Genomic DNA, 57,671 nt, shown 5'->3' with positions numbered 1-57,671 from the left:
GCGGGCCGTCCGCAGATCGCCCGCCAGCCGGGCCCTGCTGCGGCCCACGGCGCCGGCCATCCAGCGCACCGCGTCCTGCGCGGCGCGATGCGCCTCGTCGGAGCCGCGCGCGCCGCTGGCCATCGCGATCAGCAGCAGCCCGTCGTCGCCGCTTCCGAAACGCGCGGTGAGCAGCGCGTCCCTGCGCGGCTGGCCGCGATAGCGGGCGGAGTCCCCGCGGAGCGCCACGGTGCGCACGGTCAGCCGTCCGTACTGGGCGCCGTCCAGCACGGTGTCGGCCACCAGGCCGTCCAGCGCGTCCGGGTCGGCCTCGGGCCACGCGGTCGGCTCGGCCGAGTACGTGGGCGGCCCGCCCCCCACGACCTCCGGCTCCCCCACCTCGGCCTCGACCGGCCCGGCCGGCTCGCTCTCGTCGGCGGCGACCCAGCCCGGCGGCAACTCCGGCGCCCACCGCACCTCGCCCTCGACGAACTCCGTCGACCGCGGCTTTCCTGACGGTACGTCAGTTTCCGACGCGGCATCGCCCTCGCGAACGACCGGCTGCTCGACCCCGGCCGCAGGCACGTCCGCCAGGCGGTCTCCGGACGACGAACCGCCGACGTCGCCAGGGTCCCCCCGCCACCACCAGTCGGCCGCCGCCCCGCCCTCCGGTTCGCGCCCGGCCCAGAAGGCGGGCGCCGCCGGCTCCTGGGCTGCTTCGGCAGGTCCGGCCCCTGGGCCCGGCTCCACCACGGCTTCGGTGGAGCGCGGCGCGGGCGACGGATCCGCCCTGTGCGAGGTCCCGCCGTACGGCGACTCCGGCGCGGACTCCCACACGGCCTCGATGATGAGCCCTTCGGGCTCGGCGGATCCGGCAGACGCGGGCGCCGCGTCCGAATCCCGCGCTACCTCGCCGGACGAGGACTCGGGCACAGCCTCCCGCCGAGGCCCGAAGACCGCCTCGTCAGGCTCCGACCACGTGCTGGGCGCGGGCGCCGCATCCGAGACCTGGGCAGGCCCGGCATATGGCGAATCCGGCGCAGGCTCCCACTCGCCCTCAACAACCGGCAGTTCCGGCGCAACCAGCTCCCCAGACGCGGGCGCCGAATCGGGAGTGTGCGCACCCTCGGCGTAGGGCGCCTCGGATGCGGGCCCCCACTCCGCCCCAGCAACAGGAAGTTCAGGCTCAGCGAACTCCCAAGAGGCGGGCGGCCGGTCCGAACCCGGGGCTGACTCGCCCCGCAGTGCCTCAGGCGCAGCCTCCCGCGCTGGCTCGGCCACATCCTCCTCAGGCTCCGACCACGTGCCGGGTGCGGGCGACGGGTTCGCGTTGCGCGCCGCGTCAGCGGGTGGCGGCTCCGGCGCGCTCTCGCGCACCGGCCCGAAGAAGGGTGCCGCGGGTTCGACCGGCTCCTCGGGGGCGGACTCGGAGTCCGGAACCTGCCCGGCCTCGCCGACCGGCGCCGCACGCTGGTCCGACTCGGGCTCGGTCCGGCGCTCGGGCTCCGTCAGCCGTTCCGCGTATGTCTCGGCCGCCGGGACGTCCGGCGTGGCCCGGCTCTGCTCCTGCCGGTCGGACCAGCTCTCCGCCTGCCGTTCCGCGTACGCCTCAGGAGCGACGGCGTCCTGCGGGGCGGACCAGCTCTCGGCCGCGGTGGGGGCCGTGGGGGCGGAGGGCGTCGGCGGTGGAGCCGAGCGGGGGGTGACCCAGGCGGACCAGGGCTGGGCCGGGGGCGGTTCATGGGTGGCGGCCGGGGCCGGCGGGGCCTCGCGCTCGGGAGCGGGAGGCGGTTCCGGGAAGGTGGGCGGCGCCGACCAGACGTCCCACGGGAGGGAGTCGGCGGACGGCTCCGGAGGCGGGCCGAAGGTGGGCGGCGCGGACCACGGGTCCCAGTGCGCCTGCTCCTCGTTCCGTTCCGCGGCGCCGCTTTCCTGCTCGCGCACCCCGGCCTGACCGGGCTCGGGCATCCCGCCGGCCTCCTCGCTCCACCCGGCCTCGCCGGACTCGGGCGGCCCGCCGACCTCGTCGGCCTCGTCGGACCCTCCGGAACCCCGGAGCCGCCCTGGCCCGTTGGCTTCACCGACTCCTCCGGAACCCCGGAGCCGACCCGGCCCGCCGGCTTCACCGATGTCGTCGGCCTCGTCGGCCTCGCCGAACCCCCCGGACCTCCCCGGTCCGTTCGGCCCGGCGAAACCGTACGCCGCGCCCTGCTCGCGCCGCGACATCGGCTCGTCCGGCGCAAGGGGTTCCGGGCGCGCGGCCGGTGGGCGCGGCGGCTCCGCCCGCAGGCCGTCCCGGTCCCGGCCGGCTGGGGGCGGACCGGAGTCCGCGAGCCCGTCCGGGTCGGCCGGGCCACCGGGGCCGTACGGAGACGCGGGAGATGGCGGCGCGTCGGGCTCCCCGTACCGCTCCCCCGCTTGCGGGGGCACCCCCGTCGGAGGCGGGGCCGCGCCCGACGTGGCCTCGGGATCCCGCGGCGCGGGCGGCGCGTTGCGGGTGGGCCGCGGCCAGGAGGGAGGCGGAGGCGGCGGTGTGGGCCGGCGCAGCCGCATCGTCTCGGTCCGCGGCGGAGGCGGCGGCGACACCGCGTCGACCGCGGAGTCGAAATGCTCGTCGATCGACCGGCCGTTCCCGCCTCGTGCGGCTCCCGGCGCGGGCGAGGCGGCGTCCTCGTCGTACAACTGCCGCCACCAGTCGTCTTCTTGACTGCGGTGCGGGTCGCCCTGCTGGCTCATGCCCTTATTGTCCACCGGACGGCGCGTCAGGAAACGCGAAACGCCGGGGCCGGCCCCCGCCCCCACAGCCAGGGGCCGCCCGGTGCCGGCTCCGCGTGCTGAGCGCCACGTGCAGGCCGTGCCGTGCGGAGCCGGTGCCGTTCACACTGGCACGGCGGACTGCCGGGAGGAGAAGATGACCACGGCGGGAACCCGCCGTGGCTCTTTCCCGCCACCCGGCGTACATATGATCACGCCGCCACGAGTGAACACGCAGGCGAACGTATCTGAGGGGGGACGATCGGTGCTCAGTGCCATCGGTCTGGACGACGCGCAGGAGGGTGCGTACCGCGCGCTGGTCGGCGTGGGCGCGGCGGACGCCGGTGACCTGGCCAACCGGCTCGGCCTCACCGAGGACGACACCGCGCGGCTGCTGCGCCGGCTGGAGGTGCACGGCCTGGTCGCGCAGTCGTCGGCCCGGCCGGGCCGGTGGGTGGCCGCGCCGCCCTCCGTCGCGCTGTCCGCGCTGCTCACCCGCCAGCGGCACGCCCTGGAGCAGGCGGAGCTGGCCGCGGCGGTGCTGGCCGAGGAGTTCCGGGCGGAGGCCACCGAACCCGCGGTGCACGACCTGCTGGAGGTGGTGACCGGGGCCAAGGCGGTCGCGCAGCGCTTCCTGCAGCTCCAGTTCGGCGCGGAGTCCGAGGTGTGCGCGCTGGTGACCGACAAGCCGATGGCGGTCAGCGGGATGGAGAACGAGGCCGAGGAGGACGCCGCCGGGCGCGGGGTGACGTTCCGGGTGGTCCTGGAGCGCGACGTGATCACCCATCCGAACAGCATCGCCGAGCTGTCCGCCGCGCTCGGCCGCGACGAGCAGGTGCGGGTGGTCGACCGGGTGCCGACCAAGCTCGTGGTCGCCGACCGCTCGGTGGCGATGGTGCCGCTGACCCGGCGCGCCGCCCAGCCGGCCGCGCTGGTGGTGCACGCCAGCGGCCTGCTGGAGTCGCTGATGGGCCTGTTCGAGGGGGTGTGGCGGCAGGCGATGCCGCTGCGGCTGGGCGCGCCCGGTGTCTTCACCGAGGAGCCGCCCGAGGCGCCCGACGACACCGACCTGCAGATCCTCTCCCTGCTGCTGGCGGGGCTGACCGACGCCTCGGCGGCCAAGCAGCTCGACCTGGGCCTGCGGACCGTGCAGCGCCGCGTCAAGCGGCTGATGGAGATCGCCGACGTGACGACCCGGCTGCAGCTGGGCTGGCAGGCGTACGAGCGCGGCTGGGTGGCCCGGGACCACCCGTGACAGCGCGGGGCCACGAGGCCCGGGGCACGGCTGGGGACGGGCGCGAGGCCCGGGGGCACGGCTTGGAACGGCCGCAAGCCGTGCGGCACGGGTCTGGACGGCTCCGGACGGCCGGGGATCCGCCGTGACCGGGACGCCGGGAGGCCCGGGATCTCCCGTGATGCGGCGAGTGCCCCGTGCGTGCCCCGGGCTCGTATAACGCCCCGGTCGCGAACACCTCCGCCGGGCGGCGGAGCGGACCGGATTCGGGCAGGGTGGCCTTCATGGGGACCGCACAGGAGTGCCTGATCGGCGCGGTGATGCTGCTCGGCCTCGTGGGCGTGTCGGCCCCCGGCGTACCGGGCACGTTGCTGGTCTGGGCGGCGCTGCTGTGGTGGGCGACGCTCCGCCACACCGGTCTGACCTGGGGCGTCCTGGCCGCCGCGACGGGGGTGCTGGCGCTGGGGCAGGTGGTGGTGTGGCTGATGCCGGCCCGCCGGATCCGTGACTCCGGGGTGAGCTGGCGGAACGTGATCACCGCGGGTGCCTGGGGCATCGCCGGGTTCTTCGTGGTGCCGGTGATCGGCGGGGTGCTGGGCTTCGTCGGCTCGCTGTACGCGCGCGAGCGGGTGCGGCTGGGCGGCGGCCACCGCACGGCGTGGGCCGCGACCCGCCGGGCCATGCGGGCGGTCGGCGGGTCGGTCCTGGTCGAGCTGATGGCGTGTCTGCTGGTGACGGGCGCGTGGCTGGGCGCGGTGATCGCCGGCTGAAGGGCCGGGCTGAAGGGCCGGACCGTGGCTCGCGGACCGGCCGAGCAGCACTCCCGGGCGAGCCGAGCCCACCGAACAACCCGAACAACCCGAACAACCCGAGCACTCCGAGCCCACCGACCGTCCGGACCACCCGAACCACCGCCCGGCCCGGGCTACTCGTCGATGCCCCACCCGAAGATCTTGTACGGCCGGATCCTGATCAGCTGCTCGCTCAGGTAGGACCCGTACTCGTGCGGCCCCTCCACCTGCTCGGCGACGCCGCGGATCTCCACGCCGCGCACCTTCCACGGGTCGACCGAGGCCACGTCGTCCACGACCAGCGACACGTACGGGTTGCCTCCGATGTTCCGCCATTTGCGCGAGGCGCCCATCTGCCAGCCGCCGATGTCCACGCCGCCGTCGTCACGGAGGAAGAAGCCCACCGGATTGGCCTGCGGGCGCCCGTGCCGGTCGACCGTGGCCAGCCGGCCGAGGCGCTGCCCGCGCAGGTAGGCCAGTTCGCCCTCGGTCAGCACGGTGCGCCCCCCGCCCGCCGCCCGGTTCCGTTCGCCGCCTGGAGTGCCGTCTGTCGTCGTCATGTCCTCAGCCTCACACCCGGCGCGGGCCGCGGCATCGGGCGCCGGAACCAGACGGCGGGACGGACGGGACCGGGCCGCTGGTCGTAGGACCCGTCGGGACGGAGGGGGCGGGAGGGGTGGCAGGGGCGCGAGAACTGCGAAATCAGGTCAGAGAGCGCTCTCACCAACGGCCCCGTGACCGGATACGCTGTGCGTGTCGAGAAATTGGCGGCTGAATTTCTGTTATCCGCGCGCGAAGGAGCCCTCCGTTGTCCGACCCGAGCCTCGCGCCCCGTCCCACTCTGGAGGCCGTCGCCGCGCGGGCCGGCGTCTCGCGGGCGACCGCGTCCCGGGTGGTCAACGGCAGCGAGGGCGTGCGCGCGCCGCTGGCGGAACGGGTGCGGCGCGCGGTCGACGAGCTGGGCTACGTGCCGAACCAGGCTGCCCGCACCCTGGTGACCCGGCGCAACGACGCCATCGCCGTGGTCGTCGCCGAGCCGGAGACCCGCTTCTTCTCGGACCCGTTCCTGACCCAGCAGGTGCGCGGCATCAGCAAGGAACTGACCACGCACGACAACCAGTTGGTGCTGCTGCTCACCGAGGGCGCGGCGGACTACGAGCGGGTGGGCCGCTATCTGGCCGGCGGCCACGTGGACGGCGCACTGCTCTTCTCGCTGCACGACGACGACACCCTGCCGGTGCTCGCCCGCCGGGCCGGGGTGCCGACGGTGATCGGCGGGCGGCCCGGCTGGTCCGACGCGGACACCCTCTACGTGGACTGCGACAACCGGGGCGGCGCGCGGGAGGCGGTGCGGCATCTGCTGGGCCTCGGGCGGCGCCGGATCGCGCACATCGCCGGCCCGCTGGACCAGACCGCCTCGGTCGACCGGCGCGACGGCTTCCGCGACGCGCTGCCGGACGCGGACCCGTCGATGATCGCCGAGGGCGACTTCACGCCGGAGGGCGGCGCGCGGGCGATGACGGAGCTGCTGGAGCGCTGCCCGGACCTGGACGGGGTGTTCGCGGCGTCGGACGTGATGGCGTCGGGCGCGCTGCGGGTGCTGCGGACGCACGGGCGGCGGGTACCGGAGGACGTCGCCGTGGTGGGCTTCGACGACATCGTCTCGGTCGCGGAGTGGACCGACCCGCCGCTGACCACGATCCGCCAGGACATCGAGGAGATGGGCCGGATGATGGCCCGTCTGCTGCTGCGCCGGGTCGCGCCCGGGGCGGAACGGCAGGACGGTGCCCCGCTGTCCTCGATCATCACGCCGACCCGGCTGGTGGTGCGGGCCTCCGCCTAGGCCGGCTCCGGCACGGCCCGGGCACGATCCGCGGTGACGGACCCTCACATGTGGCCCGCATACCGGCATCTCACCGTCGCATGATCCGACATCCGCACCCCCGCGCCAGGTTGGAAACGGCAGGCAACGGGAAGGTCACGGTCAGGAAGCGAACGTGAGGGTGCGGTGAAGGCCGCCCGGATGCGAGGAGGTTTCGACATGGCCTACAGCGTGATTCTCGGAATCGTGATCGTCGCGCTCGTGGTTGCCTGCGTCGTGGGGTCGTTCTGGAGTGCCGGCAGCCCGATCGGGGTCCGGCGCCGCCAGGATCGGCGGGGCGGCGCCGGGTGATCCGGACGAGCGGGACGAGCGGGACGAGCAGGAAGGGCCGCCGGACGGCGGCAGTTGGGGCCGCCGGGCCGCCGGGCCCGGCGGCCGGCCGTCAGTAGACGCGGCGGTGGCCGCCACCTCCGCCGCGCTTGCGCTCGTACATCTCCCGTCCCGCGGCGGAGCGCTGCTTCCACTCGCGCCGCATTTCCGCGCGCAGCCGCTGGTCGGTGCGGGAGGCGATCCAGGCGTTCTCCCGCAGCAACTTGCGGTAGCTGTCCAGCCGCCGGTGCGGCAGGGTGCCGTCCTCCAGCGCGGCCAGCACCGCGCAGCCCGGCTCCGACTGGTGGGAGCAGTCCTGGAACCGGCAGTCGGCGGCGAGTTCCTCGATCTCCGAGAAGACCTGGGCGACCCCGGACTCGGCGTCCCACAGCCCGACGCCGCGCAGGCCGGGCGTGTCGATGAGGACGCCTCCGTCCGGCAGCGGCAGCATGTCGCGGGTCGTGGTGGTGTGCCGGCCCTTGCCGTCGGCGTCCCGGATGGCCTGCACCTCCTGCGCCTCCCGGCCCGTCAGGGCGTTGGTCAGCGTGGACTTGCCGGCGCCGGACTGGCCGAGGAGCACCGAGGTGCCGCCGCCGAGGACGTCCGCGAGCACGTCGAGCCCTTCGCCGGTGGCCGCGGAGGCCACCACCACCTGCACACCGGGCGCCGCCGTCTCCGCGTCGGCCAGCAGGTAGGTGACGTCGGGCACCAGGTCGGCCTTGGTCAGCACGACCAGCGGTTCGGCGCCGCTCTCCCAGGCCAGCGACAGGAAACGCTCCAGCCGGCCCAGATCCAGCTCGGCCGCCAGCGAGACGCAGACGACCGCGTGGTCGACGTTGGCCGCCAGGACCTGGCCCTCGGACCTCTTGGAGGAGGTCGAGCGGATGAACTGGCTGCGGCGCGGCAGCAGGGACCGGACGAACCGGGGGTCCGCGCCTGCCGGGTCGACGGCCGCCCAGTCCCCGGTGCACACGACGCGCATCGGGTCATGCGGCATCACGAACGCGGTGTCCGCACGCACCGGCCCGTCCGGGGTGAACAGGTCGCACGCGTTGCGGTCCACCCGCACCACCCGCCCGGGCACCAGTCCCTGCGCGGCGAACGGGGCGAACTCCGCCTCCCACACGTCGTCCCAGCCGAACGGGACGAGCGCGTGCGAGGAGGCATCACGAAAAGAGAAAGACAAGGGGAGACCCTTCACAAGGGTGGCCCCGGCATCCGCGCGAACGGCGCGGCACGAAGGTGAGAGTGAGGTCAGCCGGAGACCACGGGGGTGAACGACACGAGCTTCTGGTTGCGGGCATTACCCATCGCAAAGACAGCCATCGGGTCACACCTCCCTGGTCAGTCGACAGCCGACGCACGCAGCCGTGCGGCTGCGAACACGGGAACCATAACGCGCGGGTCCGGCACCCGCCACCTGTTTTTCGCCGCCCGCGCGCGAGCTGCCCGCGCCGGCCGCACGGCCCTCGCGTGCGGCGCCGGGGGCCGTGCGGCCGGCCCGGAAAATCCCGGCATCCCCGCCGGCTGCCGCGGTACGGTCCGCCGGTGACCGATGAAGACGGGTACTTCGGAGAACGGGTGGCACGCCACTACGACCAGTCGGCGGGTTCCGAGTTCCAGCCGGACACCATCGAGCGGACCGTGGACCTCCTGGCGGAACTGGCCGACGGCGGAAGGGCGCTCGAACTGGGCATCGGCACCGGGCGCGTCGCGTTGCCGCTCGCGCGGCGGGGCGTCCCGGTCCACGGCATCGACCTGTCCCGGGCCATGACGGCCCGCCTGCGGGCCAAGCCCGGCGGCGAGGAGATCGGCGTCTCCATCGGCGACTTCGCCACCACCAAGGTGGACACGACCGCCGGCGGGCGGTTCTCCCTCGCCTACCTGGTCTTCAACACCATCATGAACCTGACGACCCAGGACGCCCAGGTCGCCTGCTTCCGCAACGCGGCCGAACACCTCGCCCCCGGGGGCTGCTTCGTGATCGAGGTGATGGTCCCCGAACTGCGCAGGATCCCGGCCGGACAGAACATCGTGCCGTTCAGCACCGGTCCGACCGAGTGGGCGTACACCACGTACGACACCGTCACCCAGGACGCGACCTGCCACTACGTCACGGTCACACCGGACGGCCGCGGCGAGGTGCACTCGACGCCGTTCCGCTACGTCTGGCCCGCGGAGCTGGACCTCATGGCCCGACTCGCCGGCCTGCGGCTGCGCGACCGCTGGGACGGCTGGACGCGCCGGCCCTTCACCGAGGACAGCGCCCGGCACGTGTCGGTCTGGGAGAAGCCGGTCACGGCGCCCTGACGGGTCGCGGGAGCGGACACGCCGCGCGGCCGGGCAGGGCGGGGCGGCAGGGCGGGGCGGTCGGGCAGGGCGGGCGGCCGCCTGGCGGCCCTGGTGGCGGCGGTGGCGCCCGGTCGTTCACCGCGAGCAGGTCTGGCCGGCCGCACCCGGGTCCAACGCGTCGCGCGCCGCGGACGCGACGGTCCGTGCGATGCCCATCTCGTTGACGAGGCGGCTGATGATGAGGCCGCCCCCGTGCACCCGGACCTTCGTCCCGGAGCCCTCCGGGCTCAGGCGGACGGTGGCGTACGACATCACGCCGTGCCGGACCGTCGCGCCCTCCTTGTCCTCGCGCTGGAGCGGCTCGACCGTGTACCCGCTGCCCAGCTGGCGGCTGAGCGCCGCCACGGCCTCCTGCTCGTGGATCTCCCGGGGAATCGTCACGGTTGGCATACCGACCTCCTCAAGGCCGCGTACTCCGGCCGGCACGCCCGTCCGGCCCGGTACCCGTGCCTGCTGGGCGCCGGAGCCACCGGCCCTTCACCCTCCCAGCCTCCCACCTGGGCGCCGCCCGGTGAGGCAGCGGCGCGGCCGCGGCACGGGCGCCGGCCCCGGTCCCGGAGCGGCCAGGGCGGCGCGCCCCACGGTTCACTTCCACACCACGAAGACATCCGATCCATTTTTCTTGACACCGATGTCATCCGTTCTGACGCCGGAGCCGTTCTACCCGTTGACGTGGCCACAGGCGACTGTCAGGCTTCGGCAGTCATCGGATGTCTCGGTCTCCCTGCGGGTGAGCCCGCGGGAGCAACGTTCCCGGAGCACACATGAAATGGATGGCGTCAGCATGCAGAATCCTCGGCCCAGTGGTGGCCCTCGGCCTGGCGGGGGCGGGCGCGCTGGGCATCACGGCAGGCCCGGCACAGGCCGCGGGCGACGGCTCGCCGGGCGCGGTGCTGTGGGCGGCGCCTGACGGCAAGGGCGGCGCCTGCGCCACGAACAACCCCTGCTCCCTTGCCACCGCGCAGGCGGCGGTGCGCACGCTGCAGCAGGGGAGCAAGCCCGCCGGAGCCACGGTCGAACTCCTCGACGGCACCTACCGGTTGGGCAGTACCTGGACGTTCGGTGCGCAGGACTCGGGCACGCCCGGCCATCCCGTCGTGTGGGAGGCAGCACCCGGCGCGCACCCGGTGATCTCCGGTGCGACCCGGGTGCAGGGCTGGCAGGAAGTGGGGCACACGGGCGTGTGGTCGGCCCACATCCCGCACGGCAGCGCCAGCCGGCAGCTCTACGTCGACGGCAAGGAAGCCCCCGTCGCGCAGGCCACCCCGCAGTCACTGCACTTCTCCGGCAAGTGGTCCGGCTCTGCCACCGGCTACGACCTGGGCGACGACCCCGCCGCGAAAGCCTGGTTCGCGAGCCTGACGCCCGCCGAACTGTCCCGCGTCGAGTTCGACTACCCGGCCGGCAACGGCGCGTGGACGGACTCCAAGTGCGGCGTCGCCTCGCTGTCGGGCAGCACCCTGGTGATGGACCAGCCGTGCTGGCGCAACGTCACCGACATCGCGCCCTTCAGCCAGGGCACCGGCGGCCTGCCGTCGATGTCCACCTCGCAGCTGCCCGCCACGATCCAGAACGCGCCGGGCCTGCTGGCTCCCGGCCAGTGGTACCTCGACCCCGCCTCCTCCACCCTGCGGTACGCCCCGGCGGCCGGGCGGAAGATGACCGGCATCGACGTCGAACTCCCGCGTCTGGAGAAGCTGGTGGAGGGCGCGGGGAGCCTCGCCCGGCCGCTGCACGACATCACCCTCACCGGGCTGCAGTTCTCCTACGCCACCTGGAACGGCCCCTCGCTGCCCACGGGCTTCGCCGACGTGCAGAGCAACCTGCGCCGCACCGGCGCGACCAACCAGGGCCTGTGCACCTTCTCCGACCCGGCCGGCAGCTGCCCGTGGGGAGCGCTCACCCAGCCGCTCGCCAACGTCGCCTTCAGCGGGGCGAGCCGGGTGTCGATCACCGGCAACCGCTTCGTGAACCTCGGCGGTGCCGGCCTGAGCTTCATGTACGGCGGCACCCACAACACCGTCGACGGCAACGAGTTCACCGCCATCGCGTCCACCGCGCTGTCCCTGGGCTGCACCTACGACCCGACGCCGGCCGAGACGCCGGCCTCGGTGATCCAGGCGAACTGCACCCCCGACCCGGCCCTGGTCCGCGGTGACACGGGCGGCGACAACGAGATCCTGGACCACACCACGGTCACCGACAACGTGATCCACGACGTGGGCACCGACTACCGCTCGGCCTGCGGCATCACGCTGCTGTTCACCCGGCACACCACGATCAGCCACAACGAGCTGTACGACCTGCCCTACACCGGCATCACCGCCGGCGTGATCCAGGGCCACGTCGACGACGCGTCCCACCCGCAGAACTCCACCAACATCAACGCCGACAACACGATCAGCGACAACCTGATCTTCGACGTCATGCAGGTCCTGGACGACGGCGGCGCGATCTACATGGAGGGCCACCAGGCCCAGTACGTGTACGCCGCGGACGGCACGCTCGACCCCGTCGCGACGCTCGCCAACGGCCTGCACGTGACTGGCAACGTTGTCTACAACGACGGCTCGCGCTACAACGCCTTCTACGACGACGCCGGTTCGGAGTGGATCAGCTTCAGCGGCAACGTCGAGTTCCACGCGCTGGCCTCGATCGGCGCGCAGGGCGGCTGCTCGTCCACCGGGCACTTCCGGGTCACCGGCAACTGGTTCTCCGACTCCGCGGGTTACTACATCTGCAACGGGCCGGTGGACTCGCAGATCAGCGGCAACACCACCATCCCCGCCTCCCCCGGCCCCGGCGACATCCCCACCGGCGTCCTGGCGAACGCGGGCGTCACCGGCGCCCACCACGCTCTGGCCGGCGCCGTCCCGCTGCGCACGAGCTACGTCTCCGCGCCCGCGCCGGAGTCCGCCGGCTCCGCCACCGACCAGGTGCTGATCGCGGGCGCCGGGTTCACGCCGGCCACCCCGGTGTACTTCGGCGGGCAGCAGGCGCACGCGGTCCGGTTCGTCTCGCCCGGCTTCCTGATCGCCACCGTCCCCGCCGGGGCGGACGGCACGGACGTCACCGTGGGCCCCTACGTGCCGCGCCCCGCGATCACGTCGCCGGCGAACGGCACCACCGGACTGGCGGCGTCGTTCGCCGTGCGCGGCACGGCGGTTGCCGGCAACACGGTGAAGGTGACCGAGAGCACCGATGACGCGTCGTGCACCGCCCAGGCCGGCTCCGACGGCGCCTGGACGTGCACGCTGACCGCCACCGGGCCCGGGCAGCGCAGCGTGACCGCCGTCCAGTCCGATGCCGCCGGTGTCGCCTCCAAGGCGTCGTCCGTGCTGGTCTACGTCGGCACCCCGCCGGCCGCGGCCCGCATCAACGACACCGACGCCTCGATCGCCTACTCCGGCTGGGACTACCTGGACAACCGGGGCTTCGGCGACCTCGACGACGACGTCCACTACACCACGACGGACGGCAACTCCCTGACCTCGACCTTCATCGGCACCGGGGTCACCGTGTTCGGCGAGATGTACACCGACCAGGGCGACATCGGCGTCTCGATCGACGGCCACCCGGCCGTCGTGGTCAGCACGGTGCCGGCCGACGGCGAGCGCCACGCCGACGCGGCCGTGTACAGCAGCGGCCCGCTCCCGGCGGGAGTCCACACGATCACCGTCACCAAACTCTCCGGCTCCTACGCCACGTTCGACGGCCTGGAGATCGCCAACACGCCCGCCCCGTGAGCGGCCCGGCCGCACACTGACCCCTCCTCCCGTGCCGCGCCCCCGCGCGGGGACCTGGGCAGGGCGCCGACACAGTTCGGCGCCCTGCCGCCCGCGCGCACCCGGCCGGTGCGGGCGGAAGAGGGGCCGGCGCAGGGTGCATTGACGGTGGGGGCGGGGGCGGTTACGGTTCCATCCCGCTAGACATCTGATGTCAGATCACTAGAAGGGAGCCGTATGGCACCCGCACAGGATCAGGGACTGTTCAGCAGGCGACGCGCCCTCGCGGGGCTCGGGGCGGTCGGAGCGGTCGGGGCGACGGCGGCAGCGGGCGTGCTGGCCGTGGAGCGGCCGGCCGGGGCCGTCACCGCGGCGGGCGGGCTGCCGGTCCTTCAGGTCGGCGAGGACTGGGCCGCCGCACTGGCCGCGCACCCCCGGGTGCAGCTGGTTCCGGGGGCGACGTACACGCTCGACGGCCCCGTGGAACTGCCCGACGGCTGCCTGATCGCCGGCAACGGCGCCACCGTGACCGTCGCCGACGCCACGGGCGGCGCACTGCGCGTGACCGGCCGCAGCGGCGTCACCCTGTCGAACCTCGTCCTCCTCGGGCAGCCGGCGAGTCCGCTCGGCACCGCGCAGGTCGCCTCGCACGTCGGCCTGGCCGTCAGCCGCAGCACCGACGTCCGGGTGGACAACTGCGATTTCACCTACTGGCGGGGCGCGGGCGTCACCGTGAACGGCTCGCCGGCCGACGACTACTTCGCCTACCGGGTGAAGCTCCAGGGAAACGCCTTCCACGCCTGCTACTTCGGCGTCTCCATGGCGGACCGCAGCGAGTACTCGATGTTCACCGGCAACAGCCTCTCGTACTGCCGGCTGGCGATCTGGAACTCCTCCGGCAACTGGACCGTCAACGACAACAGCGTCGTCGGCTGCTACGGCGCCTACTACTCCTTCGCCGCGACGAGCCCCTACGGCAGTCTCACCGCCGACAACTGGTCGCACGGTTCGCTGGTGGGCAACACCTTCAACCACTCCGGCGGCGGCGCCCGGCAACTGTGGAGCGCCGGCGCGGCGTTCGCGATCGGCGGGACGCCGCAGGACCCGGGCAGCGGCGTGGTCGTCGACGGCGTGCTGCCGCCGACGTTCACCGGCAACACGCTCTGGTACTCCGATGTGCACGGGACGGACCTGCTGGGCACCCGGTGGCTGCTGTCCGGCTGCACGCTGTCCAACCTGACCGTGACCGGCACCGGCGGCGTCCCGGTGGAGCTGGTCGGGACGCAGTCCAACGGCACGGCGAACGCGCCGGTGCTGAAGGGGAACGCCAGGGACCTGCTCGCCGCCCTGTACTGAGCGTCCGCCGGGCCGGCGGAAATCTCCGCCGGCCCGGCGGTCCGCGCCCGCTCAGCCCCGGTCCGCCGCCGGGTCAGGCACCGGGCACCCCGGGCGCGGGTGCCTGCAGCAGGGTGAGTTCGGCGGCGCTGGTGAACGGCTGCCCGTTCGCGGCGGAGGTGGCGGAGAAGCGCACGTACCGTGCCGACACCGCCGTGAACTCCACCCGCTTCGCGGTCTGGTCGTCGGCGAACGTGCCGGCGGCCGCGGTGGTCCACGCCGTGCCGTCGTCGCTGACCTCGATCCGGTAGTCCGCCACACGGCCGTTGACACCGCCGTCCTGCCGGGGCAGGTAGTCCAGCCCGGCCAGCCGGTACGCGCCGTGCAGGTCGAGGGTGACCTGGTGGGGCAGGGGCGCGACGCCGCCGCTGTAGGCGGTGTGCCAGATGGTGTACGGGTCGTCGTCGAGGACGTTCGCCGCGGCCGCGTACTCGGCGGCGGTCTCCTGGCTGTCGACCGAGGCGATGCCGATGCCGGCCTTCGGCACCGCGGTCAGCGCGCCGCCGGGCGAGCCGGGCGGTCCGCCCACGGCGTCGGCGCGGGCGAGGAACTCCCAGACGGTGGGCGACAGGGGCCCGCCCCAGGTGCGTTCGGCCAGCACCTGCAGCGGCCGCTCGGCGAAGAAGTCGAACCAGGCCGGCGCCTGGTCCTCCGCGCCGTCCGACCAGCGGGCGACCTCGTAGCCCGCCAGGTTGGGCGCGGCGGCGAACGCGTAGTGCTCGTAGGCGTGTTCGATGTCCACGTAGCCGTAACTGCCGAGCTTGCGGCCGAATCCCGGGCTCACGTACAGCACGGGTTCGGGCGCGGAGACGACGGTGTAGCCCTGCGCGGCGAGCGCGGTGGCGTCGGAGTCGACGTAGTCCTCCAGCACGATGTCCCGGTTCGGGGCGATGCTGGACCGCTGCCCGTACTGGTTCCACCACTCCCACGCCTCGGTGGTCCTGCCGAGCGCGCGCAACTGGTCGTCGACGGCGTTCAGTTCGTCGACGAACACGTCCTCGGTGTACGGGAACCCGCGCGCCTTGGCGTAGTCGACGAGTTCGGGACAGGCGTTCTTGGCCGGGTCGAGGCCGACCTCGTCGCCGCCGACGTGGATCACCTTGCTGTCGAACATCGGCACGACGGCGGCGAGCAGGTCGTGGATGAACTGCCGGGTGTGCGGCTTGGTGACGTCGAGCGTCCAGCCGCCCTTCTCGCCGCCGGCCCAGGCCGCCTGGTCCATGGACGGGCAGGCGAAGCGCAGTGACGGGTCGTAGGCGGTGATGGCGTTGGCGTGCCCGGGGAGGTCGATCTCCGGGACGACGGTGACGTGGTACCGCGCGGCGTAGTCCTGCAGTGCGCGCAGGTCGGCCGGCGAGTAGGACTGCGCCGAGGCGAGGCCGGGGAACTGCGGCACCTGGATGCGGAAGCCCTCCCAGTCGGAGAAGTGCAGGTGGAAGGTGTTGAGCTTCTGCCAGGCCATCCGGCGGATCTGCTGCTCCAGGTAGGCGAGCGGGAAGAACTTCCGTCCCACGTCGAGCATCTGCGACCGCTCGCCGGTGGCCGGCCAGTCCTGCGCGGTGCCGCGCGGCAGGGAGGCGCGGTGCGGGTCGGCCTTGAGGAGCTGCTCGACGGTCTGGGTGCCGTAGAAGACGCCGGCGGTGGCGGGCGCGGCGATGCGGACGGTGGATCCGATGTCGAGACGGTAGCCCTCGGTGCCCAGCTGCGGGTCGTCGGCGGCCGTGGTGAGCGCGATGTCCCCGGCGCGCGCCTGGCCGACGGCGACCGGGATCGTCCGTCCGGTCTCGGTCCTCAGGTCGGCCGCGAACGTCGCGGCGGTCGCCGCGAGGGTCTGCGCGTCCTGCGGGTCGATCACGATCCGGGTGCCGGCGTCCGCCGTCCAGTCGCCCTGGCCCGCGCTCCACCGGCGCAGGCTCGGCACGGTCTGCGGGCCGCCGGGTGCGGGCGCGGCCGCGGTGTCCAGCCGCTCGCCGGAGCCGCTCGCCGTGGTGGCGCTGCCGTCGGGCGCGGTGGCGCGGACGGTCAGCCGCGGGGTGAAGGAGCCGGCGGCCACGTCGTCGACGGTGACGGTGCGGGTGCTGGAGCGGCAGACGTAGGACTGCCCGGCGGCGAGGCTGCTGTAGTGGCAGGCCGGCAGGCCGTCCATGGTGCCGGTCACGGTGACGTCGGAGAGCGGGGTGTTGCCGGTGTTGCGCACCCGGGTCCAGTAGGTGGCCACGTCGTCGAGCACCCCGGGGCGGCCGGCCGCGGTGAGGTGGTCGAGGGTGCTCTGCACGCTCAGGCCGGGCGCGGCGGGCGCGTCCTGGGCGGCCGTCACGGAAACCGTCGCCTGCGTGCTGGAGTGGCGTGCCTCGACGGTGTACTCGGCGGTCAGCGCCACCTGGCCGCCCGCGGTCCCGGCGGGCGTGACCGGCACGTCCACCTGCGTCCGGGCGCCGCGCGGCAGCGCGGGGACGCGGACCGTGCCGGCGGTCCAGCCGGCGGGGACGTCCAGCGTGAGGGTGCCGGCGGCCAGCGGGGTGGCCGCCTGGTTGGTCACCGTCACCTGCACCAGGCCGGTGGCGCCGGCGGTCAGCGGCTGGGTGCCGACCGCCAGCGGGGCGCACACCCCGCCCAGCCAGTCCAGGCCGAACGACGCGTACGTCATGTGCTGGTAGCCGGCGCGCTCGTAGAACAGGCCGACCCGCCCGTCGGGCAGGGTGGCGAGCGTCGAGTAGGCGGAGCTCTCCGGCTCGACGACGCGGGAGACCGGCCACGTCCTGCCGTCGTCGCAGGACATCCGGACGGTCAGGTCGCGCCGGACGGAGGGGTCGTCGGTGTGCGACAGCAGCAGCCAGTGGGCCCGCGGGTCGCTCGCCGGGGCGTCGGGCGCGTAGCGGATGATCGAGCCGTTGTCGCCGGGGTCGGTCTGCGCGGGGTCCGGTTGCGGCGCGGTGTAGGTGACGCCGCCGTCGTGCGACAGGGCCACGAGGCGGTGCGGCGCGGCGCGGACGTTGAGCATCACCGAACCGTCCGCCAGCTGCACGGTCTTGTTCTCGTCCATGCCCGGGCCGACGGGAGTGCCCATGTGCCAGGTGTCGCCGTCGTCGTCGCTGTAGGCGCTCACGGCGTAGTTGCCGCCGCCGGCGCCGACGACGTACTGCTGGATCAGGCGGCCCGCGTACGGTCCCGTGGTGAGCTGGATGCCCTGGCCTGAGGCGGCGAACATGCCCTTCCACGCGGGGTCCTTGATCTGCGCGGTGATCCGCCGCGCGTGCCAGGTGACGCCGTCGTCGTCGGAGTAGCTGTAGTCGGCCTGCAGCACGTTCGGGTCGTCGGGGTCGTTGCCGGTGTGCGAGCCGGCGAAGCCCTGGTTGACGGAGGCCGCGTAGAACAGCAGGATCCGGCCGGTGCGGCGGTCGACGAGCAGGCTGGGGTCGCCGAAGCCCTGCGGCACCGGGCCGGTGCGCACGACCTGCTGCGCGGTCCAGGTGCGGCCGCCGTCGGTGCTGCGCCGGACCAGGTCGGTGATGGCGCTGGGCAGGTCGGCCATGCCGGGCCTGCCGTCGTACGCCGCCAGGAGCGTGCCCCGGCCGGTGACCGCCAGCGCCGGGATGCGGTACTGGGGGTAGCCGTTCGTGCCGCGGGTGGCGAGGTCGGTCCGGGTGAGCGCCGGCGTGCCGGCGGCCGGGACGGCGGCGGGAGTGGCTGCCGCGGGGGCGGGAGTGCCTGCCGTGGGTGCGGCGCGGGCCGGCGCCGGCAGCAGGGCGACGGCGAGGGTGAGCAGGGCTGCTGTACCGAGCCGGCGGATGCGCATGCGGTCTCCTCGGGCCTGGAATCAGACGGGACATCACATGTCCGATGTCAGGCGACGCTAGGGCGGCATGTGACGCCCGGTCAAGAATCGCGCTGCGCCAACCTGAAGAGACGAAGCCCGTTCGCGTCAGAAATGAGCAACACATAGCGTCAATGACGCACGCGCAGGGTTGACAGCCGACCCCAGTAGTGGTCTAGTCCACCTGCTCTCGCACGTCAGGCTCCACTCCGCTCGCTCGCTCCGCAGCCTTGCCAGGAGGACAGCCCATGCATCAGACGTACGACTCCGGCCCCGCCCGGACCAGGCACCGGACCTTCGCCGCCGGCCTCACCCTCGCGCTCGGCGCCGCGCTGCTCGGTGGTTCCGCCGCGCTGGCCAGCGCCAGCGCCGGCAGCACGGACGCCCCCACCGCACCGCAGATCCTCCCGACTCCCCAGTCGCTCACCGTGCGTTCCGACCGGGTGGTCGTCACCCCGCAGGTGACCCTCGTGGCCGGTGCGTCCGCCGACGCCTCGGCTCTGGAGGTCACACGGAGTGCGCTGCAGGCCGCCGGGGCGCACACCATCGTCCGGGCCGACGCTCCCGCCCATCCCGGCGAGCTGACCGTGTACGTCGGCGGCGCCGACCAGAACGCGCGGCTCGCCGACCTCGGCCTGCCCGGGACCGACGGCCTGCCCGCCGAGGGCTACGAACTGGGCGCCGGCCGGCAGCGCATCGTCCTGGCCGGCGCCGACGCCACGGGCACCTTCTACGCGGCGCAGACGCTCCGCCAGGTGCTGGAGCCGACCGGCGCCGCGCCCCGCCACACCGTCACCGGGTTCGCCGTGCGGGACTGGCCGGCGTCCCCGCTGCGCGGGGTGATCGAGGGCTTCTACGGCACACCGTGGTCGGACCAGGCCCGGCTGGACCAGTTCGACTTCTACGCCCGGCACAAGATGAACACCTACGTGTACTCCCCCAAGGACGACCCGTATCTGCGCGCGCAGTGGCGGGACCCGTACCCCGCGGACAAGCTCGCCGCCATCCAGCAGCTGGTGAACCGTGCCACAGCCGACCATGTCGACTTCACCTACGCCGTCTCGCCCGGCCTTTCCGTCTGCTACAGCTCGCAGGCCGACGCCCAGGCGCTGATCGCGAAGTTCCAGTCGCTGTGGGACATCGGGGTGCGCACCTTCGCGGTTCCGCTGGACGACATCAGCTACACCACCTGGAACTGCGCCGCCGACAAGGCGAAGTGGGGCACCGGCGGCGGCGCCGCGGGCGCCGCGCAGGCGTACCTGCTCAACGAGGTGCAGCAGGGGTTCATCGCCACGCACCCCGGAGCTCGGCCACTGGAGATGGTGCCCACCGAGTACAGCAACACCAGCGCCAGCCCCTACAAGGCGGCCATCGCCGGGCAGTTGGACCCGAGCGTCCTGGTGGAGTGGACCGGCGTGGGCGTGGTCGTGCCGACCATCACCACCGCGCAGGCGCAGAGCGCGCAGCAGGTCTACGGCCACAAGATCCTGGTCTGGGACAACTACCCGGTCAACGACTACGTCACCCAGCGCCTGCTGCTGGCTCCCTACACCGGCCGCGACGCGGACCTGACCGGGCAGATCGCCGGTCTGACGGCCAATCCGATGATCGAGCCGTACGCGTCGAAGATCGCCCTGTCCACGGTGGCGGACTACCTCTGGAACTCCGCCGCGTACGACCCCGGGCAGTCGTGGACGGCCGCGCTGAGCGAGCAGGCCGGCGGCGACGCGCGCACCACCGCCGCGCTGCGCGCCTTCGCCGACCTCAACCGCGCCTCCCGGCTCGACAGCACGCAGGCGCCGGAACTCGCCGCCGCCCTCAAGGAGTTCTGGACGCGGTGGAGCAGCGACCCGCAGCGGGCCGTCCGCGACCTGCGCCCCCGGCTGACCGCGGTGGCCGACGCTCCCGCCGTACTGCGCGCCCGACTGCCCCAGCAGGACGGGTTCCTGGCCGACGCCGGGCCGTGGCTGGACGCGGCCCAGGACTGGGGACGCGCCATGGTCACCGCCCTGGACATGCTCGGCCAGCAGAACGCCGGTCACGCCGCCGCCGCGTGGGCCGACCGCCAGCAACTGGCCGCGCTGGTCACGTCGGCCTCGTCGCACAACGTCGTGGTGGGCGACGGGGTCATGGACACGTTCGTCAGCACGGCGATGAACCGGTACGCGGCCACCCTCGGCGTGACCACTGTGCGTCCCACCGCCGTGACCTCGCTCGGCACCTACCAGACGAACGTCCCCGCGAACTACGTCGACGCCTCCCCCGACACGTTCTTCTGGTCGGACGGCACCCCGGCGGTCGGCGACACCGTGGGGGTGGACCTCGGCGCGGTACGCCCGATCAGCACCGTGGACGTCCTGATGTCCAAGGCCGACCGGCCCGACGACTACCTCCACCACGCCACGCTGGAGTACTCCGCCGACGGGACGGCCTGGCACTCGCTCGGTGACTTCACCGACACCCCGGAGATCCAGGCCACCGCACCGGCCGGGGCCACCGCCCGCTACGTGCGGCTGCGTGCCACCGCGACCCAGGGGAACTGGGTCGTCGTCCGGGACTTCGCCGTCGGGCCCACCTCCGGGCCGGCCGCCTCGGGCGGACCCGCGCCGGCGTCCGGCTCGTCGCTGGCCGCCGCGGCCGACGGCGACCTCGACACCGCCTACCGCGCGGCGGCCGTGCCCGCGTCCGGCGAGGCGCTCACCGTCACGCTGCCGTCGGGCAAGCCGCTGGACTCCCTGGTGATCCTGCAGCCGGGCGCCGGAACCGCGGACGCTACCGTCCAGATCGAGGTCGGCGGCGCGTGGCGCACCATCGGCGGGCTGGGCGGTCCGGTCACCGACCTGACCGCCCACGGCTGGGCGGCCACGGCGGTCCGGCTGCTGTGGACGTCGGGCAGCCCGGCGCCCGCGATCTCCGAGATCGTCCCCCGGTATCCCGCCTCCTGAGCTGAAGGGCCCTGCCCCTTCGTGAAGAAGCCCGCCCGGGTGCCGACCCCTCCCCCGGCACCCGAGCGGGCTTCGCCCCGGCCCTGATCGGGGCCGGAGGTATGAGGCCGCCTCAGACGGTCAGCCGGCGCAGGGTGGCGAAGCCGCCGGCGAGCATGACCGCGCCGGCAGCGGCGAGGATGCCGGTGAGGCCGAGGGCGGTGACGGCGGCGCAGAAGTGGCCGACGCGGTTCCAGCCGTGCAGCCCCGTCACGATCACCGCGGCGAGGGCCAGCACACCGAGCTGCGCCGCGCCGAAGACCATGGTGCCGGGCAGCCCGGAGCGGCGGTGGATCAGCCCGTACCACATGCCGTAGACGAAGAGCAGGACGAACAGGGTCGCCGCGGTGAGCCACGACCGGTACCAGGGGCCGTCCAGGAGGTAGGGGACGCGGAAGTAGGCCATGTGCATGCCCCAGCCGCCGGTGGCGCTCTCGATGCCCCCGCCGACGGTGACGACGAGCCCGAAGCACACGGCCAGCGCGAGGGCCAGCGTGGTGACGCCGAGGAAGTAGGTGCGCCGGCTGACCCCGATGCTGAGGGCGAACGGCAGGGCGTTGGCGACGGACTGCACGCCGAGGACGAACACGACGAGGAACGCCGCGGCCAGCCCGCCGACCCAGCGGCGGTCGGAGTGGCCGGCCGGGGTGAGTTGCAGGACCACCACGTCGAGGACGAAGCCGAAGGCCGCCCAGGCCCAGGGCAGGAGAAGGAACGTCACGCGGTCGATGAGCAGGTAGCGGACGACGTTCCCGATCGGGGTGGCGCGCATCAGGATGCCTCCGCTGCGGTGCGGGCGGACGGGTCGTGGTGCTCGGCCGCGTGGACCGCGAGCTGCTGGAGGGTGAGCCCCTCCAGGCGCAGCCGCAGGTGCTCGGCGAGTTCGCGGTCGCGGGAGTCGAGCCGGCCGACCATCACCGCCCGGGTGCTCATGCCCAGCGTGCGGGTGCTGAGCGTGGTGCGGCCGGCGATGAACCGCTCCACGCCGCGCGCCGGTCCGGTGACGGTGGTGGCGGTGCCGCGCAGGTCGTCGGTGGCCGCGTCCAGGACCAGCCGGCCGCGGTCGATGACGACGATGCGGTCGAGGAGTTCGGCGGCCTCGTCGACGAGGTGGGTGGAGAGCACGATGCACCGCGGGTGGGCCGCGTAGTCGGCCAGCAGCTGGTCGTAGAAGAGGGTGCGGGCGACCGCGTCCAGGCCCGCGTAGGGCTCGTCGAACAGGGTGATCTCGGCGCGGGCGGCCAGGCCGACGGTGATGCCCAGCGCGGTCCGCATGCCGCGCGACAGCTTCTTGATCGGCCGGGACGGCGGCAGTTCGTACGCGTCGGTCAGCGTAGCGGCCAGATCGGCGTCCCAGTTCGGGTACATGAGCGACGCCGCCGCGATCGCGTGCCGCACCTTCAGGTCGGGATACGTCTGGTCCTCCCGGACCAGGATGATCCGGCGCAGCACCGCGTCGTTCTCCAGCGGTTCCGCCCCGAGCACCCGTACCCGGCCGGAGGTGGCGAACTCCTGGCCGCCCAGGATGCGCAGCAGCGTCGTCTTCCCGGCGCCGTTGCGCCCGACCAGCCCGGCGATGCACGGGGTGCCGATGTCGAAGGTGACGCCGGCCAGCGCCTCGTGGCCGCGGTAGCGCCGGCCGAGCCCGGTCACGGAGATCGCCGGCGTCATCCCTCTCCCCCCACCGTCACCTCGACGGAGGCGAGTTCCTCGCGCACCAGCCCGAGCAGCTCCTCCGGCCCGATCCCCAGCCGTGCCGCCTCGACCGCCAGCGGCCGCACGTAGCGGTCGGCGAAACGGCGCCGGCGGGCCTGCACCAGCCGCTCCCGCGCGCCCTTCGCGACGAACATGCCGACGCCCCGCCGCTTCTCCACCAGCCCCTCGTCGAAGAGCACGGTGAGGCTGCGCGCGGCGGTCGCGGGATTGACCCGGTAGAAGGCCGCGAGCTCGTTGGTGGACGCGACCCGTTCCCCCTCGCCCACGGTGCCGTCGGCGATCTGGTTGGCCAGCTCGTCGGCGATCTGGGCGAAGATCGGCCCGCCGTCGTCCAGGAATGACATGACGCCTCCCTCGCTCTACTGGTTACCCACCTTAGTGGGTAACCAGTAGAGCGGGCAAGTGCGCGCCGCCCCGGGCAGGTCACGTCGGGTCAGGTCAAGCGAACTCCAGGGCCACGACGGCGGAACCGTTGCTCACATAGGTGCGCGCGCCCGACGTCGTGGAGGACCAGAGGGCCGCCGAGACGGGGGCGTCGAGCGGCAGCGTCCAGATCGGGCGGCCGTCGGACAGGGCGTAGGCGGTGAGGACGGACCCGGCTGCGGAGGTGACGCCGAGGAGGACGAGCCCGGCCTGGACGCCGAGGACCTGAGCCAGGCCGGCGATGGACGGGGTGTGCCACAGCTCGCGCCCGTCCCGCAGGCGGTACGCCGTGAGCGGCCCGCGTCCGGCGGTGATGTCCGTGCCGACCGGCGGCGCGGCGGAGGTGAACAACGTGTCGCCGTAGGGCGCGAGTTGCTGGATCTCTCGCGGCCGCGCCCGCCACAGCGTGCGGCCGGTGGCGGCGTCCAGCCCGGCGAACGCGCCGTCGGCCAGGCTGAGCCGGACGACCACGGTGCGTCCGTCGGCGCTGACCTCCGAGAAGGTGGCAAGCGTGGCGTCGGTGATCTGGTCCCCGGGGTCGAGCCCGCTGGGCACCGTCCACAGCGCGCGCCCGTCGGTCAGCCGCAGCCCCGCCAGCTCGGCGGTGTCGTACTGCATGGCGACGGCGATCCGGTCGCCCGGTGCGTCGCCCACGCCGAGGACGTCCGCCTGGTAGCGCCACAGCTGCGCGCCGGTACGCGCGTCGAGGCCGCTGACGCTGCGCCGGTCGTCGGTGGCGCCCGCCCGGGCCACGCACAGCACGACGCCGCCCCGCGGGTGGACGTCGACCCGCTGCGCCTCGCGGTGCCAGCGGGCCTTGCCTGCGGCGTCGACGCCGTACAGCGTGCCGGTCAGCGTGGAGGTCACGTACACCCAACCGCCGCTGCCGGCCTGCACGGAGAGGTCCTGCGCCTCCGGGTTCGGGTCGTCCGGCGGGGCGAACCGCCAGCGTTCGCGGCCGGTGGCGAGGTCGCGTGCGTGCACGAACCCGTCGAGCTCGACGTCGTAGACGGTGCGCCCGTCCGTCGCCGACGCGGCCGCGCCGTACGGCTTGCTCTGCCACACCGCGGCGCCCGAGGCCGGGTCGAGGGCGGCCGCGCCGCCGCCCGCCGCGGCGGTGAGCACCAGCCGCCCGCGGCCCGCCGTCCACACCCGGGGAAAGCCCTGCGGGACGCGGCGGCGCCACGCGACCCGCGGCGGCTTCGGGTGGTCCCGGCCGCCGCGGCCACCGCGGGCGTCGGCGAGGTACCAGCCGGTGAGGGCGGTGGCCGCCAGGCCGCCGCCCGCGGCGGCCAGCACCTGGCGCCGCCCGAACCGGCGGACGCGGACCCCCGCGAGCTCCTCGCGCACCTTCTCGGCGCGGCGGTTCAGCTCCCGCTCGACGGGGTCGGGCAGCCAGCCCGCGCCCGGCAGCGCCGGCGCGCCGAACAGCGCGGGCAGCTGCGGCACCGCGGGGCGCTGCCAGGCGTCCTTGGCCAGGCACGCACCGAGCGCGTCGTGCAGACCGGGCGGGACGCCTTCGAGGTCGGGGTCCTCGTGAAGGGTGCGGTACATCAGGACGTGCATCCCGGTCGAGCCGAACGGGCCGCGGCCGGTCGCGGCGAACACCAGGGTGGCGCCGAGCGAGAAGACGTCGCCCGCGGCCGTGCAGGTGCGCCCGGACACCTGCTCGGGCGGCATGTAGCCGGCCGTGCCGATGATCTGCCCGGTGCCGGTGAGGGCCGCGCCGTCCACGGCGCGGGCGATGCCGAAGTCGATGACGCGCGGCCCGTCGTCGGCCAGCAGGATGTTGGAGGGCTTGAGGTCGCGGTGCACCAGGCCCGCCGCGTGGATCGCGGCCAGCGCCTCGGCGAGGCCGGCCGCCAGCGCGCGGACGGTGTCCTCGGGCATCGGCCCGTGGTCGGCGACGGCGTCGGTGAGCGAGGGCGCGGCCAGGTAGGCGGTGGCGAGCCAGGGCCGCGCGGCGTCCGGGTCGGCGTCCAGCACCGGCGCCGTGTAGGCGCCGCTGACGCTGCGCGCGGCCTCCGCCTCGGCGCGGAACCGGTCCCGGAAGTGCGGGTCCTGGGCGTAGGCGTCCCTGACCACCTTCACCGCGACGGCTCTTCCCGCGCGCGTCGTCGCCAGGTAGACCCGGCCCATGCCGCCGGAGCCGAGCAGCCGCACCACCCGGTACGGGCCGACGGTCGCCGGGACCTGGGTCCCGCCGGTGTCCTGCGGCGGGCCTGCGGGCAGCCGCGGGTCCGCGGGCGGCTGCGGGACCGTCACTTGGTGCCCGCCGGGTAGGCGGCGACCTTGCCCGCACCGCTGACGACCACCGTGCTGCCGTGCACGGCCACCCCCCGCTGGTCCAGCACGGCCGTGGTGCTGCCGCCGCCGATGGAGGGCGAGGGCGAGGCGGCGCCGCTCCCCGTGGCGGGCGTGCCCGGTTTCTGCCGCAGCGACCACAGTTGCTGCCCGTCGGAGGTCCGCAGCACCAGGCACCCGGACGTGCCACCGGTCATCGACACGCCCTCCGTGCTGACCGACAAGGGGCTGAACAGGACCGCCGTCACCTGGTCCGACGCGGCCATGGTGCGGCCCAGCATGCTGTACGCGGACAGCTGGATGGGGCTCTCCACCTGCCACTTGACGGTTCCGGTGCTCAACTCGACGGCGGTGACGTGGCTGTTGTCGTGGGTGAGGATCATCCCGCCGACCACCACCAGGTCCGCCGCCGCGGTCATCGACACCGCCCAGCGCCGCTTGCCGGTCACCGCGTCGTACGCGGTCATGCCGCCCTTGAGGCTCACGGTGACGAGCAGGTCGTCGCCCACCGCCAGGCTGGACGTCAACTCCCCGCCGCCCGCCTGCATGTACGCCGGCAGATGGCTGTCGGGATCGGCCGGCACCCGCACGGACCAGCGCTCCTTGCCGCTGTCCGCGTCCAGGGCGTGCACCACCAGGCCGGAGTCGGTGTCCTCGGTGTAGTAGAAGCCGTGGGAGTCGGCCGCATAACGCAGCGTGGAGAGGGAGTTGGGGACGACGGGCCGCTGCCAGCGGATCGTCCCGCCGCCCTTCGCCCGGCTCATGTCGATGGCGGCGACCGACTCCCCGGACTTGATCCCGCCGGTGATCCCCCCGGTGGTCTTGCCCGCCCCCAACTGGACGGTGTTGACGAGGACGTAGGTGCGGTCGCCGTGGTCGGCGAGCAGGCCGGCCGGCATGGTCGAGATGGACGGAAGGGTGGCCGTGGTGCGGGTGCGGGCGGTGGCCGGGTCCACGTCCTCCACGACGTACTTCAGGCTGAACGACCGGTCGGTGACCGAGCGGTAGAACACCACGTTGCCGTCGGTCATGCCGAGCAGGACCGCGGTGGGTCCGAGCGGTTCGCCACCGCCCACGAGTTGCCCGTCCGGCCGCGTCCCGTGCTCCCAGCGGAGCCTGCCCGTCGCGGTGTCGTAGGCGGCGCTGTACGCGGTGTCGCGCAGCACCACCACGTCCCCGTAGGCCCGCAGGTCCGGCGCGACCGACCCGGTGCCTGTCCGCGCCGTCCACAACGGCAGCGGTGGCGAGGTGAGTTGGAGGGTGTGGGCCTTCGAGCCCAGTGGGGTGCCGTTGCCCTTGCCCGGCGTGCCGGACGCACCGGACGTGCCGCCGCCGCCCTTCCTGAGCGCCAGCACGGCGCCGCCCGCCCCGAGGCCGCCGGCCAGCACCAGCCCGCCGATCAGCGCCGCCCGCCGGCCGATCAGGGGCCGCTTGACGGCCGGACCGGCGGGGCCGCGGCCCGGAGGCGGCGGCGCCACCGCCATGTGCTCGGCGTCGCGGGCGCGTTCGGCCAGGTCCTCGCGCAGCGCGGGAACCAGCAGGTCCGCCGGGTCGGCGGGTGCCAGTTCCGCCAGCACCTGCTCGGGCGTCGGGCGCCTCGACGGCGTCTTGTCCAGGCAGCGCAGCAGCAGCGGGTGCAGGGACTCGGGCACGCCCGACAGGTCCGGCTCCGCGGTCACCACGCGGTGCAGCACGCCGTCGTCACCCGTCCCGAACGGCCCCTCGCCGCAGCCCGCGTACACCAGGACGCAGCCGAGCGCGAAGACGTCGCCGGCCGGGCCGACGTCGTGCAGCGAGGTGATCTGCTCGGGGGCCATGAACGCCGGCGAGCCGATCACCATGCCCGTGCTGGTGATCCGGGTCTCGTCCAGGGCCTTGCTGATCCCGAAGTCGATGAGGCGCGGGCCGTCGGCGGCCAGCAGCACGTTCCCGGGCTTCAGGTCGCGGTGGACGACGCCCGCGGCGTGCACCGCCTGAAGCGCCTCGGCCAGGGCGGTGCCGAGCGCGCGCAGCGCCGGCTCCTGGAACGACCCGCACACCCGCATCGCCTGGTCGAGCGTCGGCCCCGGCACGTAGGTGGTGGCCACCCAGGGCCGCGCCGCCTCCGGATCGGCGTCCAGCACGGGCACGGTGTACACGCCGCTCACCCTGCGGGCCGCCGCGACCTCGCGCCGGAAGCGGCTGCGGAACGCCGGATCGTCCGCGTACTCCTCGCGCACCTGCTTGACCGCCACCAGCCGCCCGGCCGTGCTCCGGCACAGCGCCACCTCCCCCATCCCGCCGCCGCCCAGCGGCCGCATCACGACGTACGGCCCGATGACGGCGGGCAGCACGACGGTGGGTTCTTCCGCGGCGGGGAGAGGCACGGTGACCGGGACAGGGGCCGGGGCCGGGGCCGGTGCGGGGACCGCGGCAGGCGTCGGTGCCGGGGCCGCGCCGGGGGTGCCCGCGCCCGGGGGAGGCGGGCCGTAGGTACCGGCTGCCGAAGGGGGCGGGCCGTAGGGGCTCGGACTCACGCCGCGGGGAGGCGCGCCGTAGGGGCTCGGACTCACGCCGCGGGGAGGCGCGCCGTAGGGGCTCGGACTCACGCCGTGGGGAGGCGCGCCGTAGGGGACCGTGCCTGGCTCAGCCGGCTCGTTCGCCCCTGACACGTCCGGCCCCGGGGTGCCGCCTCCCGTCGGTTCCATGCCCGCCCTGCCTCCCGCCCGTCGAAGTCCCGTTAGGACCACGTGGATCCGTCGCCCACGCGGCCCGCCGGCACAGCTTCCGCCCGCGTCTCGAAGGAGGGACGCCCGCCCTTCACGGGCGGTTCCGCACGGGAGTGACACCGGTGACGCATGGTCAACTGGCCCCCATCGTTGCGGGTCACGGCCCGACCCGCAGCCCGTCGGGCCGGAGGACGCCGCGTCACGCCGCCAGGAGGCGGCAAACCGGCGCTATTCGGCGTCGAGTTGGTGGTCGCCCCAGACGTAGGACTCGGGCAGCAGCTCGGCGACGGGAACGGACCGGACGCGGTCGCCCTGCCCGACGATGACGTGGAGGGTGGGGAAGTAGTCGAGCAGTGCCTGGCGGCAGCGGCCGCAGGGAGGGATGACGCCCCGGTCGCGGTCCCCCACGGCGACCATCGTGTCCAGCTCGTAGGCGCCCTGGGCGGCCGCCGTGCCGATGACCACCAGCTCGGCGCAGGGGCCCCCGGTGAAGTGGTAGGCGTTCACCCCGGTGATGATCCGGCCGTCGCGGGCCCGGGCCGCGGCGGCCACGGTGTGGTTGTCCCCCCGGCACCGGGTGCGGGCCACCTCCTCCGCGGCCTGCACGAGTTCCTGGTCGACGGGGTGGTTCTGCGCGGTCATCGTCTCTGCCTTCCTCGGGTCTCCGGGGACATTGACCCCCACGGCCGGGACCCGCAAGCGGATTTTCGACGGCGAGTCGCCCCGCCGGTCGTCCTCTGGGCACCTGCCGCTCGCAGAACCGCGCCACGCTGTCGGGCCCGGGTGCCCCGGTCGGGCGCCGGAGGGGTGGGGAAACCCGGGCGACCGGGGGCGGGGGGTGGTGGTAGAGGTACGGCATGGAGTTCTTCTGCTACCACCGCGATCGGGTGGGGTCCGTGGGCCTGCGCGACGCGCTGCTCGAGGAGCACTGGTCCTACATGGACGGGTTCGCGGACGGGATGATCGCGCGCGGGCCGACCCTCACGGACGACGGCGAACTGCCCACGGGCAGCGTGCACATCGTGGACCTGGCGGGACCGGAGGCGGCGCGGACGTTCGCGTTCGAGGAGCCGTGCTACCAGGCCGGCGCCTACCGGGACGTGATGGTGCGGCGCTGGCGGAACCTGCTGGGGCGCACCATGTGGGACTTCCCCGGCGGCCGGACCGGCGGCAACCGGTACCTGGTCCTCGGGCTCGGCGAGGGCCCCGGCGCCGACCTCGAACCTCCCGCGAAGCGCGATGAGTTGATCGCGTACGGCCCGCTGCTGTCCGACGACGGCACCGCATGGCTGGGCACCGCGGTCCTGCTCCGGGCCCCCGACCCCGCCACCGCCCGCGCCGTCCTGACCGCCGACGTCTACGCCGATGTCGAGGTCCACAACTGGCAGTTCGGCGGCCGCCAGTGAGGCACGCCCTCCGGGCAGGGGTGCCCGGGGGGCGGGGCGCCCCCGGTTGGATATGCGGTTGGGCGCGGCAGCGCGCGGACGTAGCATCCGCCGGATGACGACGACCTCCGACGAAACCCTGCGCCCTTTCCGCCTCTCGGTGCCGCAAAGCGACCTGGACGACCTCCACGACCGCCTCAGACGGACCCGCTGGCCCGACGAACTGCCGGACGTGGGGTGGGACTACGGCGTGCCGCGCGGCTACCTCAGGGACCTCGCGGACTACTGGCTGCACTCGTACGACTGGCGGGCCGCGGAGAGTGAGCTGAACCGGTGGCCGCAGTTCACCACCACGATCGACGGGGAGCGCGTCCATTTCGCGCACATCCGGTCGCCGGAGCCGCACGCGGTGCCGCTGCTGATGACGCACGGCTGGCCCGGCTCGATCGTGGAGTTCGCCGACGTGATCGGCCCGTTGACCGACCCGGCCGCACACGGCGCCCCTCGGGCCGCGGCCTTCCACCTCGTGCTGCCGAGCATTCCGGGGTTCGGCCTGTCCGGGCCCACGCGGCAGACGGGCTGGGAGTTCACCCGCGTGTCCTCCGCGTTCGCCGTGCTGATGGCCCGGCTGGGCTACGGGCGCTACGCCGTCCAGGGCGGCGACTGGGGGGCGGCGATTTCGCGGGAACTCGGCCGGACCCGGCCGGAGAACGTGCTCGGCGTCCATCTCAACCTTCTCCCGAACTCCTTCCAGGCCGAGGAGCCCGGCCCGCAGGAGCTGGCCGCCCTCCCTCCGCGCGAGCGCCAACGGACCCTGGACTCGTGGAAGCACTTCCAGGCGTGGAGCCGGGACCGGCAGGGCTACGCGGACATCCAGGCGACGCGGCCGCAGACGCTGTCGTACGGCCTGACGGACTCCCCGGTCGGGCAACTGGCCTGGATCGTCGAGAAGTTCAAGGAGTGGACCGACTCCGAGAACGTTCCGGAGGACGCCGTCGACCGCGACCGGCTGCTCACCAACGTGATGCTGTACTGGCTGACCGGCACCGCCGGGTCGTCCGCCCGCCTCTACTACGAGCGCGCCCACGCTGCCTACTGGGGCGCCCCTCCCGAACCGTCGACCACCCCGACCGCACTGGCCGTCTTCCCCCGCGACAACTTCATCCCGCTGCGCCACATCGCGGAGCGCACCAACACCATCGTCCAATGGACGGAACACGACCGCGGCGGCCATTTCGCCGCCATGGAACAACCCGCCCTCCTCGTCGACGACATCCGCGCGTTCTTCGCGAAGCTCCACCCCTCCGCACAGGGCTGACGCAGCCGGCGGACAAGGGACCGGCGCGCCCGCGGATCCCGGGCTGCTACGGCCGGTTGACGACCGCGGCCTGCCAGGGCTGAGTGGCCGCAGGCGGGCAGGGCGCGTGGCACGCCGGCCGCGAGATGAACCGGGCTCATCAGGCCCCTTGGACTCGCTGATCTAGGCTGGCGCGGTGACTGATGAGCGGGAGCCGGTGCAGCCGTCGGGCGTGTGGGCCACGGCGGTGGGGGTGGCCAGGGTGCGGGCGCTGGAGACCGAGCGGGAGAACGCGCTGTTCCGCGACCCGCTGGCACAGGCGTTCGCCACCGCCGGCGGCCTGTGGCCGTCGTCGCCGCCGCTGCCCGATGACGAGGGCGCGCGACGCCGCCGGCTGGCCGTGGCGTTCTCCATCGTCATCAGGACGAAGTTCCTCGACGACCTGTTGCGGGAGGCCTCCACGTCCGGGGTCCGGCAGGTCGTGCTGCTCGGCGCCGGCATGGACAGCCGGGCCTTCCGGATGGACTGGCCCGAGGGCACCCGGCTGTTCGAGGTCGACACCGCCGCCCCGCTGGACTTCAAGGCTTCGGTGCTGCGCCGGGAGCGGGCCGTCGCACGCTGCGAGCGGATCACCGTCGCGGCGGATCTGCGGGAGGACTGGCCGGGCGCGCTGGCCGCCGCGGGGCACGACCCGGCGGAGCCGACCGTGTGGATCGCCGAAGGACTGCTGATCTACCTGCCCGAGGACGCGGTGGAACTGCTGCTGGCCCGGATCGGCGCGCGGTCGGCGGCAGGCAGCCGGATGGGGCTGACGTTGGGCTCGCGCGGCGTGATCGAGCGCTTCGGCGCGGACGCCGTGCCGGGATCGGCGGCGTCCATGTGGGTCTCGGAGATGCCCGACGACCCGGTGGGCTGGCTGGCCGGGCACGGCTGGGAGGCCGCCAGCCACACCCTGCGCGAGCGCGCCGCCGCCTACGGCCGCCCGATCAGCACCCCGGCGCGGCGCGAGGAGCGGCCCGGCGGACTGCTCTCGGCGGTCCGCCGGTAGAGCGCCTCCCGGTTCCCCGGACGATCGGTTCCCAGGGGCCTGATGAGCGGAGGCAGGTTCATGCGCGCAGGGGCGTGTCCACGGAACCGCACCCGTCGACGGCCCGACACGTCGCCCGGTGCGAGGATCGCGGCGTGAACGCACTGCACTTCCGTCGCGCCAATGGCGCTGACCTCGCCACTCTTGTTCGGCTGCGGGACGACGCCGCCCGCTGGATGCTCGCCCGGGGCGTCACCGGCCAGTGGCAGCCGGGCCAGTTGGGCGAGGACCACTTCCGGAAGGCCATGGCGAGCGCTGAGGTCTGGCTGGCCGAGGCCGACGGACGCGTGGCCGGGGCTTGGGAGCTGTGGTGGGACGACGAGGACGCCTGGGGACCCCAGCCGCCGGTGGCCGGTTATGTGCACCGGCTGATGGTGGATCGCGGCAGCGCCGAGCCCGGGACGGGGCGGCTTCTGCTGCGCGCCGCGGAGCGCCGCACAGCGGCGGCGGGGCGGGCGTTCGTGCGCCTGGACTGCCTGGCCGGCAACGCGCGCCTCAACGCCTACTACCTCAAAGCCGGTTACCGGGTCGTCGGCCACAAGGCGGGCAAGCCGCAGCCAGGCGGCACACCCAAGTCGTTCACGCTCCTGGAGAAGCCCTGCGCGCCCGCAGCCGCCTGCTGAGCGACCGGGCAGGGAAAATGCCCCCTGAGACCGGCGGTGCGCGACCCGCGGAGGAGGCCGCACCCCGCCGGGGGCGGTCAGGCCGCCGGGGCCTTGGAGAGGAGTTCGGTGATGCGGTTGCGGGCGCCGTCGCGCCCCTGCTCTCCGGTGCGGACCAGGCGTTCGGGGGACTGCGGGTCGCGGTTGAGGAGATGGAGGCGGCCGTCGTGGCGGACCACGACCAGGTCGGTGCTCTCGCCGGCGATCTCCGCCGAGCCCTCCGCGGTGTACTGCGTCACGGTGACCAGGGCGGACCGCTCGGAACCGGACAGCAGCGCGTCGGCGTCCACCTCGCGGCCGCCCTCCGCGGCCGACCCCTTGGGCAGCCAGTCGAGCAGCATCTGCAGGGCGTTGTCGAAGGTGTAGAGGCCGATCTGGTGGACGCCCAGCGCGTCGATGCGGACGATCATGCAGATCCGCTCCGGCTGCGGGAGCAGCAGGATCCGCCAGGGCTCGCCCTCCCCCGTGCCGGTGGCGCGCGCGTCCAGCACCATGCGGGCCCGCTGCTGGAACGCCACGGCGATGCCGAGGTCGCCGCGCACCTGCACCTGGTCGCTGGTGGAGCCGGCGAGCAGCAGCTCGCGGGCGGCCAGCGAGCGGACCGCCTCGGCCAGCACCTCGTCGGACGGCCGGGCCTCCAGGAAGTCCACGATCGCGTCCACGGCGATGAGTTCGGCGATGGTGTACGCACCGAGCAGTACCGGCCCGGTGTTGACCAGGTTCACCACCGCGGACACCAGTCCTGAGGGCAGCGTCGCCTCGCCGGGGCTCGACGACCCGGGCCCGCCGGGGGACGCGGGCCCGTTCGCCGGTTGCTCGTCACTCATCACGGTCTCCCGTCCGCTGCGGCCAGGACTCGATCCCGGGCGGCCGGCGGGCCGCCCCGAGCACGTCGGCGGCGATCCGCGACGGCGTCTCCGTCACCCACACCTCGGAGTTGCCGAACAGCCCGCGCCCGCCGTGCCGGGTCAGTGCCTGCCCCAACTCGCCCGCCAGGTCCTGCCGGTCGGGCGGCGGGAAGCGGGCGGCCAGGTCCTGGGAGACGGCGGTCGTGTCGTCGTCCTCCTCGATGCGGCGCAGCGCGGCGGTCAGCGCGCGGGCCACCGGCGGCGTCAGCGAGGTGGGCACGTCCAGCACCGGCGCCAGGTACATCGGGCGCCGCTCGGTCATCCGCGACAGGCCCCAGGGGCCGACGTTGCTGCGGGTGACCCGGTAGACGACGTAGTCCCACAGGTGCCGGAAGTCGTCGGGCCCGGGCAGCTTGCGCGAGCCGAACGCCGCCGGGGTCTTCTCCAGTTGGACCCAGGTGCCCTGAACGGTGCGGCCGTGCAGCTTCTCCCGCACCACGTGCCCGTGCATCCCGATGTCGGGGAAGCGCTTCTTGTCGATGTCGCGGTGGTGGCTGGACAGCCGCTGCCTGCTGACCCCGGGGAAGTCCCAACTGTCGTACAGGGCGGGGTCGTCGACCAGCACATGGCCGCCGCACAGCACGTCGTGCAGCTGCGGGACCTGCAGCCCGTGCTGCTCCAGGTCCGAGAGGATGACGGCCTCCTCGGGGCTGAGCCGGTTCGCCGCCGCCACCAGGCCCCTGCGGTACTCCCCCGCCCGCGCGGTGATGTCGATCATCAGCCGCACCCGTTCACGGGTCAGCGCGGCCCGCCGGTCGCGCTCGTCGTCGGGGGCCGCCGCGCCGGTCCGCCGGGCGTGCGTCAGGCCCGCCAGCGGGTGCTTGCGATCCACCCGGCCAGTACAGCACAGGGGGCCGCCCGGCGCGCGCGGACGACGGCCGGGCGAGAGCATCGCCCCTGGTCAAAGGGGCCGCCGGGCCGGCTGGGCGGCGGGTTGCCGCACGGGCCGCGGGGGTCGTCACCAGGAGCGCGGGGAGCGGGCCGGGAACGATCAGCTGGGCCGGGCGGGAACGGTGAGCGGCGCGGGGCGGGAGGCGTCAGCGGGGCCCCGGGGCGCCGCCCGCGCCGCTGCCCGGCGTGTAGCCGAAGGCGCGTCGGAACACCTCGATGAAAGCGCTCGCCGACGACCATCCGCACCGGTGCGCGACGGCGGTCACGGGCGTCCCCTCGGCGAGCAGCACCAGGGCGTGGTGGAGCCGCAGTTGGGTGCGCCACTGCGGGAACGTCATACCGAGGTCGGAGCGGAACAGGCGGGACAGCGTACGGTCGCTCGCGCCGACCTCCCGCCCCAGCGCGGCCAGGGTGCGGGTGTCGGCCGGGTCGGTGCGCAACAGTGCACACACCGCGCGGAGTTGGGGTGCGGTGGGCGTCGGCAGGTGCAGCGGCTGCTGCGGCGAGACCCGCAACTGGTCGAGCAGGACGGCCCGCACCCGGGCGCGTTCCGGGCTGCCGTCCTCGGGGTCGCGGGTGTAGGCGAGGATCAGCTCGCGCAGCAGCGGTGCGACGCTGAGCACCGCGGGCCCGGGCAGACCGAGCGGGTTGGCCCGCGCGGGCAGCCCGACGGTGTGCAACTCGACCGCGCCATGGGCCTGGTGGGCGTGCACGGTGCCGGCCGGGACCCAGATCGCCCGGTTGGCCGGGGCGATCCAGGTGCCCGCGCGGGTCGTCACGCCCACGACGCCGCGGCTCGCGTGGACGATCTGGTGGTCGTCGTGGTGGTGCGCGTCGATGGCCGCGCCCGGCGCCAGGTGCTGGGCGCGGGTGGGCGCCTGCGGCTGGTGGCGGACGTGCCCGGCGGGCCGGCCGGGTTCGTCCCGCTCGCCCCGGCCGTTCCTGTCGTTCCTGTCGTCCTGGCGGAAATGCGGCATCACCTGGCAGTTTATCGAAAGCGCGACAGCCCGCCCGCCGCCGACGATGGCCGGGTGCCCGAGGAACCGACGACCCCGAAGGGGTCACGCAGCCCGAGGAGCCCGGGGAGTCCGACTCACCCGAGGACGGCCGCAACGGCCAGGACGGACCCCTCGGCCAGCCCAGCCGGCCCAGCCGGCCAGGACGGCCCGGCCGGCCCGCCCGGGACGCCTGGAACACCGACGGCGCCGGCGAAGTCGCGCAGGCCCGCGCGGCTCATCGTCCTGCTGTCCGCCGGCCACGCCTGCGTGGACGTGTACCAGGGGGCGGTCGCGGCCCTCGTCCCGTTCTTCCTCGCCGAGCGCGCCTACGGGTACGCCGCGGCCTCCGGGATCGTGCTCGCCGCGTCCCTGGTGTCCTCGGTGGCGCAGCCGCTGTTCGGCGCCCTCACCGACCGCTGGCCGATGCCGTGGATCCTGCCGCTGAGCACGGTGCTGGCCGGGGCCGGCGTGGCGCTGAGCGGCCTGACCGGCTCGTACGCGCTGACGCTGGCGTTCGTCGCGGTGTCGGGCGCCGGGGTGGCCGCCTACCACCCCGAGTCCGCGCGGGTGGCCCGGCTGGCCGCCCGGGGGAGCCACAGCGCGATGGGCTGGTTCTCGGTGGGCGGCAACCTCGGGTTCGCCGCTGCCCCGCTGCTGGTCGCGGCCGTCGTGGCCGCGGGCGGGCTGCGCCTGTCGCCGCTACTCGCGCTTCCGGCCCTCGCGGGCGCCGCCCTGTGCCTGCCCGTACTGCGACGGCTCCGCGAGGCCGCGGAGGGCGCCGGCCCGGCGAAGGCGCAGGACCCGGGTCCGGCCGAGGACCCCGATGCCCGTGCCGCCCCCGCGGACGACGTCAGGTCGTTCCTCAGGCTGTCGCTGGCGGTGGTCTGCCGCTCCATCGTTTTCACGGGACTGAGCACGTTCGCCGCGCTCTACGTGCGGCAGCGGGTGGGCGGCGGTACGGCCGCGGGGACGGCGGCGCTGTTCGTGCTGTACCTCGGCGGGGCCGTGGGGTCCGTGCTCGGCGGCAGCCTGGCCGGCCGCTGGGACCGGGTGACCGTCGCCCGCCGCTCGTACCTGCTGTCGGTCGCAGCGGTCGCCGGCCTGCTGCTGGCCCCGGGCCCGCTGGTCTACCCGTTCGTGGCGCTGGCCTCGCTCGGGCTCTACGTGCCGTTCTCGCTGCAGGTCACGCTGGGCCAGGACTACCTGCCGAGCCGCGTCGGCACGGCGGGCGGCGTCACCCTCGGCCTGACCGTCAGCATCGGCGGCCTGGCGAGCCCGCTGGTCGGCGCGCTCGCCGACGCGACCTCCCTGCGGACCGCGCTGGTGCCGCTCGTGGCGATGCCCGCGCTCAGCTGGCTGGCCTTCCGCACCCTGCCGGAACCGGCCGTCCCCGCCCTCGGGTTGCCCTCCCCCGCCCCCGCCGGACCCTTCCAAGAGCCGCCGCTCGGGCCGGAATTGACGCGGCCTCGGTGAGGGGGGCGCGGCCCGATCCGCCCGTTCATCGGCATCCGATGACAACGTTGTTCTCCCGAGTCATGGACACCGGCCTGGTGGTGTGCTGTCATGCCACGGGCACCTTGTACAACGATGGAAATTGTGAGGATCGCGGGCGGGCCGCGGGCGATGTCCCTTCACCACGGCACCAGTTGCTCACGGCCGCGGGCCGGCCCTGTTTTCAGAAACGGAGTTGTCCGTGAGACGAAGTACAGCCAGGCGCGCGGGAGCGGTCCTGCGGCGGCGGGTCGCGGGGGTGGCCCTCGCGGGCGCCATGGCCGCCATGACCCTGGGGGGCGCGGGACACGTGTCGGCCGCCGCACCGGACGCCGGGCAGCACGCCCGGATCCCGTCGGTGACCTCCGGCGACGCGCGCTTCCAGGTCCTGTCCCCGACGCTCATCCGCACCGAGTACGCCCAGGACGGCGCGTTCACCGACGCGGCGACCTTCAACGCGGTCGGCCGCGACGACTTCACGCCGCCCTCCTACACCACGAGCACGTCCGACGGCTGGCTGACGGTCGCCACGGACGCCATGACGCTGCGGTACCGGGTGGGGTCCGGACCGTTCTCCGCGCAGAACCTGTCGGTGCAGCTGACGGCCGGCGGAACGCCGGTCACGGCGACGCCGTGGCAGCAACTCACCTGCGGCGTCGGTGCGTTGTGCGAGGCCGAGCAGTTGCCGTTGAGCGGGGTGAGTGTCGCCACCGACCACACCGGCTACACCGGTGCGGGCTTCGCAGCCGGCTTCCAGGGATCGGGCGCGTCACTGTCGGCGAGCGTCGACGTCCCGGCCGGCGGCACCTACCAGTTCGACACGCGCTACGCCAACGACAGGGGTGGCGACGGCCAGACGACCACCCGCACCCTGACCCTCACGGTGGACGGCGGCGCGGCCCAGACGCTGAGCCTGCCGCCCACCGGCGGCTGGAACACCTGGAACCTGACGACGAGTTCGGTGCAGCTGGCCGCCGGGCACCACACGATCTCGCTGACCAGGACCGCCGCGGACTCCGGGAACGTCAACGTGGACAGCGTCGCCCTGGTCACCCCGGGCGCCGCCTTCCCGTCCACCTCGACGACCGCGATCACCGACTGCCGGTTCGGGGTGAGTTGCGAGGCCGAGGCCGCGCGCATCACGGGCTCCGCGAAGGCGGCCACCGACCACGCCGGCTACGCGGGCACCGGTTTCGTCTCCGAGCTCAACAAGGGGTCGAGCGTGACGGCGCACCTGGTGGGCGTGCCGGCGGACGGCACGTACTCGCTGCAGGTGCGCTACGCCAACTCCCAGGGCGGGGACGGCCTCAACCAGACCCGCACGGCGACCGTCTCGGCCGGTGGCACCACCGGGACGCTCTCGCTGCCGGTGACGGGCAGCTGGGACACCTGGCAGACCGCGTCCGTCCCGGTGACGCTGACCGCGGGTGCCGACGACGTCACCATCGGCTGCCCGGACGCCACGAGCTGCCACATCAACCTGGACACGCTCGCGGTCTCCGCGACGGGCGCGGCCGCCCCGCAGCCGCACGTGGCGCTCGGCGGCTACCGGCGCGGCCTGGACGGCGTGAACGGTGACAACGGCGCGCCGTCGACCACCCCGGGCCTGCTGTACAAGGACGGCTGGTACCTGCTCGACGACACCACCTCGGCGCTGTACGACACGGCGACCCGCAAGGTCACCGCGCGCCCGTCGCACGGCGGCACGCCCTACCAGGACGGCTACCTCTTCGGGTACGGCCACGGCTACGAGCAGGCCCTGGCGGACCTGTCGAAGCTGACCGGCCCGGCGGAGCTGCTGCCCGAGTGGGCCTACGGCGTCTGGTACTCGGAGTACTTCGACCGCACGGCCGCGGACTACGAGAACACGATCCTGCCGGCCTTCCGCTCCGAAGGGGTGCCGCTGGACGTCCTGGTCACCGACACGGACTTCAAGGCACCCAGCACGTGGGATGGTTGGGAGATCGACCAGTCGAAGTTCCCCGACCAGAAGGCGTTCTTCGACTGGGCCGCGTCGCAGGGGCTGCACAACACCCTCAACATCCACCCGAGCATCGTCGCCTCCGACCCGCAGTTCGCGCAGGCGCAGGCCACGGCCAAGGGCAAGCTGCAGGAGGGCGGTTGCGGCAGCGACTGCTACACCTTCGACTGGGGCGACCCCGACCAGCTCAAGGCGTACATGGACCTGCACCAGACCATGGAGCAGCAGGGCAACGACTTCTGGTGGCTGGACTGGTGCTGCGACAGCTCCCAGTCGTCGTTGCCGGGCGTGACCCCGGACGCGTGGATCAACCAGCAGTACGCCACCGACGCCGGCAAGACCGTCGGCCGCGGCTTCGTCCTCTCCCGGGCGTACGGCTCGCTGCAGGCCGGCGGCTACAGCGGCCAGCAGGGGCTGCCGACCGGGCCGTGGGCGGACAAGCGCACGACGGTCCACTTCACCGGGGACACCTCGTCCACCTGGGGCACGCTGAGGATGGAGGTCGGCTACACGCCCGGTGAGGCGGCCGCGACCGGCCTGTCGGCGATCAGCCACGACATCGGCGGCTTCAACGACGCCACGGGGCTGACCGGCGCGGAGACGTACCCCTCCGGCGGCGGCACGCAGAAGACCCACAAGCTGCCGGACGACCTGTACGCGCGCTGGGTGCAGCTGGGCACGTTCCAGCCGATCGACCGGCTGCACGGCAACCACAGCGACCGGCTGCCGTGGCAGTACGGCACCGCGGCGCGGGCGTCCGCGGACAAGTTCCTCAACCTCCGCGAGAACCTGGTGCCGTACACCTACTCGCTGGCGCAGCAGGCCAACGCCACCGGCGTGCCGGTGACCCGGCCGATGTACCTGGAGTACCCGGACGAGCCGCAGGCGTACACCACCGCCGGCAGCGAGTACTTCTACGGCCCGGACATGCTGGTGGCCCCGGTCACCACGCCCGGCACCTCGGCGACCACCTCGGTGTGGTTCCCGCCGGGCAGCCAGTGGACCGACTACTTCACCGGCAGGACCTACGCCGGCGGCACCACCCAGACCATCACCTCGGGTCTGGACACCATGCCGGTGTTCGTCAGGGCCGGCGCGGTCGTCCCCACCCGCAGCGGCAACGTCACGGCGCAGGACAAGGCGCCGCTGGCCCAGGTCACCCTGACGGTGGCCGCCGGTGCGAACGGCTCCACCAGCCTGTACGAGGACGACGGCAAGCCGGCGACCGGTCACGGCCACAGCGCCACCACCGCGATCCGGTACCGGGAGACCGGGGCCGGGCACACGCTGACGATCGGCTCGGCGGCCGGCGGCTTCTCCGGCCAGGTCGAGTCGCGCCAGTGGACGGTGTCGGTGGTCGGCACGGACGCGCCGTCCACGGTGTCGGCGGACTCCAAGCAGCTGTCCCCGGCCGACTACCGCTACGACGCGGCGACCCGCACGCTGACCCTGACGCTGCCTCGGCGCAACGTGCACAACGGGATCACGGTCACCTTCCGCTGACACCGGGAGCCCGGAGCGGACGAGGGGCCCGCGCGCAGCCTGCGCGCGGGCCCCTTGCCGTCGGGCCGCGGGTCCAGCCGCCGGATCAGCTCGGCGACAGGCGGTACAGCACGGCGCCGCCCGGGTCGAGCGCGACGTCCAGCGTGGCCGGGCGGTTGATCGGGCGGTAGGTGCCGTCGTCGGGCACGAAGCGGGAAACGCTCGCCACGTGCGCGGAGTTGGTGCCCAGGTGCACGGTGGCCGGGGCGTCGGGGTTGCGGTTGGCGACGAGCAGGTAGCGGGTCCCGTCGTCCTGTGCGGCCTTGAACAGGCCGAGGACCGCGGCGTCGCCGGTGGCCGACGTGAGGTGGTCGCCCGGCGTGAAGGCGACGGTGCTCGGCGGCAGCGGCGTGTCGTTGGCGTGCTGCACGGACTCCGAGACCAGCGGCTTGAGTTCGCGGCCGACCGGCTGCAGCCAGTGGCGGTTGAGCTGCTTGGCCGCGCCGTACAGCGGGGTGCGCTTGCCGTCGACGGTCATCAGGGCCTGGGTGAAGCCCTCGCCGCGCGCCGGGTCGGGCGTCCAGTAGGTGAAGTACTGGATGCCCTTGCAGCCGTACGCCAGGCTGATGTTGACCTGCCAGGCGAGCTGGGACGCGGTCGGCACGCGGTGGCCGTTGTAGCCCACCGACTGGATGTAGGTCCACGCCGGCAGCCCGGACTTCAGCGACGCGTCGCGGAAGATCGCCCAGTTGTCGAAGTAGTTGAGGTCGATGCCGTTGCTGAGGATCGGGTAGCGGTCGAAGGAGATCAGCGGAGGCTTCACGGTGTCGATGTAGGCCTGCACGAACGCCGCGTAGCCCGCGCCGTTGCCCGGCCACAGGTTGGAGTACGGCAGCAGGCTCGGGGCGACGTTGCGGACGATGTTGGTCAGCGCGCCGACGGTGGGGAACCGCGACTGGGCGGGCTCGTCGAAGACGTTGAAGCCGGCGAGCGAGGCGTGGCCGTTGTAGCTGCCGAGCGCGGCCTGCACCCAGGAGGCGGCGTCGGCGGTGGTCAGCGAGGACGGCACGCTGCGGTCGTCGGTGACCGACATGTAGTGCGCGATCGCCTCGATCCGCGGGTCGCCGGCGATGAGCACCTTCAGGCCGGTCTGGTCGGCCATCTTCAGCGCCCAGCCGCCGCTCTGCTCGTCGAACTGGTAGTTGCCGGTGATCAGGAAGGTGAACCCGGCGTCGCTGATCTCCTGGTAGCGCGCCAGCGTGGTCTCGAACGGGTGCGGGGGCCAGAAGAGCCCGATCGGGAACTCGGACCCGCCGGTCAGTGGCAGGTCGGCGCTGCTCGCGGCGGCCGCGGCCGGGGCCGCGCCTGCGGACGTCGTGCCGGACGCGGCGCCGGACTCCCCGGAGGGGGCGGCGGCCGACGCCCGGCCGGCGGCCAGCCCGCCGGCGGCGAGGACCCCGGCGCCCAGTCCCGCGGCCTGCAGCAGGGCGCGGCGGTTCAGCGGGCGGGGCGCGTCGGAAGACGGGGGATTCTGTTCTGACATGGCCTACTCCGATCGTTGGGTACGCCTGAACGACGAGGGGTGGCTTCAGATCCGGTCAGGAGACGCCGGCGTGTGGGGCATCGGCGGGGTGGTGCGGGCGGTGCGCGGAACTCCAGCAGCTGATGCGGTGGCCCGCGCGGCCGCGGACCGCACACATGCTGGCAGACGCTGATGATTCAAACAACCACTGTGTGCACGTTCGATGAATGAATCATGCAGCGGCGGAGGCAGGGGCCCGGCCGGGGCACCGGCTCGCGCGGGCACCGGCCGCACACTCCAGGGGTGGGCGCGGGCCGCCGGCCCAACACCCTTCGGACCGGCCCTGGTTGGCCGCAAAGGCGCATTGAGCCGGGCGGCGGCGTGGCGGCTCAGCAGCTGGGCGGCTCAGCGGGCGCGGCGGCCCTTGGCCACGTGCCGGCCGGCGATGTGCCCGGTCAGCGCCATCGACGCGCTGGCCCGCGGGTATGTCAGCTGGGCCACCCGCACGTAGAGGCAGTCGATGAGCACCAGCACGGAGTGGCGGGCGCCGATGCTGCCGGAGCGGAAGCTGGTCTCGCCGGTGGTGGCGATGAGCCGGATCTCCGCGGCGCGGGCCAGCGGCGACTTGGGGTCGGCGGTGATCGCCACGGTGGTGGCGCCGCGTTCCCGGGCCATCTCGAACGGCTCGATGGTCTCGCGCGTCGAGCCGGAATGGGAGATGCCGATGGCCGCGTCGGCCGGGGTGAGCAGCGCGGCCGAGGTGGTGGCGGCGTGCACCTCGTTCCAGCCGCGCACCGCGCATCCGATGCCGAACAGCCGCAGTTCGGTCTCCACGGCGACGGCCCCGCTGCCGCCCACGCCGTACACGTCGATCCGCCGGGCCCGCGCGATGGCCTGGGCGGCGCGTTCCAGGGCCGCGAGGTCGACGGTCTCCAGCGTGCGCTGCACCGCGCCGAGGTCGGCCTGGCCGACGACGGTGACGACCCGCTCCAGGTCGTCGTCCGGAGAGATGTCGGGTCCTATCTCGGAGGTGCCCCAGCTGGTCTCGGCGCCGCGGGCGCCCTCGCGGGCCAGCTCGATCTGCAGGTGCTGGTACGAGTCGAGGCCCACCGCGCGGCAGAAGCGGGTGACGGTCGGCTGGGAGGTGCCGGTGCGCCGGCCGAGTTCGGCGGCCGAGCAGCCGATCACCGACGCCGGGTCGGCGAGGACGAGTTCGGCCACCTTGCTCAGCGACCCGGTCAGCCGCGGCAGCTCGGCCCGGATCAGCGCCGTGACGTCGGCGCGCGCGGCCCCCTGGCCGAAGCCCCTGGCTTCCATGCGGCTCCCCGATCCTTGTGTCGCGGGCCCGGCCGCGGACCCGCGGTCCCGGATGTGGGCGCGATTATGTCATTCAGATCGCACCAGATCTACCAATTCGACCATTCAGCAGGCCGTGCCGGACGGACGCCCTCCCGCCCGTGGACGCATCCCCGTCGACCGCTCGGCGACTGGCCGGCGGCCTGGGTCCGGCCCCCGGACGACCCGTGTGCGGGCCGGGTCCGCTGGGCAGGCGCACAGCGGGTCCGGTTCGGGCCGGAACCAGGGTAGGGGCGACGAGGCCCGGCCCAGGACCGGGGTCCCGGCAGGACGGGCGGGGCGGGAACGGGACCGGCCGCGGGCCGGGAGCCGCAAGGAGGCGAGGCGGATGGCCGAAGCGAACCCGGCGACGATGCACGCGTGGGTGGCCCGCGCCGGCCGGCCCGGCGCGATCGAACCGATCGATCTGCCGGTGCCGCGACCGGGCGCCGGCGAGGTGCTGGTGCGGGTGCTGGCCTGCGGGGTGTGCCGGACCGATCTGCACGTCCGCGACCAGGATCTGCCACCGCACCGCGACCATGTGGTCCCCGGGCACGAGGCGGTCGGCACCGTCGTCGCGGTGGGGCCCGACGAGGCCGCCGGCGGGGCGGGCGCGGCCGGCGGACCGCCGGTGGAGCTCCCGCCCGGCACCCGGGTCGGCATCCCGTGGCTGCGCAGCACCTGCGGCGTCTGCCGGTACTGCACGCACGGGCAGGAGAACCTGTGCCCGCACTCGACCTACACCGGCTGGGACGCCGACGGCGGCTACGCCGAGTACACCGTCGCACCCGCGGCGTACGCGTACCCGCTGCCGTCCGGGTTCCCGGACGAGGAGCTGGCGCCGCTGCTGTGCGCGGGGATCATCGGCTACCGGGCGCTGCGGCGGGCCGACCTGCCCGAGGGCGGGCGGCTGGGCATCTACGGCTTCGGCGGCTCGGCCCATCTGACGGCCCAACTCGCCATCGCGCAGGGCGCGGAGGTGCATGTGTTCACCCGTGCCCCCGCGGCGCGGGCGCTCGCGCTCGACCTCGGTGCCACCTCGGCCGGGGACTCGGCGGACCCGCCGCCCGAGCCGCTGGACTCCGCGATCCTCTTCGCGCCGGCCGGGGACCTGGTGCCGGTGGCCCTGGAGGCGCTGGGCAGCGGCGGAACGCTGAGCATCGCGGGGATCCACCTGTCCGACGTGCCGCCGCTGAACTACCAGCGGCACCTGTTCCGCGAGCGGTCGGTGCGCAGCGTGACGGCCAACACCCGCCACGACGGGCGGGAGTTCCTCGCCGCGGCGGCCCGCTACCGGGTCACGCCCACCGTGCAGGTCCGTCCGTTCGCCCGCGCGGACGCGGCGCTGGACGACCTGGCCGCGGACCGGGTCAACGGCGCGGCGGTACTGCGGATGCCCGGGCCGCGGTGACGTCGGGGCGGCCCCGGAGCCGCCCGGCACGGGCACCGCTCAGGCGGCCGGGGGCGGCGCCGTGCTCTTCCTGACCACCAGGCTGGTGGCCAGTTCCATCCGCGTCGTGGTGCTCACCCCGGCCTGCAGGCGGAGCAGCATCTCGGAGGCCGCCTCGGCCATCTTCCGCAGCGGCTGGTGGACCGTGGTCAGCGCCGGCCGGGACCACTTGGCGACGGCGACGTCGTCGTAGCCGACCACCGACAGGTCCTCCGGCGTGCGCAGGCCCAGGCTGCTCGCCGCTTCCAGGACGCCTATGGCCTGCAGGTCGCTGCCGGCGAAGACCGCGGTCGGCCGGTCGGTGCGGCGCAGCATGGCCAGGGCCTGCTCGAAGCCGCCCTCGACGTGGAAGTCGCCGTAGGCGATGTGCGCCGGGTCGACCTCGAGTCCCGCGGTGGCCATGGCCGAGCGGAACCCGTCGAGCCGGGCCAGCGAGCACATCATGTCCTCGGGGCCGGTGATGATGCCGATCCGCCGGTGGCCGCGCTCGATGAGGTGGCGGGTGGCGGCCAGACCGCCGGACCAGTTCGCCGAGCCGACCGACGGGACGTCGGGCTCGGGGTCGCCGGCCGGATCGATGATCACGAACGGGATGGACCGCGATCTGAGCTGCTGCTTGTACTCCTGCGGGAGCGCGGAGAACATCAGGATCACGCCGAGCGGGCGCCGGCGCAGCACGCCCTCGATCCACTCCGGCCCGGGCGCGTGCCGGGTGCCGCTCTCGGTCAGCACCACGCTCGCGCCGCTGTCCCTGGCGACCTTCTCGACGCCGAGTATCAGCTCCATCGCCCAGATCGCGTCCAGCTCGTGGAAGACGATCTCGATCAGCGGGGCCTCGGGCGCCGCACGGGCGTTGCGGCGGTAGCCGTGCGCCTCCAGCAGCCGTTCGACCTTGCGCCTCGTGGGCGGTGACACATCCTGCCGGCCGTTGAGCACCTTCGAAACTGTCGGCACCGAGACCCCCGCAGTTTCGGCGATCTGAGCCAAGGTCACCTTGGCGGGTCGCTGCTCGTCATCCATGACACGGCAGCGTACGGCACATGTCCAGGTAACGCTTGAATAACCCGACCCCCGAGTCTTGACCCTTCATCCGGCGGACCTTAGCGTCACAGCGCGCAGCAAATTTCGGCGATGAAGCCGAAAACTTTCGAAAGGCTGGGACGGATGAAGAAGCGCGCATGGCTCACCCGCGCCGCTGCTGGCGGCGTGACGCTCGCACTCGGGCTGGCCCTGGCCGCCTGCGGTGGCAGCAGCTCCGGCAGCGGCGGCTCCGGCACCTTCAAGGTTCTCGTCTACGGTGACGCGAGCAACAAGGTCGAGAAGCAGATCGTCGACACGTTCAACAAGACGTCGAAGGTCAAGGCGGTCCTCCAGACCATTCCTGGAGCCGACTACCAGCAGAAGCTGCAGACCATCATCAACACCAAGCAGGCGCCGGACGTCTTCTTCAACTGGGGCGGCGGCAGCATCGCGCCCTTCGTCAAGGCCGGCCTGCTCATGCCGCTGGACGACTTCATCGCCAAGGACCCGAGCCTGAAGTCCAAGTTCCTGCCCTCGGTCTTCAACAGCGCGGTGCTGGACGGCAAGTCCTACGGCATACCGATGCGCGGCACCCAGCCCGTCCTGCTCTTCAACAACCAGAAGGTGCTCTCGGACGCGGGCATCTCCGCGCCGAAGACCTGGGACGACCTGCTCAACGCGGTGAAGGCCCTCAAGGCCAAGCACATCACGCCGATCGCGCTCGGCGGCGGCGACCAGTGGCCGACCCTGATGTGGTACGAGTACATGTACGACCGCATCGCGGGTCCCGGCCTGTTCGAGAAGGCCATGGCCGGCGACAAGTCCGCCTGGGACAGCGACGACAGCCGCAAGGCCCTGGCGCAGCTCAAGCAGCTGATCGACGCCGGCGCGTTCGGCAGCAACTTCGACTCGGTCAAGTACACCGACGGCGGCTCCGTCGCGCTCGTCGCGCAGGGCAAGGCCGGCTTCGAGCTCATGGGTTCCTGGTACTACTCCCAGCAGCAGCAGGACAACCCGGACTTCGCCAAGAGCGGCCTCGGCTTCAGCTCCTTCCCGACCGTCACCGGCGGCAAGGGCGACCCGAACGACGTCGTGGGCAACACCAACAACTTCTACTCGGTGCTGAAGAAGACCAAGTACCCGGACGCGGTGGCCCAGTTCCTGAAGCTCCAGTACTCGGACGAGTTCGTCAAGGCGCAGCTGGCCATCGGCAACCTGCCCACCACCACGAACACCGTGAACTTCCTGGACACCGCGGCCAGCCCGGACTACTCGAAGTTCCAGTACAACCTGGTCAAGACGGCGCCCTCGTTCCAGCTCTCCTGGGACCAGGCGTACCCGCAGAAGGCCAGTGAGGCCATGCACACCGCGGTCCAGGAGTTCTTCGACGGCAAGCTCGACGCCGACGGATTCATCAAGGCCATGCAGGCCCTGCCCACATCCTGAACCGGGAACACGACATGACCACCTCTGCTGACAGCAGGGTGGAAAGGCGCCGGCCCGCAAAACGCCGGTCCGGCGCCGCCGTGGCCCGCCCAGGCTTCGTCTGGGCGGCGCCCGCCACTCTGTTCTTCCTGCTCTTCGCCGTCCTCCCGCTGGTCCTGGTCGCGGTGCTCTCCTTCACCAACTGGGACGGTCTCGGCTCGCCGCAGTTCGCCGGGCTGGACAACTGGAAGGCGCTGATCCACGACCACACCATGATCCAGAGCCTCTGGCTCAGCGTGCTGATCACGGTGCTGGGCGTCGTCGTCCAGACCCCGCTGAGCATCCTGCTCGGCGTGTGGGCGGCCGGCCACCAGCGCAACCGCGCCGTCCTGTCCGCGATCTACTTCGTGCCGCTGCTGCTGTCGGCGACCGCGGTGTCCATCCTGTGGCGGGCCCTGCTCGACCCGAACTTCGGCGTGCCGGCGCAGGCCCGGTGGCTGTTCGGCGACGGCAACCTGTTCGGCCGGCAGGCCAGCGCCATCGGGGTCCTGGTCTTCGTCGGGGCCTGGCAGTACACGCCGTTCCACACCCTGATCTACCAGGGCGCCGCCCGCTCGATCCCCCAGGTGCTGTACCAGGCCGCGCAGATCGACGGTGCCAGCACCGTCCGGCAGTTCTGGCACATCACCCTGCCGCAGCTGCGCAACACCATGATCACCTCGATGATCCTCATGGTGGTCGGCGGCCTCACCACGTTCGACACCGTGCTGATCCTCACCCAGGGCGGCCCGGGCACCGACACCACCATCAGCGCCTACTACATGTACGAGCAGGCGTTCAAGAGCTTCGACTTCGGCGGCGGTTCCGCCATCGCCCTGGTCCTGGTGCTCGTCGCCACGATCATCTCGCTCGTCGTCGTGAAGGTCTCCGGCTACGACAAGATGCGCAGTTCGTCGGAAGGCCTGTGATGAAGCGCCGTCCCAACTACCTCGCGGGGCTCGGCTCCCTGGTCTGGCTGGCCCTCATCGGCCTGCCGCTCTACGTGATGCTGGCGGCCACCCTGCAGAGCCGCTCCGACTACTCGGCGAACGGCCCGCTGGCCTTCCCGAAGCACTTCACGCTGAAGAACTACACCCAGGACTTCTCCAACGGCTTCGGCCACTTCTTCCTGAACACCGTCCTGGTCACGCTGGCGGTCGTCGCGATCGTGCTGCTGGTGGTGCCGCCGCTGTCGTACGCCATCGTGCGCAGCCGCGGCCGGATCACCACCGGCGTCTTCCGGCTGTTCCTGCTCGGGCTGGCCATCCCGGCGCAGGCCGTGATCGTGCCCATGTTCTACGTGATCAGCAAGGCCGGCCTGTACGACAACCTCATCGGCGTGATCCTGCCCACCGCGGCGTTCTCGCTGCCGGTGTGCGCCCTGGTGCTGACCGGAGTGATGCGGGACATCACCTCCGACCTGTACGAGGCGATGGCCATGGACGGCGCGTCGCCGTCGCGGGTGTTCTTCCAGCTGGTGCTGCCGCTGTCCAAGGGCGGCCTGTCCACCATCGTGGTCTTCTCCGCACTCCAGGCGTGGAACGGCTTCCTCTTCCCGCTGGTCCTGACCCAGTCCGACTCCTCGAAGGTCATCACCCTGGGCCTGTTCAACTTCCAGACCGAGCACGGCATCGACATCCCCGGCCTGCTGGCCGCCGTCGTGCTGTCCATGCTCCCCATCTTCATCGTCTACCTGTTCGCCCGCCGTGCCCTCGTCCAGGGGCTGATGGGCGTCGGAGGAAAGTGACCGACACCGTGGTCGAAGAGACAGATTCCGCTGCCGCCGCGTGGCGCGACCCCGCCCTGCGGCCCGAGGCCCGGGCCGACGCCCTGATCGCCGAGATGACCCTCCAGGAGAAGGTCGCCCAGCTGTTCGGGGTGTGGGTGGGGGCGTCCGCCGAGGGCGGCGAAGTCGCCCCCCACCAGCACGAGATGGAGGAGGAGGTGTCCCTGGACGACCTGCTGCCGCAGGGTCTGGGACAGCTCACCCGGTCCTTCGGCACGGCCCCCGTGGATCCGGCGCTCGGCGCGCTGTCGCTGGTGCGCACGCAGCGCAGGATCGCCGCGACGAACCGTTTCGGCATCCCCGCCGTGGCCCACGAGGAGTGCCTCGCGGGCTTCGCGACCTGGGGCGCCACCGCCTACCCCGTGCCGCTGTCCTGGGGCGCCACCTTCAACCCCGAACTCGTCCGCGGCATGGCCGCGCGCATCGGCCGCGACATGCGATCGGTCGGCGTCCACCAGGGCCTGGCCCCGGTGCTCGACGTGGTGCGCGACGCCCGCTGGGGACGCGTCGAGGAGACCATCGGCGAGGACCCGTACCTGGTCGGCACGGTGGCCACCGCCTACATCCAGGGCCTGGAGTCCGCCGGCATCGTCGCCACCCTCAAGCACTTCGCCGGGTACTCCGCCTCCCGCACCGGCCGCAACCTGGCGCCGGTCGGCATGGGCTCGCGCGAGCGCGCCGACGTGATGCTGCTGCCGTTCGAGATGGCGGTCCGCGAGAGCGGCGCCCGCTCGGTGATGCACGCCTACACCGACACCGACGGCGTGCCCTCCGCGGCCGACGAGCGGCTGCTGACCGGACTGCTCCGGGAGACCTGGGGCTTCACCGGCACCGTCGTCGCCGACTACTTCGGCATAGCGTTCCTCAAGACCCTGCACGGCGTCGCGGGCACCTTCGGCGAGGCGGCCGGCGCCGCGCTGGCCGCGGGCGTCGACGTCGAGCTGCCAACCGTGAAGACCTTCGGCGAGCCGCTGCTCAAGGCCATCGCCGACGGCCAGGTGGACGAGGCGCTGGTGGACCGCGCGCTGCGCCGCGTCCTGACGCAGAAGGCCGAACTCGGCCTGCTCGACGCCGACTGGGACCCGGTGCCCGCCGCGCTGGCCGGCGCCGGGGAGGACCCCGAGCAGCTGCGCGGCACCATCTCCCTCGACACCGACGCCAACCGGGCGGTGGCCCGCGAGGTCGCCGAGCAGAGCGTGGTGCTGCTGCGCAACGACGGCGTGCTGCCACTGGCGCAGCCCCCGGCCAGAATCGCGCTGATCGGCCCCAACGCCGACAGCCCGACCGCGGTGCTGGGCTGCTACGCCTTCCCGGTGCACGTCGGCGCGCAGCACCCGCAGGCGCCGGTCGGCATCGAACTGCCCACGCTGCGCGAGGTGCTGGCCACCGAGTTCCCCGGCAGCGAGATCACCCTCGCCGAGGGCTGCACCGTGGACGGCCCCGGCACCGACGGCTTCGCCGAGGCGGTCGCGCGGGCGCAGGACGCCGACGTGGTGGTGCTCGCGCTGGGCGACCGGGCCGGCCTGTTCGGCCGCGGCACCAGCGGCGAGGGCTGCGACGCCGAGTCGCTGGCCCTGCCCGGCGTGCAGCAGCAGCTGCTCGACGCGCTCCTGGACGCCGGCACGCCCGTCGTGGTCACCCTGCTCGCCGGGCGCCCGTACGTGCTGGGCCGCGCGGCGACCGAGGCGGCCGCGATCGTGCAGTCGTTCTTCCCCGGTGAGGAGGGCACCGCGGCCATCGCCGGCGTGCTCAGCGGCCGGGTCAACCCGTCCGGGAAGCTGCCGGTCAGCGTCCCGAGCCGGCCCGGCGTCCAGCCGTCCACCTACCTGGCCGCCCGCCTCGGGCAGGTCACCGACGTGTCCAACATCGACCCGACGCCGGCCTTCGGCTTCGGCCACGGCCTGTCGTACACCACGTTCCAGTGGACCTCGCTGGACGTGGAGTCGCTCCAGGTGGAGACCGACGGCGAGGTGAAGCTGGCGTTCACCGTCCGCAACACCGGGGACCGTGCGGGCACCGAGGTCGTCCAGGTGTACCTGCACGACCCGGTCGCCTCGGTGGTGCAGCCGGTGCAGCGGCTGGTCGGCTACCAGCGGCTGGACCTCGCGGCGGGCGAGGCCGCGCGGGTCCGGCTGAGCGTGCCCGCCGACCTGGCGTCGTTCACCGGGCGCGACGACCACCGCGTCGTCGAGCCCGGCGACCTGGAGCTGCGGCTCGGCAGCTCGTCGACGGATCTGCGGCTGACCGTGAGCTGCACGCTCACCGGCCGGGCCCGGCGGCTGGACCACACCCGCCGGATGCACGCCGCGTTCAGCACCGCACCGCAGCCGGGTCGCTGATCCCCGCTCCGCCGGGCCCGCGCCTCCCCTGCCACCGCCGGCCGGGGGGTGCGGGCCCGGCGCGGTGCCGCCGCGGGCGGCGTACGCTGCACCCGACCGAGCACGACCGTGCACGACCGTGCGGGGCCTCGCCGCGGCACCGCCCGGCACCGCCCGGTTCCGCCCGCCCAGCACCCGTCGGAGGCGATCGCCCTGATCACCCTGGATCTGCACCCGATCTTCCGCAACAACCGCGACATCGACCTCGCGATGCGCGAGACGCTGTTCCGGGCCGCCCGGACCGGGGTCGACGTGGTCGAGATCATCCCCGGCAAGGGCACGGGCCAGCTCAAGAAGCGGGTCCTGGCCTTCCTCGGGCAGAAGCACATCAGGAAGCTCTACGTGCGGGTGGAGACGGACGCGACCAACGCGGGGCGGGTCCTGGTCCACCTCCGCTGAGCCCTGGCGGGCTGCCCTCGCCCCCCAATGACCCGGGCTGCCCCCGCCCCCCTCGGCGTCCGGGCTGCCCCCTGGGCCCCGTTGCCGCCTACCGCGCCGTCGTGGCTTGTCGCGCTGGGGGACCCCGCGCCCTTGCGGGATCCGGGGTGCCCCCGGGCCTGGTCTGCCGCCTGCCGCGCCGTCGTGGCTTGTCGCGCAGTTCCTCGCGCCCCTGGCGGTGCACGTTCGGTGGGTGGGGTCGGGGCCGCCACGGGAGTGTCTCCTCGGAACTGTGCGTGCGGCGCCCTTCGTTGGGTGGGCCGGGTGTGTGCACAGTTCCTGCGGGGACACTCCCGCACCGTCCCCTCCCAGCCCGGCCCCCGTCTGCGGGAGGAATAGGGCCGGGCTCCCCTACCCACCGGGCGCACCCCAAGGGGCGCGGGGAACTGCGCGCCCAGCCACTCACGTACCGCGCACCCGGCAACGCACCCCCGGGGGCTACCCAGTTGCCGCAGGGGCGCGGGGAACTGCGCGACCAGCCACAACCGGTCCGCACCCGGCAACGGCGGCCCGGGGGCACCCCGGATGCCCGCCCCGGAGGGGCGATGCTCCAGGAGCGCGGGGAACTCCGCGCCCAGCCGCGATGGCGCGGCAGACGGCAAATCATCCGGCGGGGCAGCCCAGTTGCCGAAGGGGCGCGGGGTCCCCCAGCGCGACCAGCCACGGCGGACCGTTGGACGGGAGAGCGCGCCCGGGGGCAGCCGGGGAGCCGAAGCCACGCCAGCTCAGGGGCAGCCGACATCGTAACGGGCGGTACGATGTGGAGTATGCCCGTACCCAAGGGGACGCCCCTCGACCCCGCGCGCACCCGCAAAACCGTCCTCGCGTCGGCCACGCCTCTCCTGTACGCCCGCGGCCTCGACGGCATCGGCATCGCCGAACTCTGCGCCACACTCGGCATCTCGAAGGAGACGCTGTACCGCCACTTCGGCTCGCGGACCGGCCTGGTCCAGGCCGTGCTGGACGCCCGGAGCGACCGCGTCGTGGACTGGCTCGGCGCCGCGGTGGCCGCCGCCGGCGAGGATCCGGCGGACCGGATCGCCGCCCTGTTCGACGCCCTGCGCACCTGGTACGCCTCCCCCGCGTTCCGCGGCTGCGCCATCGTCAACGCCGCGACGCAGCACCACGAGGACCCGGCCCGCGCGATCGCCGCGCGGCACCTCGGCCGCTGCCGGGACCTGCTCACCGGCATCGCCGAACAGGCCGGAGCCGCCGACCCGGCCGCGCTCGGCCGCCAGTTGCTCATCGTGCTGGAGGGCGCCACGGTCGTCGCCGACCACCACAGCACCGGACCGGAGGCCGCCGACGACGCGAAGGCGGCCGCACTCGCCCTGCTGGCCCACGCCTCCCGGAAGTGAGACGCACATGGACGTTCCCGTACACGGCTTCACCGCGCCCGGATTCGCCCCGGTGGCCGAGGCGTTCGCCCGCAACCTCAGCGAACTCGGCGACGTGGGCGCGGCGTTCGCGGCCTACCGCGACGGCGAACCGGTCGTCGACCTGTGGGGCGGGCTCGCCGACCCCGACACGGAAGCGCCCTGGCGCGAGGACACCGTGCAACTCGTCTTCTCCGGCGCGAAGGGCCTCGTCGCCGCATGCGTGCTGCTGCTCGTGGAGCGCGGTCTGGTCGATCTCGGCGCCCCGCTCGCCCGGTACTGGCCGGAGTTCGCCGCCGCGGGCAAGGAACGGATCACCGTCGCCGACGTCATGTCCCACCAGTCGCGACTGCCCGGCGTGCGCAAGCCGTTCAGCGTCGAGCAGATGCTGGACGCGCCGTTCATGGCGGCGCTGCTGGCCGAGCAGGAGCCGTCGGCCGACCCTCGCGCCGGTTTCGTCTACCACGCGCTGACCTACGGGTGGCTGGCCGGCGAGCTGGTCCGGCGCACCGACGGGCGCGACGTCGGCGCCTTCTTCGGCGAGGAGTTCGCGGAACCGCTGGGCCTGGACGTCTGGCTCGGCCTGCCCGACGCGCTGCACCCCCGCGCCGCCACGACGCTCGCCGGCCCCGGGCTTCTGGCCGCGCCGGCAGAAGGGCCGTCCGGCGACGCACTGCGCGACCTCATGCGCAATCCGCTGCTCGTCCCGGGGGCGACGACGCTGTGGAACAGCGCCGCGTTCCGCCGCGCGGCGCCGGCCGCGGTGAGCGCGTTCGGCACGGCGCGGTCGCTGGCCCGCTTCTACGCGTGCCTCGCGCGCGGCGGCGAGATCGACGGTGTCCGCGTACTGCGTCCCGCCACGGTGGAGCGCGGGCGGGCCGAACTCCGGCGTGGCACCGAGGGCTTGTGGGGAAGCCCGATGGCCTACGGGGCCGGTTTCGAACTCCACACCGAACTCGGGCTGTTCGGGCCCGCCCCGGACGCGTTCGGGCATGCCGGCGCGGGCGGGTCGCGCCATGCGGCCTGGCCCTCGCAGCGCATCGGCTTCTCCTACACCCCCAACCACCTCCGCGCCGACTCCCCCGACCCCCGCCCCCTCACCCTCCTCGCAGCCCTCGCCACCTGCGCGGCCTCTTAGGACTCCTCACAACTGGCCGGAGTCTCCGGTGCTGTCGGTGTCGTCGTCGAAGAGCTCCGGGACATCCCAAGTGGACAGACAGAAGGGGTGACCGGCCGGGTCCGCGTACACGAAGCAGTGGTCTGCATTGGGCTGGAAGTCGAACCGGGTGGCTCCAGCGGCCAGGACGCGCGCCTCGGTAGCTGCCAGGTCATCGACGAAGAAGTCGAGGTGCATCTGCATCGGTACGGTGCCTGCCGGCCATTGCGGTGGACGGAAGTCGTCGATCTGCTGGAAGCCGATGTCGGCGTTGGGTCCGGTGACGGTGGCCCAGCCCTGGTCGCCTTTTGCCGTGCCGCCGGTGATCCGGGCGTAGAACCTGGCCAGCGCGATCGCGTCCGGCGCGTTGAGCGTGACTCCGCTGAGTCTGATGGTGTCCGACATCAGTCGACCGCCATCTGCTGGTAGGCCGGAGTGAGTTCGTTCCAGCGCTCCAGCCAGGACGGTTCCGGCGCCTGTTCGCTCCACGCCCGGGCGTCGTCGATGCTGTCGTCGGCCAGCGAGCGTGCGAGGTCTTCCAGGTGGACCTGCCAGCCGGAACCGTGGAAGTGCAGGCGTTCCAGGGGCAGGCCGCGTTCCTCGACCACGAGCCGGGTGCCGGTGCCCTCCTTGGTGAGCCAGGCCTCGATCTGGGACTCGTGCGGGGTGCCAGGCTCCATGGTGAGCAGCAGGTGGTGGGGCTGCTCGCAGATGTCGACCCGCCCCGGGCCGGTCCAGGTGCTGGTGAATACGGCGTGAATCGTGCCGCCGGGCCGCAAGTCGCCGGAGACCTTGGCGAGCCAGCGCTCCAGGCGCTGCGGGTTCGTGCAGGCCTGCCACAGGTCGTCGATGTCGGTGTCGTAGACATCTTCGACGCGCACCGCGCCGTGGGTGGCGCCCAGCGATCGCATGGTTCCGGTGGTCTTCACTCGTGTGCCTTCTTTCCCCTGTCGACTTCCGTGTGAAGCGCTTCGAGACGACTGCGCCACAGTTCGCGGTATTGGCCCAGCCATTCATCGACTTCTGCCAGGGCCTCCGCCCGGAGGCTGTAGATGCGGCGCTGCCCGTCCGGGCGCACGTCGACCAGCCCTGCCTCCCGCAGCACCCGCAGGTGCCGGGAGACGCCAGGTCTGGCGATCGGCAGAGCCTCGGCCAGTTCGCCGGCCGTTGCCGGGCGATGACGGAGGATCTCCAGCACCGTGCGTCGGCTGGGGTCCGCGAGCGCCTGTAGCACTACATCCACGAGCAGAAGCGTACCCGATCGGGTACGTACCCTCAAGGGTACATATTGGATGATGGATGACCCGCTCCTTCAGGTCCGCTTCGGCAACCGGGGTGCCCCCGGCCCTGCTGTGCCGTCTGCGACGTGCGTTGTGGCTTGTCGCGGAGTTCCCCGCGCTCCTGGAGCATCGCCCCTCCGGGGCGGGCATCCGGGGTGCCGCCGGGCCGAGGGTGCGGCCCGCACGGTCAAGAAGGAAACCCCTCAGGGAAGCCGCACAAAGCGGCGCCCAGCCCCAAGCAGAAGCGGCACAGCCGCCGCAATCCCCTCGGCCGTCCCACCCTCGGGATGGTTCATGTGGCAGATGACGACCGCACCCGGCGCCGCCGCCCCGACCGTCGCCCGAACCTGCGCCGGGGTGAACGTCGCACCCCCGTCCCCGTTGACGGAGAACGAGGCCACCCGCTCCCCCAGATCCGCGACGATCCGCGCCGCGACGTCGTCGCAGTAGGCCGTCCCCGAACGGAAGTACCGCGGCGGAGCGCCCAGCAGCCGGGCGAGCTTGAGATGGTTGCCGGCCACCTCGTCGAAGACCTCCCCCGCGCTGCGGGTACCCGGAATGCCGTAGGCGGAGCGGCCCGTCACCGACAGCGGGCGGTGCCGCGTGCCGTGGTTGCCGATCTCGAACAGCGGATCCGCCGCCAGCTCCCGGAAGACCGCCGGATTCTCGTCGATCCAGCGGGAGTTGATGAACAGGGTGGCCGGTACCCGGTGCCGGCGCAGTACGGAGATCAGCGCCTGGTCGTAGGCGCTGCCGCCGCGCCCGCCGCACGCGTCGAAGGTCAGCGCGATCTCCCGCCGCCCAGCGGGCAGCGCGTGCAGCACGCCGGGCGCGTCGAACCCCCAGGTACGCGGCCTGCGACGGCCGTACCGCGCCACGATCTCCGCCCGGGTCACCGGCAGCCGGGCCGGCGCCGGAGTCCGGACCTGCCGGCCGGCGGAACGGCCCGGGGTGGGCGAGGCCGGGGCGCCGGCCGGACCCGGCGACGAGGTGGCGGCACCGGCCGTCGATCCGCTCCGGCTGCCCTGACCCGAGCACCCGGCCACCGCGCCGGCCCCCAGCGCTGCCAGCACCACGCGGCGGCTCACCGCCATGAACGCCTCCCTCGATCCTGTCCGGCACCTGTGCGGCACCGGTCCGGCAGGGAAGAGGGCGCGACGGGCACGTGCGTTCCACCGGCACGTTGGTGCAGGCTGGAGGCCCGCACCGGACCCAGGCGCCCGGCCGCCACGGACGGCCTGCACCGAAGGCCGGCGAGAGAGCGGGGAAGCGACAAGAGCGTGCCGCCCGCAGGGACGAGGCACGAGGCGAGGCGACAGGGAGGTGGCCCGTGCGGGCCGTGGTGTTCGAGGAGTTCGGCCGGCCCGCGGAGGTGCGCGAGGTGCCCGAGCCGGTGGCGCCGCACGACGGCGTGGTGGTGCGGGTCGAGGCGACCGGCCTGTGCCGCAGCGACTGGCACGGCTGGCTCGGCCACGACGACGGCATCGCCCTCCCCCACGTGCCGGGCCACGAACTCGCCGGTGTCGTCCAGGCGGTGGGCCCCGGCGTCACCCGGTGGGCGCCGGGCGCGCGGGTGACCGTCCCGTTCGTCTGCGCCTGCGGCCGCTGCCCGGCCTGCGCCCGCGGCGACCAGCAGGTGTGCGAGCGGCAGCAGCAGCCGGGCTTCACCCACTGGGGTTCGTTCGCCCAGTACGTGGCCCTCCACCAGGCGGACGTGAACCTGGTGGCGCTGCCCGACGGCATGGCGTACACCACGGCCGCCGCGCTCGGCTGCCGCTTCGCCACCGCCTACCGAGCGGTCGTCACGCAGGGCCGGGTCCGGCCGGGCGAGTGGGTGGCCGTGCACGGCTGCGGCGGGGTCGGACTGTCCGCGGTCATGATCGCGGCGGCCTGCGGCGCGCGGGTGGTCGCGGT

Annotated in this window: 44 protein-coding genes (2 of these 44 cut by a window edge); 23 read left to right on the top strand and 21 right to left on the bottom strand. The window is 73.6% G+C overall.

All coding sequences use genetic code 11. The features are described 5' to 3' along the window. A protein-coding gene (locus ACH4TG_RS33230; protein ID WP_398246346.1) for a protein phosphatase 2C domain-containing protein crosses the window boundary here: on the bottom strand, window positions 1-912 show its 5' portion. Its footprint begins 468 nt before the window's first position; only the first 912 of its 1,380 coding nucleotides appear in the window; the start codon lies at window positions 910-912; its stop codon lies beyond the left edge, outside the window. A gap of 2,086 nt (window positions 913-2,998) precedes the next feature. Here ACH4TG_RS33230 and ACH4TG_RS33225 point away from each other — a divergent pair. Both ACH4TG_RS33225 and ACH4TG_RS33220 read left to right on the top strand, forming a co-directional pair. Next, window positions 2,999-3,988, top strand: coding sequence for a helix-turn-helix domain-containing protein (locus ACH4TG_RS33225; protein ID WP_398246345.1), 990 nt, complete (start codon window positions 2,999-3,001; stop codon window positions 3,986-3,988). A gap of 263 nt (window positions 3,989-4,251) precedes the next feature. Then, a complete protein-coding gene (locus ACH4TG_RS33220) occupies window positions 4,252-4,737 on the top strand; it encodes a DUF456 domain-containing protein (RefSeq protein ID WP_398246344.1) in 486 nt (161 codons plus the stop codon). 155 nt (window positions 4,738-4,892) lie between these two features. Here ACH4TG_RS33220 and ACH4TG_RS33215 read toward each other — a convergent pair whose 3' ends face one another. Further along, window positions 4,893-5,318 (bottom strand): PPOX class F420-dependent oxidoreductase, encoded by a 426-nt coding sequence (locus ACH4TG_RS33215; protein WP_398246343.1) that lies wholly within the window; start codon window positions 5,316-5,318, stop codon window positions 4,893-4,895. 248 nt (window positions 5,319-5,566) lie between these two features. On the opposite strand from ACH4TG_RS33215, the gene ACH4TG_RS33210 reads away from it, so the two are divergent. Together ACH4TG_RS33210 and ACH4TG_RS33205 are read left to right on the top strand one after the other, a co-directional pair. Continuing rightward, on the top strand, window positions 5,567-6,601 hold the full coding sequence (locus ACH4TG_RS33210) for a LacI family DNA-binding transcriptional regulator (RefSeq protein WP_398246342.1): 1,035 nt from the start codon (window positions 5,567-5,569) through the stop codon (window positions 6,599-6,601). Between the two features lie 198 nt (window positions 6,602-6,799). After that, on the top strand, window positions 6,800-6,931 hold the full coding sequence (locus ACH4TG_RS33205) for a hypothetical protein (RefSeq protein ID WP_398246341.1): 132 nt from the start codon (window positions 6,800-6,802) through the stop codon (window positions 6,929-6,931). A 91-nt stretch (window positions 6,932-7,022) separates the two neighbouring features. Here ACH4TG_RS33205 and rsgA read toward each other — a convergent pair whose 3' ends face one another. After that, window positions 7,023-8,135 (bottom strand): ribosome small subunit-dependent GTPase A, encoded by a 1,113-nt coding sequence (gene rsgA / locus ACH4TG_RS33200; protein WP_398246340.1) that lies wholly within the window; start codon window positions 8,133-8,135, stop codon window positions 7,023-7,025. Window positions 8,136-8,497: 362 nt separating this feature from the next. Between rsgA and ACH4TG_RS33195 the strand changes: the two genes are divergently transcribed. Then, the gene (locus tag ACH4TG_RS33195; RefSeq protein ID WP_398246339.1) at window positions 8,498-9,259 is read left to right on the top strand and encodes a class I SAM-dependent DNA methyltransferase; all 762 of its coding nucleotides are present in this window, start codon (window positions 8,498-8,500) and stop codon (window positions 9,257-9,259) included. 117 nt (window positions 9,260-9,376) lie between these two features. On the opposite strand, the gene ACH4TG_RS33190 is transcribed toward ACH4TG_RS33195, so the two are convergent. Further along, window positions 9,377-9,691 carry a hypothetical protein gene (locus ACH4TG_RS33190; protein WP_398246338.1) on the bottom strand — a complete coding sequence of 105 codons (315 nt, stop codon included), beginning with the start codon at window positions 9,689-9,691 and terminating at the stop codon, window positions 9,377-9,379. Between the two features lie 413 nt (window positions 9,692-10,104). Here ACH4TG_RS33190 and ACH4TG_RS33185 point away from each other — a divergent pair, with 413 nt between their 5' ends. Next, window positions 10,105-13,047 carry an Ig-like domain-containing protein gene (locus tag ACH4TG_RS33185; protein ID WP_398246337.1) on the top strand — a complete coding sequence of 981 codons (2,943 nt, stop codon included), beginning with the start codon at window positions 10,105-10,107 and terminating at the stop codon, window positions 13,045-13,047. A 216-nt stretch (window positions 13,048-13,263) separates the two neighbouring features. Continuing rightward, the gene (locus tag ACH4TG_RS33180) at window positions 13,264-14,382 is read left to right on the top strand and encodes a right-handed parallel beta-helix repeat-containing protein (RefSeq protein WP_398246336.1); all 1,119 of its coding nucleotides are present in this window, start codon (window positions 13,264-13,266) and stop codon (window positions 14,380-14,382) included. Between the two features lie 73 nt (window positions 14,383-14,455). Here ACH4TG_RS33180 and ACH4TG_RS33175 read toward each other — a convergent pair whose 3' ends face one another. Beyond that, window positions 14,456-18,217 carry a family 20 glycosylhydrolase gene (locus tag ACH4TG_RS33175; protein WP_398246335.1) on the bottom strand — a complete coding sequence of 1,254 codons (3,762 nt, stop codon included), beginning with the start codon at window positions 18,215-18,217 and terminating at the stop codon, window positions 14,456-14,458. A 266-nt stretch (window positions 18,218-18,483) separates the two neighbouring features. Between ACH4TG_RS33175 and ACH4TG_RS33170 the strand changes: the two genes are divergently transcribed. Continuing rightward, window positions 18,484-21,180 carry a beta-N-acetylglucosaminidase domain-containing protein gene (locus ACH4TG_RS33170; RefSeq protein WP_398246334.1) on the top strand — a complete coding sequence of 899 codons (2,697 nt, stop codon included), beginning with the start codon at window positions 18,484-18,486 and terminating at the stop codon, window positions 21,178-21,180. A 112-nt stretch (window positions 21,181-21,292) separates the two neighbouring features. Here the strand turns inward: ACH4TG_RS33170 and ACH4TG_RS33165 are convergent, their stop codons facing one another. From ACH4TG_RS33165 to ACH4TG_RS33140, 6 genes are all read right to left on the bottom strand, one after another. Continuing rightward, entirely contained in the window at window positions 21,293-21,991 is a 699-nt protein-coding gene (locus ACH4TG_RS33165) for a hypothetical protein (protein WP_398246333.1), read from the bottom strand. Then, entirely contained in the window at window positions 21,991-22,890 is a 900-nt protein-coding gene (locus ACH4TG_RS33160; protein WP_398246332.1) for an ABC transporter ATP-binding protein, read from the bottom strand. Before ACH4TG_RS33160 ends, ACH4TG_RS33165 begins: the two co-directional genes overlap by 1 nt. After that, window positions 22,887-23,279 (bottom strand): GntR family transcriptional regulator, encoded by a 393-nt coding sequence (locus ACH4TG_RS33155; RefSeq protein WP_398246331.1) that lies wholly within the window; start codon window positions 23,277-23,279, stop codon window positions 22,887-22,889. Before ACH4TG_RS33155 ends, ACH4TG_RS33160 begins: the two co-directional genes overlap by 4 nt. Before the next feature lie 94 nt (window positions 23,280-23,373). Next, on the bottom strand, window positions 23,374-25,623 hold the full coding sequence (locus ACH4TG_RS33150; RefSeq protein WP_398246330.1) for a PQQ-binding-like beta-propeller repeat protein: 2,250 nt from the start codon (window positions 25,621-25,623) through the stop codon (window positions 23,374-23,376). After that, on the bottom strand, window positions 25,620-28,349 hold the full coding sequence (locus ACH4TG_RS33145) for a PQQ-binding-like beta-propeller repeat protein (RefSeq protein WP_398246329.1): 2,730 nt from the start codon (window positions 28,347-28,349) through the stop codon (window positions 25,620-25,622). The genes ACH4TG_RS33150 and ACH4TG_RS33145 overlap by 4 nt, the downstream gene beginning before the upstream one ends. A 249-nt stretch (window positions 28,350-28,598) precedes the next feature. Then, window positions 28,599-29,012: a cytidine deaminase gene (locus ACH4TG_RS33140; protein WP_398246328.1), complete on the bottom strand. Its 414-nt coding sequence runs from the start codon at window positions 29,010-29,012 to the stop codon at window positions 28,599-28,601. A 215-nt stretch (window positions 29,013-29,227) separates the two neighbouring features. Here ACH4TG_RS33140 and ACH4TG_RS33135 point away from each other — a divergent pair, with 215 nt between their 5' ends. From ACH4TG_RS33135 to ACH4TG_RS33120, 4 genes are all read left to right on the top strand, one after another. After that, a complete protein-coding gene (locus ACH4TG_RS33135; RefSeq protein ID WP_398246327.1) occupies window positions 29,228-29,776 on the top strand; it encodes a YciI family protein in 549 nt (182 codons plus the stop codon). A gap of 94 nt (window positions 29,777-29,870) precedes the next feature. Further along, entirely contained in the window at window positions 29,871-31,073 is a 1,203-nt protein-coding gene (locus ACH4TG_RS33130) for an epoxide hydrolase family protein (protein WP_398246326.1), read from the top strand. A 211-nt stretch (window positions 31,074-31,284) separates the two neighbouring features. After that, window positions 31,285-32,100: a class I SAM-dependent methyltransferase gene (locus ACH4TG_RS33125; protein ID WP_398246403.1), complete on the top strand. Its 816-nt coding sequence runs from the start codon at window positions 31,285-31,287 to the stop codon at window positions 32,098-32,100. 134 nt (window positions 32,101-32,234) lie between these two features. Beyond that, window positions 32,235-32,762, top strand: coding sequence for a GNAT family N-acetyltransferase (locus tag ACH4TG_RS33120; RefSeq protein WP_398246325.1), 528 nt, complete (start codon window positions 32,235-32,237; stop codon window positions 32,760-32,762). A 77-nt stretch (window positions 32,763-32,839) separates the two neighbouring features. Here the strand turns inward: ACH4TG_RS33120 and ACH4TG_RS33115 are convergent, their stop codons facing one another. The 3 genes from ACH4TG_RS33115 to ACH4TG_RS33105 form a co-directional block, all read right to left on the bottom strand. Next, on the bottom strand, window positions 32,840-33,628 hold the full coding sequence (locus ACH4TG_RS33115) for a hypothetical protein (RefSeq protein ID WP_398246324.1): 789 nt from the start codon (window positions 33,626-33,628) through the stop codon (window positions 32,840-32,842). Next, complete coding sequence (locus tag ACH4TG_RS33110) at window positions 33,621-34,541, bottom strand: hypothetical protein (protein ID WP_398246323.1); 921 nt, start codon at window positions 34,539-34,541, stop codon at window positions 33,621-33,623. Before ACH4TG_RS33110 ends, ACH4TG_RS33115 begins: the two co-directional genes overlap by 8 nt. A gap of 205 nt (window positions 34,542-34,746) precedes the next feature. Further along, the gene (locus ACH4TG_RS33105; protein ID WP_398246322.1) at window positions 34,747-35,577 is read right to left on the bottom strand and encodes an AraC family transcriptional regulator; all 831 of its coding nucleotides are present in this window, start codon (window positions 35,575-35,577) and stop codon (window positions 34,747-34,749) included. Window positions 35,578-35,865: 288 nt separating this feature from the next. Here ACH4TG_RS33105 and ACH4TG_RS33100 point away from each other — a divergent pair, with 288 nt between their 5' ends. Continuing rightward, entirely contained in the window at window positions 35,866-37,071 is a 1,206-nt protein-coding gene (locus tag ACH4TG_RS33100) for an MFS transporter (protein WP_398246321.1), read from the top strand. Window positions 37,072-37,375: 304 nt separating this feature from the next. Continuing rightward, on the top strand, window positions 37,376-40,573 hold the full coding sequence (locus ACH4TG_RS33095; RefSeq protein WP_398246402.1) for a TIM-barrel domain-containing protein: 3,198 nt from the start codon (window positions 37,376-37,378) through the stop codon (window positions 40,571-40,573). Window positions 40,574-40,658: 85 nt separating this feature from the next. On the opposite strand, the gene ACH4TG_RS33090 is transcribed toward ACH4TG_RS33095, so the two are convergent. Further along, window positions 40,659-42,095: a hypothetical protein gene (locus tag ACH4TG_RS33090; RefSeq protein WP_398246320.1), complete on the bottom strand. Its 1,437-nt coding sequence runs from the start codon at window positions 42,093-42,095 to the stop codon at window positions 40,659-40,661. A gap of 384 nt (window positions 42,096-42,479) precedes the next feature. After that, the gene (locus tag ACH4TG_RS33085) at window positions 42,480-43,391 is read right to left on the bottom strand and encodes a MurR/RpiR family transcriptional regulator (protein ID WP_398246319.1); all 912 of its coding nucleotides are present in this window, start codon (window positions 43,389-43,391) and stop codon (window positions 42,480-42,482) included. 391 nt (window positions 43,392-43,782) lie between these two features. Between ACH4TG_RS33085 and ACH4TG_RS33080 the strand changes: the two genes are divergently transcribed. Further along, window positions 43,783-44,820 carry a zinc-binding alcohol dehydrogenase family protein gene (locus ACH4TG_RS33080; protein WP_398246401.1) on the top strand — a complete coding sequence of 346 codons (1,038 nt, stop codon included), beginning with the start codon at window positions 43,783-43,785 and terminating at the stop codon, window positions 44,818-44,820. A gap of 39 nt (window positions 44,821-44,859) precedes the next feature. Here the strand turns inward: ACH4TG_RS33080 and ACH4TG_RS33075 are convergent, their stop codons facing one another. Continuing rightward, window positions 44,860-45,879: a LacI family DNA-binding transcriptional regulator gene (locus ACH4TG_RS33075; RefSeq protein WP_398246318.1), complete on the bottom strand. Its 1,020-nt coding sequence runs from the start codon at window positions 45,877-45,879 to the stop codon at window positions 44,860-44,862. Between the two features lie 144 nt (window positions 45,880-46,023). Here ACH4TG_RS33075 and ACH4TG_RS33070 point away from each other — a divergent pair, with 144 nt between their 5' ends. From ACH4TG_RS33070 to ACH4TG_RS33040, 7 genes are all read left to right on the top strand, one after another. Then, window positions 46,024-47,325 (top strand): ABC transporter substrate-binding protein, encoded by a 1,302-nt coding sequence (locus tag ACH4TG_RS33070; protein WP_398246317.1) that lies wholly within the window; start codon window positions 46,024-46,026, stop codon window positions 47,323-47,325. A gap of 14 nt (window positions 47,326-47,339) precedes the next feature. Continuing rightward, window positions 47,340-48,272 (top strand): carbohydrate ABC transporter permease, encoded by a 933-nt coding sequence (locus ACH4TG_RS33065; protein ID WP_398246316.1) that lies wholly within the window; start codon window positions 47,340-47,342, stop codon window positions 48,270-48,272. After that, the gene (locus tag ACH4TG_RS33060; RefSeq protein WP_398246315.1) at window positions 48,272-49,090 is read left to right on the top strand and encodes a carbohydrate ABC transporter permease; all 819 of its coding nucleotides are present in this window, start codon (window positions 48,272-48,274) and stop codon (window positions 49,088-49,090) included. Before ACH4TG_RS33065 ends, ACH4TG_RS33060 begins: the two co-directional genes overlap by 1 nt. A 95-nt stretch (window positions 49,091-49,185) precedes the next feature. Next, a complete protein-coding gene (locus tag ACH4TG_RS33055) occupies window positions 49,186-51,468 on the top strand; it encodes a glycoside hydrolase family 3 N-terminal domain-containing protein (protein ID WP_398246400.1) in 2,283 nt (760 codons plus the stop codon). 108 nt (window positions 51,469-51,576) lie between these two features. Further along, the gene (locus ACH4TG_RS33050) at window positions 51,577-51,906 is read left to right on the top strand and encodes a Smr/MutS family protein (RefSeq protein ID WP_398246314.1); all 330 of its coding nucleotides are present in this window, start codon (window positions 51,577-51,579) and stop codon (window positions 51,904-51,906) included. An 806-nt stretch (window positions 51,907-52,712) separates the two neighbouring features. Beyond that, entirely contained in the window at window positions 52,713-53,303 is a 591-nt protein-coding gene (locus ACH4TG_RS33045) for a TetR/AcrR family transcriptional regulator (protein ID WP_398246313.1), read from the top strand. A gap of 7 nt (window positions 53,304-53,310) precedes the next feature. After that, window positions 53,311-54,459 carry a serine hydrolase domain-containing protein gene (locus ACH4TG_RS33040; protein WP_398246312.1) on the top strand — a complete coding sequence of 383 codons (1,149 nt, stop codon included), beginning with the start codon at window positions 53,311-53,313 and terminating at the stop codon, window positions 54,457-54,459. A gap of 6 nt (window positions 54,460-54,465) precedes the next feature. Here ACH4TG_RS33040 and ACH4TG_RS33035 read toward each other — a convergent pair whose 3' ends face one another. The 4 genes from ACH4TG_RS33035 to ACH4TG_RS33020 all read right to left on the bottom strand — a co-directional run bounded on the left by ACH4TG_RS33035 (window position 54,466) and on the right by ACH4TG_RS33020 (window position 56,851). Next, window positions 54,466-54,882, bottom strand: coding sequence for a VOC family protein (locus ACH4TG_RS33035; RefSeq protein WP_398246311.1), 417 nt, complete (start codon window positions 54,880-54,882; stop codon window positions 54,466-54,468). After that, the gene (locus tag ACH4TG_RS33030; protein WP_398246310.1) at window positions 54,882-55,406 is read right to left on the bottom strand and encodes an SRPBCC domain-containing protein; all 525 of its coding nucleotides are present in this window, start codon (window positions 55,404-55,406) and stop codon (window positions 54,882-54,884) included. Before ACH4TG_RS33030 ends, ACH4TG_RS33035 begins: the two co-directional genes overlap by 1 nt. Next, entirely contained in the window at window positions 55,403-55,720 is a 318-nt protein-coding gene (locus ACH4TG_RS33025; protein ID WP_398246309.1) for an ArsR/SmtB family transcription factor, read from the bottom strand. The genes ACH4TG_RS33030 and ACH4TG_RS33025 overlap by 4 nt, the downstream gene beginning before the upstream one ends. 240 nt (window positions 55,721-55,960) lie before the next feature. Beyond that, on the bottom strand, window positions 55,961-56,851 hold the full coding sequence (locus ACH4TG_RS33020; protein WP_398246308.1) for a polysaccharide deacetylase family protein: 891 nt from the start codon (window positions 56,849-56,851) through the stop codon (window positions 55,961-55,963). A 236-nt stretch (window positions 56,852-57,087) separates the two neighbouring features. Here ACH4TG_RS33020 and ACH4TG_RS33015 point away from each other — a divergent pair, with 236 nt between their 5' ends. Then, window positions 57,088-57,671, top strand: partial view of a zinc-dependent alcohol dehydrogenase family protein gene (locus tag ACH4TG_RS33015; protein WP_398246307.1) — the 5' portion only. 457 nt of this gene lie beyond the right edge of the window; only the first 584 of its 1,041 coding nucleotides appear in the window; the start codon lies at window positions 57,088-57,090; the stop codon falls past the right edge of the window.

The organism is Streptomyces sp. NPDC020917 (genome assembly GCF_044333795.1).
GTDB lineage: Bacteria > Actinomycetota > Actinomycetes > Streptomycetales > Streptomycetaceae > Actinacidiphila.
The sequence above is the reverse complement of the archived record's forward strand: the minus strand, read 5'-3'. Positions and strand labels throughout refer to the sequence as shown.

What these genes read in the sequence shown, in the direction of transcription:
- ACH4TG_RS33095 (WP_398246402.1), top strand. Translation starts at nt 37,376, where the DNA reads ATGACCCTGGGGGGCGCGGGACACGTGTCGGCCGCCGCACCGGACGCC.
- ACH4TG_RS33115 (WP_398246324.1), bottom strand. Translation starts at nt 33,628, where the DNA reads ATGAGTGACGAGCAACCGGCGAACGGGCCCGCGTCCCCCGGCGGGCCC.
- ACH4TG_RS33145 (WP_398246329.1), bottom strand. Translation starts at nt 28,349, where the DNA reads ATGGAACCGACGGGAGGCGGCACCCCGGGGCCGGACGTGTCAGGGGCG.
- ACH4TG_RS33205 (WP_398246341.1), top strand. Translation starts at nt 6,800, where the DNA reads ATGGCCTACAGCGTGATTCTCGGAATCGTGATCGTCGCGCTCGTGGTT.
- ACH4TG_RS33170 (WP_398246334.1), top strand. Translation starts at nt 18,484, where the DNA reads ATGCATCAGACGTACGACTCCGGCCCCGCCCGGACCAGGCACCGGACC.
- ACH4TG_RS33075 (WP_398246318.1), bottom strand. Translation starts at nt 45,879, where the DNA reads ATGGATGACGAGCAGCGACCCGCCAAGGTGACCTTGGCTCAGATCGCC.
- ACH4TG_RS33035 (WP_398246311.1), bottom strand. Translation starts at nt 54,882, where the DNA reads ATGTCGGACACCATCAGACTCAGCGGAGTCACGCTCAACGCGCCGGAC.
- ACH4TG_RS33070 (WP_398246317.1), top strand. Translation starts at nt 46,024, where the DNA reads ATGAAGAAGCGCGCATGGCTCACCCGCGCCGCTGCTGGCGGCGTGACG.
- ACH4TG_RS33180 (WP_398246336.1), top strand. Translation starts at nt 13,264, where the DNA reads ATGGCACCCGCACAGGATCAGGGACTGTTCAGCAGGCGACGCGCCCTC.
- ACH4TG_RS33080 (WP_398246401.1), top strand. Translation starts at nt 43,783, where the DNA reads ATGCACGCGTGGGTGGCCCGCGCCGGCCGGCCCGGCGCGATCGAACCG.
- ACH4TG_RS33140 (WP_398246328.1), bottom strand. Translation starts at nt 29,012, where the DNA reads ATGACCGCGCAGAACCACCCCGTCGACCAGGAACTCGTGCAGGCCGCG.
- ACH4TG_RS33055 (WP_398246400.1), top strand. Translation starts at nt 49,186, where the DNA reads ATGACCCTCCAGGAGAAGGTCGCCCAGCTGTTCGGGGTGTGGGTGGGG.
- ACH4TG_RS33040 (WP_398246312.1), top strand. Translation starts at nt 53,311, where the DNA reads ATGGACGTTCCCGTACACGGCTTCACCGCGCCCGGATTCGCCCCGGTG.
- ACH4TG_RS33220 (WP_398246344.1), top strand. Translation starts at nt 4,252, where the DNA reads ATGGGGACCGCACAGGAGTGCCTGATCGGCGCGGTGATGCTGCTCGGC.
- ACH4TG_RS33090 (WP_398246320.1), bottom strand. Translation starts at nt 42,095, where the DNA reads ATGTCAGAACAGAATCCCCCGTCTTCCGACGCGCCCCGCCCGCTGAAC.
- ACH4TG_RS33160 (WP_398246332.1), bottom strand. Translation starts at nt 22,890, where the DNA reads ATGACGCCGGCGATCTCCGTGACCGGGCTCGGCCGGCGCTACCGCGGC.
- ACH4TG_RS33020 (WP_398246308.1), bottom strand. Translation starts at nt 56,851, where the DNA reads ATGGCGGTGAGCCGCCGCGTGGTGCTGGCAGCGCTGGGGGCCGGCGCG.
- ACH4TG_RS33130 (WP_398246326.1), top strand. Translation starts at nt 29,871, where the DNA reads ATGACGACGACCTCCGACGAAACCCTGCGCCCTTTCCGCCTCTCGGTG.
- ACH4TG_RS33065 (WP_398246316.1), top strand. Translation starts at nt 47,340, where the DNA reads ATGACCACCTCTGCTGACAGCAGGGTGGAAAGGCGCCGGCCCGCAAAA.
- ACH4TG_RS33165 (WP_398246333.1), bottom strand. Translation starts at nt 21,991, where the DNA reads ATGCGCGCCACCCCGATCGGGAACGTCGTCCGCTACCTGCTCATCGAC.
- ACH4TG_RS33135 (WP_398246327.1), top strand. Translation starts at nt 29,228, where the DNA reads ATGGAGTTCTTCTGCTACCACCGCGATCGGGTGGGGTCCGTGGGCCTG.
- ACH4TG_RS33175 (WP_398246335.1), bottom strand. Translation starts at nt 18,217, where the DNA reads ATGCGCATCCGCCGGCTCGGTACAGCAGCCCTGCTCACCCTCGCCGTC.
- ACH4TG_RS33060 (WP_398246315.1), top strand. Translation starts at nt 48,272, where the DNA reads ATGAAGCGCCGTCCCAACTACCTCGCGGGGCTCGGCTCCCTGGTCTGG.
- ACH4TG_RS33105 (WP_398246322.1), bottom strand. Translation starts at nt 35,577, where the DNA reads ATGCCGCATTTCCGCCAGGACGACAGGAACGACAGGAACGGCCGGGGC.
- ACH4TG_RS33155 (WP_398246331.1), bottom strand. Translation starts at nt 23,279, where the DNA reads ATGTCATTCCTGGACGACGGCGGGCCGATCTTCGCCCAGATCGCCGAC.
- ACH4TG_RS33045 (WP_398246313.1), top strand. Translation starts at nt 52,713, where the DNA reads ATGCCCGTACCCAAGGGGACGCCCCTCGACCCCGCGCGCACCCGCAAA.
- ACH4TG_RS33215 (WP_398246343.1), bottom strand. Translation starts at nt 5,318, where the DNA reads ATGACGACGACAGACGGCACTCCAGGCGGCGAACGGAACCGGGCGGCG.
- ACH4TG_RS33085 (WP_398246319.1), bottom strand. Translation starts at nt 43,391, where the DNA reads ATGGAAGCCAGGGGCTTCGGCCAGGGGGCCGCGCGCGCCGACGTCACG.
- ACH4TG_RS33190 (WP_398246338.1), bottom strand. Translation starts at nt 9,691, where the DNA reads ATGCCAACCGTGACGATTCCCCGGGAGATCCACGAGCAGGAGGCCGTG.